A 57,671-nucleotide genomic window follows, 5' to 3' on the forward strand; every position below is an offset into this window, starting at 1 on the left:
GATGCTACCCGTTTCGTAAAAGGTCCTGGAGAGATCGTGTTTGACAAGGTTACATTTGCCTATCGTGGGCAGAGTACGCCGCTTTATGAAGATTTCACTTTAACCATCAAACCGGGTGAAACCGTGGCCTTGGTTGGTCAAACAGGGTCGGGCAAATCCACATTCGTCAAGCTCTTGCAACGACTTTATGATGTGCAATCTGGCGCTATTCGTATTGATGGGCAGGACGTCCGATCTGTGCGCCAAGACTGTTTGCGCCGTGCAATCGCTTTGGTGCCACAGGACCCTGCCTTATTCCACCGAAGTCTGCACGAGAACATCACCTATGCCCGTCCAGATGCGGGTGTGGCAGAGGTCGAAGCGGCGATCCGTGATGCACGCGCACTAGACTTTATCGCCCGCCTGCCAAAGGGCATAGAAACTCTTGTCGGGGAACGGGGTATCAAGTTGTCGGGTGGTGAACGCCAACGCGTTGCACTTGCGCGTGCCTTTCTCGCTGATGCCCATATTTTGATCCTAGATGAAGCCACATCATCGCTCGACACACAAACTGAGCGAGATGTGCAGGATGCTATGAAGGCCCTCACAAAGGGCAAGACTACGATTCTGATCGCACACCGTTTATCGACTGTGCGGGGGGCGGATAGGATTTTGGTGTTTGAGGCCGGACGCATTGTTGAACAAGGAACCCATATGTCTCTTGTCACTAAAGGCGGCGTCTACGCCCGCTTACATGACCTCTCTGTGGGTGACAAACTGGGTGGAGACTTGGATTTGCATGCCCATCTCATGATCCAGAATGAAGCCAGTTAAGGCTTGTTACCATGTTTAAGGTGACTGATAGACGTGCTTTGCCAATTGCTTAAGGTCCCTTGCTCTGATCGCGATCCCGTGATCATGTGCGCGCGCTTACCTTGCAGCTAACAATGGATAAGACAAATTGGGTCAAATTGGCCGTAGGAGAGGAATGAGATGACTGATATTTGGGGTGTCATTTGGAACATTGTGTTTGCGGGCGGCCTATTGGTAACCTTGGTCACGATTTACCCCGTCGCCAAGGAAATGCACCATCACCCCAAAGGTCTAAAGGTCTTATTTTTTGCCGAGATGTGGGAACGGTTTTCTTATTACGGTATGCGCGGCTTGTTGACCGTTTATCTGGTGCAGCATTTTTTGTTTGATCAAGCTGACGCGCAAAAAACCTTTTCTTCTTATACCACCTTGGTCTATCTGGCACCCTTGCTTGGCGGCGTCCTAGCTGATCGGTTTTTAGGCACACGTAAAGCCATTGCCTTTGGTGCCATTGCATTGGTTGCTGGGCATTTCGCTATGGGATTGGAAGGAAAGCCTACCACCCAGACTTTGAGTTATCAGGGCGCAACTTACCAGTTTGTGGCAGAAGGGCGCAATGAGCTTTATGTAGCCAAGCTTAAAATTGGCGATGCCGCTTATGCCTATAGCGCTTCTGAAAAAGGGATTGAGATTAAAAATATTCCCGCCAATGCCCCTTTGCCTGCTTTTTTGCCGAAAGGCAGTTATAAGCTGGAGAAAGTCAAAGCTGAAGGCCCGTTCCAAGCGATTTTCTACGTCGCTTTATCCTTGATCATTTTAGGGGTTGGGTTTTTAAAGCCCAACATCTCCTCTATCGTCGGCCAATTATATCCTCAAGGCGATCCAAGGCGCGATCCTGGCTTTACCCTTTATTACTACGGCATCAATTTGGGTGCCTTTTGGGCAGCTATTTTATGTGGCGCATTGGGAACTGTTGTTGGCTGGTGGGCTGGTTTTGGGCTTGCTGGGGTTGGCATGTTGGTAGGCTATATCGCCTTTGTGCGCGGCAAAGACAGCTTAGAAGGCAAGGGTGAGCCCCCCAATCCCGAAGCCTTGAAGCAAAAAATTTTAGGACCGATCAATTTAGAAATGGCCATTTATGTTGCTGCCTTGATTTCGATCCCGCTGATCTGGGTCCTTGTGCAAAATAACGCCATGGTCGGCAAAATGTTGGCAATAGGATCGGTAGCTATATTAGTTTACATCATCTATCACATGGTCACACAATGCAGCAAAGAAGAAGCTGGCCGATTGGTATTGGCCTTGATCTTGATTTTAGCTTCAGTGGTGTTTTTCACTCTTTTTGAGCAAGCTGGTTCATCCTTGGCCTTGTTCACTGCGGGTAATGTGGCTTTGCCTAATGCCGGCTTTGTGACCATCACAGCGCCGCAAACCCAAAGTTTTAATGCAGGCTTTATCTTGATCTTCGCTCCTGCATTTGCTTGGCTATGGGTTAAGTTGGGGCAACGCAATTTGGACCCATCTGCGCCAATGAAGTTTGCGTTAGCCTTGATGCAAGTGGGTTTAGGATTTTTGATTTTGGTGTGGGGCTCCCAATTTGCCAATGAACAAGCTCGGGTGCCCGTTATCTTTTTAGCTTTGGCTTATTTATTCCATACAACAGGGGAATTGTGCCTAAGCCCTGTTGGGTTGAGTTGGATGACGAAACTCTCTACACCCAAGCTCATCTCAACCTTGATGGCGACTTGGTTTTTAGGCAGTTCTGGTGCACAATTCTTAGGCGGTATAATTGCCCAATATACAGCGACCGAAACGGTTGCTGGTCAAGTCACAGACCCAGCTAAAGCACTGATGACTGCAATTGATGTGTTTAGCACCATTGGCTGGTGGTCGATTGGTATAGGTGTGACCATGGCATTGGCTTCCCCCCTACTGAAGCGATTGGCATCGGGGATCAAATGAGGGTGGTCTAGAGGCTGCCCTTGAGCGTTAGGTACCAAACCCCATCCTTTGATCGTTCGCGATACTGGATTTGGCTGATATTGCCTGAACGACGATCGGGACTAAAATCGGTGCGGGTGCGGTTGAAGGTCATTCCATTGGGATCTTCGACTCCAAACTCCAAAATCAGGCCGTTAAAGGCTCTGGCTCAACCCATACGCCCCAGCTTTCAATCGTATCCCAATGCAATATCTGGTTGGGGCGAAAGTCGCTATTATTATTGCCGCGCCAAAACCATGCTCCAGCCCGCAGTTTCTTTTTGGGTAATTCATAGACGACATTGGTTTCAAAATTGCGGCCATTGCCCCCAGAAAGCGGGCGGACACCCCCGGTGAGTGGGTCGGTGAGTTCACTGTCGCGCCAACGATAACTCGATTCAATCTCAAGACCTTCCAACAGCATTGGCAAAGGCAAAGTCATGGAAATATTATATCCCCAGCGGCGCGCGCGCGGGATATTTCCCAAAGCAACACTTCCCGATGGTGTGGAACCAAACTAAGTTGATCCTCTATCTCTTCTTGCACCCAAGAAGCATTCAAAACGCCGCGCTTATCCCAACGCCGCTCAACACCCAATAAGACGGACCAAGTCTGCTCAGGCCTTAACTCGGGATTGCCGCTGTTTTGGTTTCCATCCCCTACAGAAGCCGAATCAGCAAAGGCACCAAAGTCCAATTGTCCAACTGCCCTTTCTATGTCGATGCGATAGGTCCAATTGGGATCAGGCTTCCAAGCTGCCTTCATGCGGGGTTTGGGATAAAAGAAGGAGCGGGTTTTTCCTGCTTCACCGGTCTGTTTAATGCTTGACCACTCTCCAGTTAGAGTTGATTCCAAAGTAAGAGCATCGGTAAGCGTCCAAGAATCGCTGATAAAGGTTTCGGTGCGATTTTCAGCAACTTGGGTTTTGGAGATATCAGAAGGTTGGACTTTAAAGATTTGGCCGTCACCTTGTGAAAATTGCCCATCAAAATCAAGGCTATTAAAGGCAATTTCCCCTCCCGTTTCGAATTGATGCTTACCCATTTTGCGTTTGATGGTTACGCGTCCGACGCGTTCACCACTTTCTGATTGGGAGCGGAAACGGCCAAAACTAAGTGGTACGCCGATCAGATTAAATCCTGCTTGGTCTAAAGCCTCATCTATTTTACCTTTAGCAAGCACAGCAAGTTTACCAGTCCAGCCATAGATCACCCGTTCAACATCCCCCCCTATCAACAGGTGCGTAATGATGTACTATTTACAGCGGTAGTACCCGTGAAATGTTTGTCATGAAGTATTTGTAATCAGGGAAGTTGTTCTTGATAGCTTTCTTTCTTTCAGGATGATTTCACCCTGGTGCACATCGATCAAGGCCGTGAAGCTGGTCATACCAAGCGTTGGGAAGTTGGGGGGGATGTTGAACGGGTGATCTATGGCTGGACTGGTAAACTTGCTGTTGAGTTTACGAATAAACCCATAAGATCAGCGCACTTGGTGACGGTTTTGGCTCAAGATTGGAGCATAATGTGTCAAAACGGCTTGGTGATCCCAACTTGCACCTGCCGGGGCGCACCGGGCAAGATACCCCGAGAGCGGTCGACAATCGTTCTGGCATCGGTGGCATTTTTGATCGCGATATAAGCACCAAAAGGCCAGTTTTGCGGATGCAGATTGAAGGTCATATTCCAATTGTCCGCCGCTTTGATTAAGCCGCGCTGTCCATCGGCACTTGGTGCCACTGAATTGAGATCATCTGTGAACATTTCCCCTGTACGCACATATTCCACCTGCATGTCCCCCGCCGTGCCAAAGACATAGCCCACCGCCAGATTGATCAGCCAGCGTGGGGCATAGGGCAGGCGATTGCCAGTCACCGGACGGCTGCCAAAGCCCGCGACGTTGGAAAAACGTGTTCCCTGAAAGCGGGCTTCATCCACCAAAGTCACCGCCGAACGCACATAAAGATCGCGCCCGCCTTCCATCAGACCCATATCGGCAAAAGAACCGCGTAGGGAGGCTTCAATCCCTTGGTGCAACGTCGCGCCTGCGCTGGTCAAAGTGGCCCCAACGCCGCCGGCAACGGAAGTTGGAATGATCTGATTTTCAAAATCCATCGAGAACCACGTGATATCCATTGAGACGCCCGGTCGAACATCGCCGCGCAATCCAACTTCCCAATTGGTGCTGGTTTCAGCATCCAGATTGATGGAGGCACCGGTCGTGTTATTGATCGTATCTTCAACCCGTGGAGGTGAGAACCCTTTATGCCCGCCCGCATAAGCGATGAATTTTGGACCCAAACGATAGGTGATGCCAATGCCGGGGATCACTTCTTCGACTGTGTCTTTACCTTGAACAGGCGCCAATGGATTGAGGCGATTAACCCGTCGAAGGTCAATATGTTCAAGGCGTACCCCTGGGGAAATGGCGAGCGGCCCTAAGCTTGCTTTGGTGGTCAAAAAACCAGACCAAGCCTGCACATAGCGCAAATTGTTTTCACGGACCCCAGCGTTTAGGCTGGTTCCAGGTGTTCGCCCCGTGGGCGTATCTGAGTTAACTTGTAGGCGATTTTGCCGCTCATCACTGTAGCGTAGGCCCATTTCGCTTTCCAATTGGACTGCGCCCAGCGCCGCCTTATGGCTTAATCGGGTTTCAAGCCCATAGGTGTGATACTCACGCAGCCGCCCTTCATTGCCGCACGTCGTCAACAGGTTGGCCATGCCCAAGCATATGGGATCAGAAGCATCATTGGGGCGTTGGCCAGAATTGGAGGATTGACGCCACCAATCCCGGTCGAACCACGAAAAAGACCCTGAAGTCTTAAGGATTACATCTTGGCTGATAGTCCATGACCACAGTAATGAAGTGCCATAGCGGATGGCCTTAAAGCCGTCGTTGACAAAGGGGTTTTGTCGCGCATTGGCCAGATATTCAGCTGTCGTCAGGCCTGAATAGGTAATCTGACTGTCTTCTTGATACCGACTTAGCCTAAAGGTCAAATCGTGCGTGGCACCCAAGGAGCGTTCAATCTTGAGATAGAGGTCGTTGATCTTAAGCGCCTGATGATCGCGAACCCCATCCGATTGTGTCGCATTGGCATGAAACAGCGCCCGCATCTCCCCAATGGGCCCACCCAAATTTAGGTCAGTTTCCTTATAGCCATCACTGCCAAACGCGAAGCCGACTTGGCCTTGAAAGGTCTCAGGGGCAGGCGGGGTTACATAATTGATGACGCCGCCGACCGTATTGGGACCAAAACGGATTTGGCTGGCACCTTTGAGCACTTCAATGCGTGCAAAGCGGCGGATGGGTGGGTGGTAATAGGTCGCATTATCGCCATAGGGCGCAAAGCTTAGCGGCAGGCCATCTTCGAGAAGAAGTATTTTGGTTGAGCGGGTCGGGGAGAGGCCGCGCATACCGATATTGGGGCGCAGACCTAAGCCTTCCTCATCGCGGGCATAAATGCCAGGAACTTGGCGCAAAGCCTCATTCACCGATACGACCCGTGCACGCAGTAAATCTTGTTGCTCAACAGTCGAGCCAGAGCCCGCAATTGTGCGTAAGCCAGATTTGGGCCCGATCACAATCACAGTTTCAACCGAGGTAGCATGAGACGCAAGGGCGTGAGTTGGGATGGCCAGCACCGATAGACCCAAACTCAACAAATTGGCAGATTTGCCAAGCTTAATCTTTTTCATAATGACACTCATTCTCACTTGATATTTGAGAATGACTCGCAACAGCAACTGAAATCAAGCATAAATCTCAGCCTGAACTGGTTTTTCTTTGCGGCCTATCTGTTAGAGTGGGATTGTACTGAATATCGTTTAGACGGGCCAGACTTGGAATATTTGAGATGGGCAAACAGACTTGGTGACGATCACAACGCCTCCGAATAACCCATCAGCAAGTGCCCCGCGTCTTGAACTGAAATTGTCAGAAAGTCTGACGGCAAGGCTCTTGATGATCGGCGCGGGGTTCATTTTATTGACCGAGGCGCTTTTATTTGTGCCTACTATGGCCAATTATCGCGATGATTGGTTGATGAACCGCTTAAGAACTGCCGAAATGGTGGCTTTGACGTCTGCCAATCCTAGACGGGATGGCTTGGTGGGGGGGCAATCCTCAGAACTGATACGAGCTGCAGATATTCAATCAATTGCTATTCTTCAAAATCCTCCAGCACAAGATGCAGCAGCGCAAACTCCCTTAAGATTGGAAATTGTAGGTGCACCACCACGCGGTCCAATCATCCGTGTTGAGCCCGAAATTCAAACCATAGGCACGTCAATTTTGGGTGTATTAGCAACCTATACTGCGCCTCATGGCCGCTATCTTCGCATCATTGGTCGCCCTCAGACCAATGCTGCGATCAGGCTGGAAGCGATTGTTGCTGAAGCCCCTCTCAAAGAGGCATTGCTGCACAAGACTTGGCAAGTTCTTTTTTCTATACTGGCGTTGTCCTTAACGATTGGCGCGCTGATTTATGCAGCGCTCATCGATGGATTTATTCGCCCGATGCGTAAGCTAACCCACGCGATTGCCCGCTTTAGTGTAGCACCAACCGATGCCAGTCGCGCCTTTGTGCCAACAGGGCGCAGTGATGAAATCGGCCAAGCAGAAGTGGCTTTTTCTTCCATGCAGGAGGCTGTGAGATCGGCTTTTTTGCAAAAAGACCGCCTCGCCCAATTGGGTTTAGCGGTCTCTAAAATCGCCCATGATTTACGCCATTCCTTGGGAGCCGCCCATCTGGTGAGTGAGCGGCTATCCAGCGTCGACGATCCAGTGGTACGCGCGACCGCCCCGCGATTAGAGCGCGCGCTACAACGCGCCATCAATCTGGCCCAATCCACGCTCTCATTTGGTAAAGCCCAAGAACGCCCACCCGAGATCGAGCTTATCTATCTGTCTGACGCATTAGATGAAGCAGCTGACGAGGCTCTCACTGAATATAAGGTTAGCTGGTCCCATGATGTAGCCAATGATTTGGAAGTTGAAATCGATGCGGAGCATCTGCACCGGATTTTGACCAATTTGATCCGTAATGCAGCCCAAGCCATTATTGCTTCTGGTCAAGCGGGAAGCGTGCGCGCCAGCGTCAAAGTGAAGCATAGCCAGATTGATTTGCACATCATTGATACTGGACCAGGCTTGCCCAAGCGGGTGCAAGAGCATTTGTTTACCCCGTTTGCCGGGAGTGGCCTAAAAGGTGGAGCCGGTCTTGGGCTTGCCATTTCATTGGAGCTGGCGCGCCTTAATGGCGGCGATATAATCTTGAACGATACCGGGCCCAAGGGAACCGATTTTATTGTGCGCCTGGTTCGTGATCAAGAAGAGGTAGCAAATAGCAAGTATATGGCCTGATTAGGCCGTTTCTGTCTCGTCACGCTTTTCTTGTTCCAATATCACCCGCGCTGGTCCCCGCGAAATGACCAGTGCCATTGCGATCCCCAAAATGCCTATCAGCGAACTATACACAAAAAAGGCAGTATAGCCCGCTGCTAAAGCTTGTCCAGATACGCCCAGTTTCGCACCACCTGCCACAAAAGCTTCCGCGGGTAAGCGGCTAAACCAAGGCCTAAGACTAACAAGCCAACCTGCCTCACTTGCAAGCGCTGCCCCTTCGACAATCCGCCCAGAAAGGGCCGTGATGATTTTGCCTGGCAGCGCATAGAGGGATGAAAAAACCGCATATTGGGTGGCGGTAAATCCCTCCTTGGTCAGCATGGACATATACATGATCAAGCAGGTGCCTGCGAACATGCCCGAAAGATTATCAATGCCAATGGCAATATAAAGGGCAGGCTCATTTGCGCCAGTCAGTGTGATTGCAATAAAGGCGAGATTTGAAATAGGCTGTAAAAACGCACCCACCACAAGGCAGCGAAACAAGCCAAACTTGAGTACGAGATAACCGCTAAGCCCGGCCCCTAACGCGCTCATGGCGGCCCCAAAGAATTTCTGGGCAAAGGCGATGGAATCCTTGGAGAAGCCCGCATCCAGATACATGGTGGAAGTTATGTTGAGCACGAAGTCAGCGATCCGGTACACGCAGATGAAAACAAGTATGACGCTGGCCAAATCCTTGTAGCGGCTAAAAAAATCAGCCATTGGCTCGCCAAGAGCAGCTTTAAAATAGGCACCAGGCCGGGTCTGGATACCGGGGATTTGCAGGCACGCCACGACGACGAGGCTGAGCCCCAAAAGCGCATAGCCAACCTGTTGCCAAACCCCCCAAGGCTTGGCAGCAAGCGCCGCACTCATTTGTGCGGTCCCACCATAAAGCCAGCCAACCAACCAAGCCAAAGGCTCTGCCTTGCCCGCAAGGCCAACAGCCAGCACACAAGCCGCAGTCCCCATCAAGCAAAGCCGCAATAGCCATTCAAGCTTATCCACAATGCCACGATCAACCACGTCAGCTGGTGCTTCCCAACGCAGGGCTGAAGTCACTTGCTCACGCGGGGCCCATAGCGTCGATAGGATCGCCAAAATCATAAAGCCCGCCATCGCCACATAAGCGATGGCCCAGCCCTTCCAGCCGTAAGTATCGCCATTGAAGGCTTGGGCAACAAAGAGCGGCAAAGCCCCCGACAATAAAATAGCGACTCGGTAGCCCCATTGATAAGTCGCTGCCAATACGCCCAGTCGGCTGGCATCAGGGGTAACCTCAATGCGCCACGCATCAATCGCAATGTCTTGGGTTGCCCCAGCAAATGCAATCAAGACAGCAAAGCCTGCAAAAGGAATAAAGGCGGCGGTGGCGTCCCCATCAGGGGTAAAGGCCAAGGCGGGATCACGCGTAGCCATGGCTAAAAGACCAACCACCACAATGGCCTGCATTAGGATCATCCACCCGCGACGTCGCCCCAACGCTTTATCTAGAAACGGTAATGCGATCCGATCAACTAGGGGAGCCCATAAAAACTTCAGCGCATAAGCCAAAGTCGCCAAGCCCATCAGGCCGATCAAGGCCAAAGAAGCCCCCGCTTCGCGTAACCAAATGGCTAAGGCTAAGCCAGCTAATTGGTTGGGCATACCCGCAGCAAAACCTAAACCAAACATCACCAACGACGGACGCTCAAAAAAAGCACCAATTCCAACGCGGGCATCAGCCCCCAACTCGGAAACATTTGTGGAGTTTGTTGTATCCGTCATCGCGTCCTCTTCGCATCAGGACAGCGAGGCTATCCTGAATCAAGCGGCGAAGGTGGCCTGTCTGGGGCTGTTCGTCCAGCGCTCTAACACAGAAGACAACATCGCAGGATCAAGCGGCTTGCTGATAAAATCATCCATACCTGCTTGTTTACATGCCCGGCGATCTTCTTCCATGGCGGCAGCGGTTAAAGCAATAATGGGGGTCTGCGCAAAGCGGCCACCTAAAGCGCGTAACGCCTTGGTAGCTTCAAGGCCATCCATCACGGGCATATGGACATCCATCAATACCAAATCATAAGGGGCATCTTGCAAGGCAGCGACCGCCTCTGCACCATCACCCACCGCCATCACATGGCAGCCATTGCGCATCAAGAGTGATTTGGCCAAGAGGGCATTGATTGGATTATCATCAGCTAACAACACCCGCACCCCGATCGCAAGCGGGGTGGTATCGGCGCGCTCATCATTGGCTAAAACAGGGCGTGTATCGATGCCTTCGCCGGCAGCTAAGGCCACACGCTCAATTAATGAGGCGGCACGCAAAGGTTTTATAAGATAGCCGATAGCACCTTTGGCACGGTAATCGTCAATCAGATCGCGACGCTCCTGCGGGATCAGCGCAATCACAGGGCTTGGCTGTTTGAGCCAGTCTGTGATTTCCAACTGGTTGTCATGGTGGTCCAACAAGATAACACAGGCACGTTTGGCTTGGCTGGGACGTGTGACCAGTTTAACTTCAGCGCCTTCATTTTGTAGCGCCAGTCTGATTACATCCACCATGAGATGGGATGTACTTTGAATAGCTATCGTCTTGCCTCGCAGTTTATAGGAACGCGCCGGTGCTGGGGTAATGGTATCGAGCGGCATATCGATCCAAAACACGCATCCGCCACAGTCGCGATTGCGAACATGTACTGATCCCCCCAACGCGATGGTCAGTTTTTTGACAATGGCCAATCCTAGGCCGGTACCGCCAAAGCGACGGGTATGGGAAGAATCGGCTTGTTGAAACTCTTCAAATACATGGTCAAGTTTGTCGGTCGGGATGCCAATCCCTGAATCTTCGACGCTAAAGCGAAGCCGGTTCTTTCCGGCGCATTCAAGTCGCAAAACAATCCCGCCACTATGGGTAAATTTTACGGCATTGGACGTTAAGTTTAACATGATTTGTCGTAAACGACCATCATCCCCCATCACTTCAAGGGGCACATCGGCAGCAACAAAAGTCGCAATTTCAAGTTTCTTTTCATGCGCTCGCGGCGAACAAAGTTCAGCCACCGATTGAAGCATGTTGGCGGGATTGAATATGAGGGATTCAAGCTCAATCTTGCCACTTTCAAGCTTCGCATAGTCCAATATATCGTTCAATAGCCCCAATAAATGCTGACCAGAATCTGTAACTGCGTTCAACCAAGAGCGTTGAGCGCTCGTCAATTCACTCATCGATAAAAGACCAGCCATGCCCAAAATGCCATTCAAGGGAGTACGTATCTCATGGCTTAGGGTTGCAAACAACATGGTCCTGCCGCGGGCAGTCTCATCATCATCGGGCCTAAAAATCCCAAGCTGAATGCCATCGGCACGTTTTTCAACATGCCAGCCAGAACGTAGATCAAACCAAGGCGCTATCTCGCCTTTCAACGCCATGGACCCAAAGCGATGAAGTGCATTTTGATTGGCAACCAACACGCGACCATTGGCACCCGCCACAATCGCACAATCAGGTAAGTCCTCTATGGTAAATGACAAATTATTCATATCCTTAACTTAAATTGGATCGGTTAAGGAAGGGATGATCAGGCCTGTCGATTTGCGCCAAATAGGGTTAGCTGCTGTCAAGCATAATAGAACGCCTGTCGTTTTGGATTAGTTTGGTCGATCAAAGAAGTGGTAAGGTGCTTTATCTATCTGGCGGGTGTGACTTGTGTTTTTTCCGCCAGATGCGCTGAACTTATTGGGAAAACGTCCACATGCTTTTGTTCATCTCTATGTGACCCCTTAAAATAGAGTTCATTCTTTCTATAGTTGCATCACCCAACCATCGACGGCTTTACCAGCCTCCCGCAGGGCTTCTGACATGGTTGGGTGGGCGTGACATGTGCGTGCAATGTCTTCCGCAGACGCCCCAAATTCCATCGCCAGACAGGCTTCACCGATCATTTCGCCAACGCCGACACCGATCATATGGACGCCCAGTATCTTGCGGGTTTCGCTATGCTCGAGGATTTTGACAAAGCCGTCGGTCTCATGATTGGTGCGTGCGCGGCTATTGGCCATGAAGGGGAATTTGCCGACCTTATAAGGCGTGCCTGTGGCCTTGAGCTCTTCTTCGGTTTTACCGACACTGGCGACTTCCGGATTGGTATAAACCACGCCAGGGATCACGTCAAAATTCACATGGCCAGACTTGCCAGCTATGATCTCGGCTACAGCGGCCCCTTCTTCTTCAGCCTTATGCGCCAACATCGGCCCAAAGGTGACATCGCCAATCACATAAACACCCGGTGCTGAAGTCGCCCAATGTTGTGCAGGAATAAAGCCGCGTGCATCGGTCGTAATGCCCACCGTCTCAAGACCCAAGCCCTCCGTATAAGGCTTGCGGCCAATCGAGATCAAAACCACATCGGCTTCTAAAGTCCGCGCTGGCCCGCCTGCTGCGGGCTCAACCTCCAGCTTAACGCCTTTGCCGACTTTCTCAACCTTGGTCACTTTCGTGCCCAGTTCAAATACGATGCCTTGCTTCTTGAGAAGCTTCAAGAACTGGGTGGATACTTCGCCGTCCATGGTAGGGGTGATGCGGTCCAAAAACTCAACTACAGTGACGTGCGCACCCAGCCTGCGCCAAACCGAGCCCATCTCAAGGCCGATATAGCCCCCGCCAATCACGATCATCTTTTTAGGCACGCTCGAAAGCTTAAGCGCGCCGGTGGAGGATACAATCCGCTCTTCATCCAAAGTAACGCCGGGCAATGACATTACGTCTGACCCTGTTGCGATCACGATATTTTTGGTGAGCAGGCTCGTGACTTTACCGTCCGCGTCGGTGACCGAAACAGCACCTGGGCCTGTAATCGCACCGGTTCCAACCAAATAGGTGATCTTGTTTTTTTTCATCAAGAACTCAACGCCCTTGGTTAGGCCATCAACCGCCTCGTCCTTTTGCGCCAGCATTTTAGGTAGATTGAGCGAGACACTCTTCACATCAATGCCCATATCGGCAAAATGATGGGTCGCGGCTTCATAGGCTTCTGAGGCATGCAACAAAGCTTTTGAGGGAATGCAGCCCACATTGAGGCAGGTGCCGCCTAGGCGGCCACGCTTTTCCACAATCGCGGTTTTCAGGCCAAGTTGAGCAGCGCGAATGGCGCAATTATAGCCACCAGGGCCACCCCCGATGATGATCACGTCAAAACTGTCGGCCATAATGCTTGCTCCTAATTGGGTCGATGTCTTGGATAGCTCTTATCGGTGTTAAAGGGCCATCGCTACGAATTGTGTTCATGTTGGATGTGTTTTGGCGGGCATGCAGGCTATACCAAAACTTGGCTCAGGGTCAGCCAGAATAAAAGGGTGAAACATACCAAAAGGGCGACACCTTGTAGGACGTCAAACAGACGCTCTTTCGGGCTGGTTTGGGTCATGATCGGCCCGATGTTTTTGCACGTGATGAATAAGAGCGCGTCAATGCCCAGCGCGATCCCCAAGGCCCAAAAGGCTAAAGCATTGGAAAACGCTAAGGCGATCAAACAGGTAACCAAAGCCGCAATCGAAATCCGCCAGGCAAGAGAGCGCAAGCCCGAACCATAATTAACCATCAAATCAAGATGATGCTTGGGCGTATCATGCAGCGGCTCTGGCAAAGGGCGCCCGTTAGCCAAGGCATCTTGGACATAGGCTGACAGCCATAAGCCCAAAATGCTCGACACAGCATATAAAAAAACGACGATCCCAGCGAGGGTCTGCATAGGGGCAAAATCCATGGTTAAATCACGGCTCCTGCGTTGCTTAGATTTCCAACAGCATGCGTTCGGGGTCTTCCAAACATTCCTTGACCCGAACGAGAAAGGTCACAGCCTCTTTGCCGTCAACGATGCGGTGGTCATAGGACAGAGCGAGATACATCATAGGCCGCACTACGATTTGCCCGCCGACAACCATCGGACGGTCTTGGATTTTATGCATGCCCAAAATGCCCGATTGAGGGGCATTCAAGATCGGCGTTGACAGTAAGGAGCCATAAACCCCGCCATTGGATATGGTGAAGGTACCGCCCTGCATATCCTCAATCGAAAGTGCGCCATCGCGCGCCTTTTTTCCAAGCTCGGCAATGGCCTTTTCAATCCCTGCCAAGCTCAACTGCTCGGCTTGGCGAAGCACGGGTACAACCAAGCCTTTGTCGGTGCCAACTGCGACGCCCAAATCATAGTAATTCTTATAAATGATATCGGTGCCATCAATCTCGGCATTGACAGCAGGCACATCTTTGAGGGCCACCACGCAGGCTTTGACAAAAAAGCTCATAAAACCCAGCTTGGTCGCGTGCTTTTTCTCAAAGATATCCTTGTAGCTGTTACGCACCGCCATGACGTTGGTCATGTCGACCTCGTTAAAGGTGGTCAGCATGGCGGCGGTGTTTTGCGCATCTTTTAAGCGCCGGGCGATGGTTTGGCGCAGACGCGTCATCTTCACCCGCTCTTCGCGCGGCCCTAGGGCGCGTGGGGCAGAAGAGGCAGAAACGACAGGCGCTGGGGCCGATGCCAGTGCCGCTATGGCACTCAATGCGTCATTTTTGGTGATGCGGCCGTCTTTGCCAGTGCCAGCCACAGAAGCCGCCGATAGGCCCGCTGTTTCAAGCGCACGCGCCGCCGATGGCATGGGATCGTGGGCTGCTTGGGGTGCAGCGGGTGGCGCAACGGGCGCTGGTGCTACAACTGGAGCTGCAACGGGCGCAGGAGTGCTCGCTTTTGGCGAAGCGCTGGCTCCGGCTTCAACGCGGCCGATCACCATGCCGGGGGTTACAGTTGTTCCATTTGTGGCCAGAATTTCCGCTAAGACGCCGTCAGCCGGGGCCACCACTTCAAGGGCGACCTTATCGGTCTCAATTTCCACCAACAGCTCGTCTTTTTTGACGGCATCGCCAGCTTTTTTCGACCAAGTGCCAATAGAGCCTTCAGCAACGGATTCACCCATCACGGGCACGACGATATCAAGCATAAAACCTCCAGCGGAGTGTTAGAAATCAAGAGGGCAAGAGGCCCAAAGGGTTGTGTATCAGTAAGTCATGGCCTCGTTTAGGAACGTCTCAAGCTCATGGACGTGCTTTTTCATCAGGCCCACAGCGGTGGAGGCCGAAGCCGGGCGACCGACATAGACGGCGCGCTTAACCTTGCCTTTGACCTTACCCAGCACCCATTCGATATTGGGTTCCATAAATTGCCAAGCGCCCATGTTTTTGGGCTCTTCTTGGCACCAAACCACATCGGCATTTTTAAAGCGGCTCAATTCGGTGATCATGGACTTTGCTGGGAAAGGATAAAGCTGTTCAACGCGCAACAGCACCACATCGTTCAATCCACGCTTTTCGCGCTCTTCAAACAAATCATAATAGACTTTGCCTGAACATAAAACGACGCGCTTAATCTCAGCATCGGGCTGAATAGTCACCGAGGTCGTTTCAGGGCGAAAATGTGCATCGTCCCAAAGTATCCGGTGGAACGAAGAACCTGGCCCCATTTCTGCCAATGTCGATACGCAGCGCTTGTGACGCAATAAGGACTTAGGCGACATCACGATCAAGGGTTTGCGGAATTGGCGGTGAATTTGGCGGCGCAGCACATGGAAGTAATTGGCGGGCGTCGTGCAATTGACCACCTGCATATTGTCTTCCGCGCACAATTGTAAAAATCGCTCTAAACGGGCGGATGAATGCTCCGGCCCTTGGCCTTCATAACCATGGGGCAACAGCATCACCAAGCCACTCATACGCAGCCATTTACGCTCACCCGAACTGATGAATTGATCGATCACGACTTGAGCGCCATTCACGAAATCGCCGAACTGGCCTTCCCATAAGGTGAGGCTGTTGGGAGCCGAAAGCGAATAGCCATATTCATAGCCCAATACCGCCTCTTCGGATAAAGCGCTGTCGATCACTTCATAAGCGGCTTGATGGGCGCCGATATTATTGAGGGGCGTATAGCGCTGCTCGGTTACTTGGTCGATGAAGTGGCTATGGCGATGGGAAAACGTGCCGCGACACGAATCCTGGCCGGATAGACGTACTGGGAATTTCTCGTCCAACAAAGACGCAAACGCCAAATGCTCACCCAAGGCCCAATCCACGTTTTCGCCGGTCTCAACCATTTTTTGGCGCGCTAACACGACACGTTCAACTGTTTTATGGATCGCAAAATCCGGCGGAATGGCGGTGATTTTCTGGCCTAATTCTTTGAGTTTTTCAATTGAGAGATTGGTATCACCGCGCCGATCATCCCCCTCTGGCAAGCCAAGGCCGGACCAAACCCCATCGAGCCAATCGGCCTTATTGGGCTTATAGGTTTTTGCGGCTTCAAATTCCCGTTCAAGAAATTCTTCAAATTCTTTGATTTGAGTATCCACTTCTCTTGCACTGATCACGCCTTCTTCGATCAGGCGCGCCGAATAAAGTTCACGCGTTGGCTTTTGGTTCTTGATTTTGGCATACATGATTGGATTGGTCATGGTGGGATCATCGCCCTCATTATGACCAAAGCGGCGGTAGCAGAAGATGTCGATCACGACATCCTTAGCAAATTTCTGCCGGTATTCGGTGGCGACCTTTGCGGCAAACACCACCGCTTCTGGATCATCGCCATTGACGTGGAAAATCGGGGCCGCCACCATCAAAGCGACGTCAGAAGGATAAGGTGAGGAGCGCGAGAAACGCGGCGCGGTCGTAAATCCAATCTGATTATTGACGATCAAATGCACTGTACCACCGGTGCGGTGACCGCGCACGCCAGAGATGGCAAAGCATTCCGCAACCACGCCTTGGCCAGCAAAAGCGGCATCACCATGGAGCAATAAGGGCAAGACAGCGCGGAACTGATCGGCTTTTTCAGGTCCATAGGCCATCATTTTCGCACGGCATTTGCCAAGCACCACTGGATTGACGATTTCCAAGTGCGAGGGGTTAGGTGTCAGCGATAAATGCACACTATTGCCATCAAACGTGCGATCCGAAGATGCGCCCATATGATATTTAACATCGCCCGAACCATCAACATCATCGGGCGTAGCAGAGCCACCTTGGAACTCATGAAAGATCACATGATAGGGCTTGCCCATCACAGCTGACAACACATTTAAGCGCCCACGGTGGGGCATCCCAAGCACGATATCTTTAACACCCAAATTGCCACCGCGCTTGATGATTTGCTCCATCGCCGGGATCAGGGCTTCACCACCGTCTAAACCAAACCTTTTAGTGCCTGGAAAGCGTTTATGGAGGAATTTTTCAAAAGTTTCGGCTTGGATCACCTTACTTAAAATCGCCCGTTTGCCTTCATGGGTGAACTCTATGTTTTTATCAGGACCCTCAATACGCTCTTGCAGCCAAGATTTTTCGGTCGGGTCTGAGATATGCATGAATTCAATACCGACCGTTGAACAATAGGTGCGATGCAAAATATCAAGCATCTGGCGCGGCGTGGCATATTCAAGGCCTAACACAAAATCGATAAAGATCGGCCGATCCATATCTTCTGGTCCAAAGCCATAAGTCTCAGGCTGGAGTTCTGGTTGAGCTTCGCGGCCCTCCTCTAAACCCAAAGGATCTAGCTTTGCCGCCAAATGACCCCGGATTCGGTAAGCGCGGATCATCATCAGGGCCTTGATGCTGTCCCGGGTGGCGCGCATCACATCCACGGTAGCGGCCGGGCTGGCCTTGTTGGTCAGAGTTGCCGCGGCCTTGTCAGCGATTTTTTTCTCAAGCTTTGGCTCTATCAAAGCCCAATTGCCGTCGAGGGTTGCGATCAGTTCGCCAATCTCAGATTTAGGCCAATCGGCGCGCTGCCAGCTTGGGCCTTCCGCCGCGCGCTTTACGTCTGTGCTTGCGTCACCCATCCCCGCAAAAAAGGCCGCCCAAGAGGGATCGACCGAGGCTGGGTTAGCCGCCCATTGCGCATAATAATGCTCAATAAAGACCCCATTGCCGCCATAGAGAAATGATGTGTCCAAAAGAGCGGAATTGTGCGCGCTGCGCAAATCGTCTGCCATAAATGATCCGTCCAGTCATCGGGACGGTCGGACGGGGCGAGGAAAGTCGGCCTGCCCGGCCGTCATACATAAATACCTATATAGTCACTCGCACTTGGGGCGACTGCTTTATAGTTTTTAAAGCACATCAACCCTTAAGAACTTCCAACAATGTTGATCCCAAAGCTGCAGGAGAAGGCGCGACGCGAATATTGGCCGCCTCCATCGCCGCAATCTTATCTTCAGCGCCACCTTTGCCACCAGCAATGATCGCGCCTGCATGGCCCATCCGGCGACCGGGCGGCGCGGTACGTCCAGCAATAAAGCCAACCATTGGCTTAGAGCGGCCACGCTTGGCCTCGTCAGCGATAAATTGGGCCGCATCTTCTTCTGCACTACCGCCGATTTCACCAATCATGATGATCGATCTGGTTTCAGGGTCGGCTAAGAACATCTCAAGCACGTCAATGAATTCAGTCCCCTTTACAGGGTCGCCACCAATACCAACTGCCGTGGTCTGGCCAAGGCCAGCATTAGAGGTTTGAAATACAGCTTCATAGGTCAAGGTGCCAGAACGCGAGACGATGCCGACATTACCCTTTTTGAAGATAGAGCCTGGCATAATGCCGATCTTGCACTCATCGGGGGTTAAAACGCCGGGGCAATTAGGCCCGATCAAGCGCGATGTGGAGCGCTCTAACCGGCTTTTGACCTGCACCATGTCGGTCACTGGAATGCCTTCGGTGATGCAAACGATCAAAGCGATCTTAGCTTCAATCGCCTCGATAATGGCAGCGGCCGCACCTGGAGGCGGCACATAGATCACCGTTGCATCCGCGCCTGCGACATCTTTAGCCTCGGCGACCGAATTGAATACAGGCAATCCCAAGTGGGTTTGCCCACCTTTTCCGGGGCTAACGCCGCCAGTCATGCGGGTGCCATATGCTATGGCTTGCTCTGAATGGAAGGTCCCATTTTTACCGGTAAAGCCCTGACAGATCACTTTGGTTTCTTTATGGATCAGGATCGACATCGGGCACTCCGCTTACAGCTCTTAGATCTGGCGTCGTGTTAGCGCAGCCCGCCGCGCTTGCAAACCGCCAGTAGCCGCAAACGGGGGAAGAATCGCACCTAAGGGCCATTCAAAGTGAGTTTTCTTGTGCGAATTCTAACCACCGACCTTTAGCATAATTTTTCCAGCATGCGTGTTGGCCTGCATTTTGGCTTGGGCGGCCTCTGCGTCGGCTAAATCAAACACAGAATCGATCACTGGGCGAACGGCCCCACTTTCAACCCATGGCCAAACGTGGGTTAAAACGGCGCGCGCCAAACGCGCCTTTTCCTCTACTGGGCGGGACCGAAGCGTGGAACCTGTAAGCGTCAAGCGCTTGAGCATCACGGGCATCAAATTGAGCGCGACTTGTGGGCCTTGCAAGAACGCAATCTGCACGCATCTACCGTCCATCTTTAAGCAATCGAGGTTTTTTTGCACATAAGGCCCACCGACCATATCCAAAATGACGTCCACACCGCCCTTAGCGCGAACCAGTTCCAAAAAGTCCTGCTCTTTGTAATCAATCACGACATCGGCCCCAAGTTTGGTGCAAAGGGCCGCCTTGGTTGGTCCACCCGCAGTGGCAAAGATGGTGGCCCCATGGGCTTTAGCCATTTGAATGGCCATGGTGCCAATGCCAGAAGCGCCGCCATGCACCAAAAAGGTCTCGCCCGGTTTAAGTGCTGCGCGCTCAAACACATTCGCCCACACAGTCAAAACAGTTTCAGGAAGAGCGGCCGCCTCCAACAGGCTTAAGCCGTTTGGGATGCGCATACATGAACCTGCGTCAGCCCAAGCATAATCGGCATAGCCTCCACCGGGCAATAATGCGCACACCTGATCACCGACCTTTAGGTCGGTGACGCCCTCCCCAATGGCAGTGATGGTTCCAGAACATTCAAGGCCCATGGTTTCAGGTGCGCCAGCTGGCGGGGGATAGGCCCCCATGCGCTGGATCAAATCGGGACGATTGACACCCGCATAGGCAATCTCGATTAAAACCCTGCCCGGACCGGCTTGTGCCCGGTCGATAGTCTCAATCCGCAAGGGATGATCGGGTGATGCAACAATGGCACGCATGGTCATTGGGGGGGCTTTCAAATTGGTCACTCCGGTGCCAAAATGGGAAATGGAGGCCTCCCATGCTCGACGATGACCCTTTCGCCAAGTCTAAGCTTCAGTTAAATCTTGCCGCAGAACGGCTGGAGGATTTATCCATTCGCGAACTTCACGAACGCATTAGTGATCTAGAAGCCCAAATTAAAGAGATTCGCGCGCTGATTGAGGCTAAGGAGAGCAGCAAGCAGGTAGCTGATACCTTTTTTAAGAAAGGCACACCTTAAGACCGGCACATGTTTTGCTTGGAATCCGAGTGATGGTGTGTTGCTAGTCCTTGTGGGACGGCAGGACCTCCCGAACCAGCGGATCCCATCTAGCAAGGCCGTGACTTAACTTGGTTTATAGCATTGGTTTACAAGCGGTTTGGTTTACAAGCGTTTTGTTATATTTGGACAAGGAAGGGCGGACTACCGCATGCTGAGTGAAGTTTCAAAGCAGAGGATGGGTCAAAGAACGCCATATGAGCGTATCTACGAATTTGCTAATTCTGATATATTTGATCGGATGTTCCGCGAGGGTATCGATTTGGTTGAGGAGACAGCGAGTTATCTTGATGGAGATGGTCGAAGGGAAGCAAAATTTCTGGAGCGTGATGCTGCGCTGGCCTATGCTTCTGAGAGCATGCGCTTAACCACACGTTTGATGCAAGCGGCCTCTTGGCTGCTTGTGCATCGTGGAGTTCGCGAGGGAGAAATTTCACCCCGCGATGCTCATGATCCCAAATACCGATTGGGTGCTAAATCGGTATGCACCACAGTTCGAGAACCCCATGCACAATTACCCCAACGTTTGATAAGTCTGTTAGAGCGTTCCCATCGCATCTATACGCGTGTGGATCGCATCGAAGGCACTTTGTTTGATTCGGGTGAGCACATAATCGACAATCCAGTTAATGCGCAGCTTATGCGCCTAAAAGCCGCACTTTCCCCTTTGGACTAATGATGCACAGATTGCGTGCTTATGTATGCGTAATATTACTCAAGCCAGACAAGACTAACCCAAAATAACCCTACAATACCCCCAATATACCTTCAGAATATTCCTTTTGTGTAGAATAATCCTTTGTTTGAAAAAATTTTGTTTGAAACAATAAGGGGTAAAACCGGGGGCCGTTTGTTCATGGGTAACTACTTATACAAATAATTGACTAGTTTGCCTCCCAGCCAATGGGACAATCGCCGACAAGGTTTGAGGGTGCACGCCTCTATAGCTCACAAGATCTGGTAAATTCACAAGACATGAAAGACCCAACAGATCAGATGCATGATTTCTTGCGCTATCTGGTACACAATCTTAATTCTCGATGGCATTTTTCCCGATTGCATTTGATACGAGTGGCCGGGCCTCACCAAATTGCCTGTTCATCATGATTGTAAGAGTAAAGCCCAATATAATTTGCCCATTATTATTTGCCCATTATTATTTGCCCATTCAGGGTCCACATTTGTTCAAGGAATTTCGATTTGTAAAAATGTAGCAATTCACATAAGGTAGTCTTAACTTGGAGTTATTTCGAGAGAATCAGGGGGAGGAAAATCAATGAAATCTAGTTTTAAGCGCCAGACAGTGCTTCTCACGGCTGTGTCTGCAACCGCACTTTTAGCAGGTGGTTTTGCACAAGCTCAGACGGCTGAAGAAACGAAAAACGATAAAGTAGATGTTATCGTCGTAACCGGCGTAAGAGGCTCTCAAGAACGTGGTATATCCATTAAGCGGCTTTCCCCTGAGATCGTTGATGCCATCGTTGCCACCGATATTGGCAGGCTTCCGGACGTGACGATTTCAGACTCACTTCAACGTGTGACTGGGATACAGATTTCTCGATCAGCAGGCGAAGGCGCAGGTGTTTCGGTTCGCGGTGCGCCTCAGGTGTTGGCAACACTCAATGGTGAGCGTTTTATCACTGCTGAAAACTTGCTGTCTTCAAGTGTTAGTTTCAATGACATCCCTTCGAGCATTGTGACTGGTATCAATGTGTATAAGTCGCAAAACGCAGCCCTTACAGATGGTGGGTTGGGCGGGTTAATCGACCTTCGGACAACCCGTGCACTCAAACTCAAGCCAGGCTTCTCAGGCAGTGTTTCGGCGCAGGCGGGCTATGGAAGTTACATAGATGGTGCAGATACACGTATTGATGCTACGGCTGGATATAATTGGGACGAAAAATATGCGATGGCACTCGGCCTATCGTTTAGCGATAGTACCTCAGCAGGGTCTCAGCAATTTGTCGATCCAGACCGGGTTGATGAATATTCAACTTGGATTGCTGATCCGACCCAAAACCTGAATGGGGATGCTGACAAAACCGACGATTATATCGTCCCAGTTGGTTGGAACACTAACGTCAATTCACGTCAGTATGACCGCAAGCGAACTGGTGTGATTTACAACTTCAACGCTAATTTGGCAGATGGTTTTGAGCTGGTTGCCGATATTGTCTATAATCAGGCTGAAGAGGCCCAACATGGTCAACAGTTATTCATCAATGGCAATTTCGGTGGACGCGGATCGTTACCAGCTTGGGCAGCCGCCAATCCAGGTAAAGCAGCAATCACCGGTTTTGGTGTAGCCTCTGACCAAACCAATCGCGGATTTTATGTGACCGGCTTCAACGGTTTAACCAATGGCCTGCGTGCCGGGGTTCAATCTACCTACCGTGACACTGACGCGCTGAATACAAATTTGGAATTACGCTATGACAAGGGCGGGCCTTTCACAGGCAGTGTGCGTTGGGTTCACGCCGATGCCAACCGTAGTTTGAAAAACATGACTGTGGCTAACCAGACAGACACGAAAAAACTGGTGCGTTCGCTTGGGGGTAATGCAGAAGATATCAATCCAGGTTCGATTCCAACCAAAAGCATCTATGACTATAGTGTGCGTCTTGATAAAAAGAGCATGTATTTTAATATTGGTCAGGCTTTGACAGGTCTCGCATCTAACCCTGGGGCTTGGTATCAGCATTCAAGTTGGCTAGAGCGTAACAAAACTGATCTGACGATGGATGTTCTGCGTGCCGATGGCAAGCTAGACTTTGATGAGAAAGGCTTCTCCTTTGAATTTGGCGCGCGCTATTCTAAAAGAGATATGAGTGAAAGCCGCGACGACTATTTCTCGCCCTCGGGCTTTCCAGGCTTGCTAAACAAATATGGTGAAGCGGGCTATGCTTTAGGCCAATCTAAAACACCCGGTGGGACAGCGTTCGGACTGACCTATGATCCCTTGCCAGTCTATGGTCTCGATTCTTCCAAACTGGCACCCTATGTCACCAAAATCACCTATTTCGGTGAGGTCGGCGGATTAAACGTCGCTCTACCCTTGGTGGATACCCGCGCAATAGGCAATAATCCAGAAGCTTGGCGAGACTTACTTTATGGAAAAGGGATGTATATCAACGCCCCAGATCGCTCTTATAAGATCAAAGAACAGCAGACTAGCGCTTACCTAAAAATGAATTTTGAGGCACCGATCAGAGATGTTGTTAATTTCTCTGGTAATTTGGGAGTCCGCATCGTCAATACCAAGCTCGATGTGACGCAGAATATTACTAACCCTCTAAGATTACGTAAGGATATTCTTGCAGGTGTTGATCCTAACCACACCGCCTATATTGATCTGGGAGACAAAGTAACTTCGACTGACCGTACTGTTGCATTGCCCAGTATCAATTTGAATTTCGATATTGGCAGCAATTGGCGGGTCAAGGCAGCCTATACTGAAACTCAAGCCCTGCAAGACTTGCCAAACTTGGGACAAGGTGAAATCACTTATTATAATGGCGAAGATTTGAACGCCAAGGAAACTTTCCAACGTGTCGCTTCGGTCAATAAAACCGGTAACCCAAAGCTTGATCCGTGGTTTGCCCGTTCGGCAAGTTTGGCAGTTGAATGGTATCCAAACAAGGATACGTTGGTCGCCTTTGGTATCTTCAATAACGATATCGAATCCTATACATATAATGCTGTGGGTACTGATCCAACCGTGCCTGATTCCGATGGTGTTGTTCGCCGTGGTGCCACAACAAATACCATCTCCCAAGGTGAAGGTGCCAGCTATCATGGTTTTGAATTCGGCTACCAGCAGTCATTCAAATTCCTACCTGGAATCTTGCGCAACACGGGTGCGAACTTCAACTACACCTACTCGCCTAGCCAAGGCGGCATTGATCCGGGCACGGGCGAGACCCTTTTTTTGAACAATGGCAAAAAAGTGCCTTTCAATAATACCGCCGAAAACCAATTCAACATCTTACTGTGGTATCAAGATGAGCGCTTCCAAGCGCGGGTTGCAGTCAATTATCTTGACAAAACCTATCAGGGCTCGCTGGCGCACTGGTCATTTGACCCAAAAGTCAAGAAAACAGTTGGCCTTGGCACTTATTATGCGCCCCAAACCTATGTCGATGCCTCGGCTTCCTATGACATTAATGACATGTTTCAAGTCTTTATTCAGGGTTCAAACCTGACCGAAGAAGCACCTGTTCGCTATGCCGGTTGGAAGGGATTCAATATAGAATACAATCAGTTTGAACGTGTAATTACCGTTGGTGTTCGGGCAAAGTTCTAAACCAATTGGTAACTTATCTTACGGAGCTGTAGCTGTTGAGGGGGGCGGGATGAACTGCCCCCCTCTATTTATAATGTTGGAGCACGATCATGAGTGACATACGCCTGCAGTCCATCATTATCGTCGGTGGAGGTACAGCAGGGTGGATGGCGGCAGCTTCCTTGGCCCGTAAGTTCGCCAGCAACCGACATACCAAAATCACACTTGTCGACTCGGCGCAGATTGGGACAATCGGGGTTGGCGAAGCCACAGTTCCGTCCATTCGCCCTTGGCTTGACAGCCTGAAGATTAATGAAATTGACTTTATCAAGCGCTGTAACGCCACTTTCAAACTGGCCATTGGTTTTGACGGTTGGGCCGGCGAGGGGAGCCATTTCTTTCACCCCTTTGCCGAGCATGGTGTGCCAATCTTAGGTGTTGGGTTTCACCATTTGTGGACCAAACTGTATCATTGCGGGCGTGCGCAGCCAATTGATGCTTACTGCCTCGGCTCGCAACTGGCCGAAAAAAATCGCTTTGCCTTGCCGCGCAAAGACGAACGCGGTGAATTCCTGTTCAATTACGCCTATCATTTCGACGCTGCCTTGGTTGCTGCTTATCTAAAGAGTTGGTCACAAACCCATGGGGTGCGCCATATCGATGCCAGAATTGAAGCGGTCGAACAGAATGGTGAAACAGGCGATGTAACCCAGCTTTTATTGGAAGGTGGGCAGGTCTTGGCGGGCGATTTCTTTATCGATTGTACCGGTTTTCAAGGCCTTTTGATCGAGAAAACGCTGAAAACAGGCTATGAGGATTGGCGTCACTGGCTACCCTGCGATCGGGCCGTCGCCATGCCATGTGAAAGTCGTTTAGATCCCGCGCCCTATACGCGCTCTTTGGCCTGCGAAGCTGGATGGCAGTGGCGTATTCCTTTGCAACATCGCGTCGGCAACGGATATGTTTTTTGTAGCGACTATTTAGATGAAGACCAAGCCATTACTGAGCTCACACGCAATCTAGAAGGCCCACCTATCGCCGAACCGCGTATGATCCCTTTCGTTACTGGCATGCGGCGCGATATCTGGTCACATAATGTCTTTGCGCTTGGCCTCGCTTCGGGCTTCCTCGAACCGCTAGAATCGACCAGCATCTACATGGTTCAGACCAGCATCCAGAGCCTGATCAACAACTTTCCTACCCGTCATGATAATCCGTATTTGCGCAAAGAGGTCAACCGGCGCAACCGCGAACATCAAGAGCATTTACGCGATTTCATTATCTTGCACTATGCCTTGAACAAACGTGTGGGACAGCCCTTCTGGGATCGTTGTCGGACCATGGCCTTACCCGATAGCTTGGCAGGACAAATTGAATTATTTCGCCACACTGGGCGAATCCAAGCTGGGGCGAATGATTTTTTTCGATATAGCTCTTGGCTATCGATGTTTGCCGGATTTGGCGTGGTACCTCAATATTATCATCCTTCGGCTGACGATATATCCCTCGACGATCTTGACCGTGAGTTTGGGAACATGAAAACGGGGATCGATCGTGCGGTCATGGGTGCACTCAGCCACCGCGCGTTTATCGCCAAAAATTGTGCGGTCGCAACCATGGCCGAAGCAACGACATGAGTGCCGCCCCGATACGCCGGATCGTAATTCTTGGCGGCGGAACGGCTGGCTGGTCGGCTGCGGCCGCCATGGCCAAATTCGGCGAGAATCAGGCTCAACACCTTCGTAAGTTCGACATTACGGTCGTCGATTCTTCCCAAATTGGGACCATTGGCGTTGGCGAGGCCAGCGTTCCCAATATCGCCAACTTTAATGCTTGGCTAGGCTTAGACGAACTTGATTTCATTGTTAGCACAGGGGGGACGTTTAAGCTGGGAATTGAGTTTGTTGATTGGCGTCTAGCGGGAACTAAGTTCTTTCATCCTTTTGGTCGTTATGGTGTCGACCTCAAGGAAGCTGATTTCCACCAGTGCCTGGCCCAAGCCCGCAACGCCGGATTCAATGCATCATTGGAATCCTTTTCTTTGCCCATCACCTTGGCACGCCAATGCCGCTTTTCCCAGCCGGTCAAAGATGCGCGTTCACCCTTATCTGATTTCGGCTATGCCTATCATTTTGATGCAGGTCTTTATGCTAAGCGCCTGCGCCGCTACGCGCTTGATCGCGATGTGAAGCAATTAGATAGAAAGGTTGTCGGGGCGGCCCTAACGGAAAAAGGACACATAGACGCTTTGGTGTTTGATAATGGCGCGCGATTGGAGGAAGATTTGTTCATCGATTGCTCTGGCTTTAATGGCATATTGATTGAGGGCGCTTTAAACACCGGTTATGATGATTGGTCGCATTGGCTGGCGTGCGATAGGGCCGTTGCTATGGGGTGCCTTCACGCCAACAAAAATCTAGAACCCTATACCCAAGCCACTGCATGTGAGGCCGGCTGGACTTGGCGTATTCCGCTGCAACATCGCGTCGGTAACGGCTATGTCTATTGCAGTGCTTTTCTGGAGGATCAGGCCGCCCTCGATCGGTTGACAAGTTCTATGGAATTGAATGCGCTGGCTGAGCCTAATTTCGTGCGATTTGTATCTGGCAATCGCAAGCGGTTTTGGAACAAAAATTGTGTAGCACTTGGCTTAGCTGGAGGCTTTATTGAGCCACTTGAATCGACAAGCATCAATTTGGTTCATCGCGCTTTGTCAACTTTGATGGAATATTTCCCCGACACCGATTTTGATCCGCGCTTGCAGGCAGTGGCTAATCGCCGGATGCGGCTGGAAACCGAGAATATCCGTGACTTCATCATCCTTCATTATAAAGCGAGCCAGCGGCGCGACACCCCTTTTTGGTGCCATTGCGCCGATATGGAGATTCCAGATAGTCTTGCCCTTAAAATGGATACCTATCGTGCTGCGGGTCATCTATTACAATTTGAAGCCGAATCTTTCAAACCAGAAAGCTGGCTGACCCTTTTTGACGGTCTAGGTCTCATTCAGGAGACAGTCGAACCATTCGCCCGACAACTCGATGCTTTTGAATTGATGGGACCGCTCAAGGCCATGCAGGCCTCTATTGCCCAAGCGGCGCAACAGGCCATGCCCCACGCAGCTTTTATCGAGCGCTTTTGCCCGCTACCCGTTCAGTGACAACCTTACCCATCGACATCGCCTCAACTCGACCGTTTTCAATTCTTGCGCGGTTAGGGGAGGGGTTGCGACCAGCAATTGGGAAGAGCAATGAGGTTGTTGTCCAAAATGGACCATCTGGGACTAAAACGGCTCGAGTACGACGAAACCGTTGATCGTCAAGCGCCCTGTGCGAACGTTCTCGCTCAAAAGATGCGGCGCTAAGATATCGCCTGAATGCAATAGGGATCCAGGATAGAAGATTGCGCGATTGAACTGCGCCTCAACGCCACCAATGCGTTCAAAGCTCGCATTGCTACCCATGAAATAACTGTGTCTTTCCTTTGGGGTTGTTTCCTTCTTAAGGTGAAGGAGATATGGATGGAGTCTATCAGGACTCAGGCGCTCAAAGCCCGTCGCGCGCTGACGATAAAATGAAGTTCCGCCATGCTCTCCCTCACATAAATAGTGTAAGAAAGCCAGTCGGGTCGCCTCAACTCCATCGAAATGGGGTAGGGATTGTAAGGGGGTTAGTGCTGCTGGTGGCGTCGTTACCAAGGAAAAAGCACATAAATCAAAACCCCAAGGCGCATTACCCCCGTAGAGGTCGCGAAGCTGTGAAGCAAAAAGCTTAAGAACCCAATCACCGTATCCAGATGGTGAAGGAGCACGTACACCAGGATAGGTTGGCCCAATATCAATAAAGTGCGCCTGTGCGGCTGCGCGTAATAATAACTCCGGTTCAGCGCATAAATGATCAATAACCATCACGGGCGTTTGTTCGGTTCCAATGGAATGAATGGTCACCGTGATGTCGTCAGATGGGCGATAGTTTTCCATGCAATCCTGAAAGCTGATGCAAGTTCAATTCTAACAGAAATGTGGACCAAAGTGGTCAAGGTGGCCAATGCTTTTGGCATGGCCAGATTTCGCAAGCCTCTGTCCATGATGCTCAATACAAAATGTTCATGGGTATCGGCGCGGCCGAAAGCCGCCTACGGGTGGTATGGAACGCCAAATATGTCAACAAGTCCAGGGAGACGTGAACACACATTCTCAACTAACTAAAAGCCAATAATGCTTGTTTTAGATGGTGATACGGTCACTTTTTTGATGATCGAATTGGATTGGGCATCATGCTTGATTATGGTAAAACTGATCTCTCTCGCAGCGCTTGGATACGTGGTATCGCATTGATGAAACGTCACATATTGTTTGGCCTCATTCCAGCTGATTTTCCAATTACGATAGGCACCCTGCTCGTAATTGTGCCCATCACCTTCGTCGTCATAAAGAGTGAAGTTCCCGTCTGCGCCGGTATAAATGTGTAATTCGATCTGATCGGGAGTTTGCATGGCATAATCAATGCCCGAAGACATGGGGATGATGGAACCGAATTGGGCAAAAACTGGCATGTCTTGAATGGATGGACGTAACTTAAGTGTTTGGCCGCCTTGATAAGTAAGACCCGAGTTGAGGTCATACCAACCACTGCCAAGTGGAAGATAAACCTCGATCATCTTGTTGGGGCTCGTTTGCAGCTCAGCCTTATGTGACGGGCGAACCCATTCAACCCAAAGACTGACAATATCGTGCTTGGGTTGGCTTTGAGTTAACTCAAATGCATAGGCTTGTCCTGCCTTTAAATTGATCTCAAAGCTATAAACATCATCCCCTTCATGGTCGGCAAAAGATACAGCACCATCCGCCTTGGTTGCAAAGCCCGCTTCGGACCCCTTGCTGACTACCCGTGTTACGCCGTCCATGACAAATTTGATCAGTCCCTGTGTTGTGATTTTAAAAAGATGTATCCCAGACTCCTGCGCCACGATACGACCTTTCCACCGCGCGCTATAGGGCTTGCCCTTTAGGTCAATGGGTAAATCCCCAAACCAACTCATTTTCAAATCATCACTCGCACGTGTCTCGATCAGTTTTTCGAAATGTGCGCCTTCAAAGAAGCTAACTTCTGCCGCGGGGCCCTGCATGCCCACTACCGCATAGTTTGGAATGAATTCTTGATAATTGGTCTGGGGTGCTTCGAGTGGGCGGTTGACAACGGCGATAAGCAAATTCCTCCCGAACATATATTGGTTGGGATAGGCTGAAATCTTTGGATCGTGGCTGAAGTCCATAATCAGCGGGCGTAAAAATGTTTCATTGTTAAAGGTAACGCGTGCCGCTTGGCTATAAATATAGGGCATTAAGCTGTATCGTAGTTTCAGTGCTTTCTTTAAGGCTTCATAATGGGGATCGCCATCCTCACCCATGGCCCAAAGCTCACGTCTAATCTGGGTTCCATGGGCGCGGAAGATCGGTAAAAAGGCCACAAATTGGAACCATCGCACATAAAGTTCTCGATACGCACTGTCCTGCAGGCCGTTTGGAAATCTGTGCGTGACCAGAAAGCCCCCTATATCGCAAGTCCAATAGGGAATGCCCGAAAGGCTCATCTGCTGAGCTGCGACAATTTGATCATTCAAAGTTTGCCAGCCTGCGAAAGTGTCACCTGACCATGTAATGGCATTAAATGCCTGCTGGCCTGGATAGACCGAGCGCGAAAGAATAAGCGGTCGCTTATTGGCGTAGGCTTGGCGTGATTGATGATAAATCAAATTAGACTGATAATAACTAAAAGTCATAAGATTGTCAGAGATGTTACCAACAAAGCACTTTTCATTATCCAAATAGGATTTGGCCGTCACATAGCGGTTGCCCGTGGACATGAACTCAGGCTCACAACCATCCGTCCATAATCCATCCAATCCAACAGATAAGAGGCCTTTTTGGATCCAACTCCAGTAAATTTCACGTGCACGTGGTGCGGTGATATCAAGAACCTTTCCGCCGCTCCAATGGGTACCTTTAAACAGTAGCCCTTCATGATCCAACGCTTGATAGATCTCGCTTGCTTTGCCAAAGGCTGGCCAGACTGAGGCAATGATATGTGCATGATGGGAATGGACGTGATCGCACATGCCCTTCGGATCGGGAAAATTCGTCTTGTCCCATACCATGCCCGAGAATTGGCTTTCATCACCCCAATATCGCCAATCTTGAACCATGACGTCGATGGGCAGTTTTTTGGCACGGTAAGTATCGATTATATCTGTTAGCTCTTGTTGGCTTTTATATCGTTCTTGTGATTGCCAAAATCCATAAGCCCACTTTGGAAGCAAGGGTGCTTTTCCGGTGAGCCGGCGATATGCGGCAATCACTGCGTCTATATGACCGCCGAGGCATAGGTGATAGCGCGTCAAAGACGCATCATTTGTAAAGGTAAGATGGCGTCCTTGACTGGTGAATTGTGTGGCAGCATGGGTATCCCAAAGGATACCAATCCCATGTGGGCTCACCAAAAAGCTATTCACAGCGTCCATATTGGCATGAGCCAGATAAAGGGATTTGTCGCGATAATTGGCAATAGCGTCTCGGAACTGACCTAGGCCATACAAATCGCAGGCAAAAGGAAATGAAAAATGTTGAGCATGCTTGGAGGTGCCTGTATCGGTCAAGACGAGGTTACCTTGCCGGAAAAAATGCAACAGGCCCTTGCCAGGATCTATATGTAACCCGCAATCGCCATTGCGCAATATACCCCCTTCAAAATGGATCCCCGAGGCGGCTCTAGCTTTTAGAAAAAATCCTTCACGATCAATGTTTGAATTGCTGCGATATTTTACGACACTGAAAGTTCCTTCCGACATACACATTATGTCAAGGGTGGTGCCATTTTGGGATACCAATCGGACACCACCCTCAATGCGCATCATCTGTTCAAAGGAAGGATTTGATTCACCTTGGTGTTCGGCTGCCGAGCTTGATCGCGCATGTGCAGCTGCACATAGGGTCACGCTGGCACCCAAGAGCGCGCGCCGGTTCACTTCATCATCTAACATTCAATCATCTTTCATCGCTTAAATCGTCGGTTGACCTCAGCAATCAAACAAAACATCTTCGTGCCCAAGTTGCAAGGCAGAGGGTATTTGAGGCAAAGTTAAAAGCAACTGGTTGTTGTCTAAGCTAAGCGCTAGAAACAATATGATGGTCGGGATGGAAAAACAGGACCTAGCCCTAACTCGTGGGTGAATCTAATATGCCAGTTCTGCCTAAGAAACGGACTAATTCGATAGATACATCCACTAGGTGTGCTCTTGGTCTAGATATGCTTAAATCCAGCATGCCATATCGAAATTAATTTGAAAGACAAATTTGCAATTTTTGAACTATCATTGTACTAATTTTATTGTGAGCATGAATTGATCAGGTAAATAATTCAGGTAAACGCCATAACTTTATTTTAAATAATTCATGAAATCTTTCAACTCAATGATTGGGATGAAAGATGGCAGCTCCAATACCGTTTAACGAAAAACAACGCTTGGCGGAACTACAGGATTTCGAGATACTCGATAACTTGCCTGATCCTGATTTGGACGCGCTTGTCGCGCTGGCATCTAGTATATTACATGTTCCCATCGCATTGATTTCATTGGTCGATCAAGACCGCCAGTGGTTTAAAGCCAAACTTGGATTGGAGGCATGTGAGACCGACCGTCATTCTGCCTTTTGTGCCCATGCCATCTTAGATGATGGACCCCTACTGATCGAAAATGCAATGGAAGACCCAAGATTTGCTAAAAATCCATTGGTTGTGGGACCGCCCTATATTCGATCCTATTTTGGTTTTCCCCTTGTGGTGGGACCAGAGCTTAGGCTTGGAACCCTGTGCGCCATCGATGTGCGCGTGCGCTCCATCACCGATCAACAGATCGTTCAGATGAAAGCATTAGCACAGCTTGTAGTAAATCAGATGAAGATGATGCGGTCAGCACGTGATGCGATCATGCTGGCGTCTGCCCATGAAAGTCTTTATCGAGATGCCGATCGGGCCAGAATTATTCTGGAGACGATGACAGAAGGGGTATTAATCAAGGACCGAGCTGGCATGGTGGTGCAAGCCAATCCTAGCGCCTGCAAAATTCTCGCCATAAGTCACGATAAGCTCATTGGTATGAAGCTTGATGATGCTGGTTGGCTGCGCTTACATGAAGATGGTTCACCCTATCCATTCAATGATAGCCCCGTAAGTGAGGTTCACCGCACAGGTAAGGCGATCACTAATGTGGTAGTGGGACTTCAAGACGAGGTTGGAGGCTTCAAATGGTTGCAAATGTCGTTTAGTCCATTATTTGAACCTCTAGAAATAAAGCCTTCTTATGTAATAATGACATTCTCAGATATAACTTCATTGAAATCCCATTGAATAACTTGACCTCCATTGCTAACGCAAACCCTTGGCTTGGTGGGGATATCACGCATCATAGCGCCTGAATAAGGGGATAAGCTTTGGAATTAGGCCCTCTAACGCTTTAAGGCTCGAACCTAAACCTCGCCTTGATGTGCTTTGAGCCTATGGCTTTTATGTTACATGATGAAAGTAGGAGAGTAGATGGGTTGTCGCCGAAGCCAAGAGACGCCCACCCCCATGACATTAAGCTTTCCGTTTAGTGTGCCTATCAAGTTAACTACCAATAAAAAATATAGAAATAGCAGACCAATTTAGCTTTGTTTTGCTGGAATCTATCACTCAGCTTCACAAGATGAGGTTAAGTAGTATTCGAATCAATCAATCTGTGGAATATTGTAAGCAGGTATTCGTAAAGGATAGAGCTCATGATAATTTTGCAGCAGTGGCGAAACCAATCTCACAGTGCCAAGTCTATTTTTCACTTGACTTTCCTATATTTGTATTAGGCCGGATACACCCCCCGCATTTTGAATATGGCTAAGTGTGGCCTACCAAGAAACCATTGTAACCCGCTTTGGGGCAAGACCGCTTTCAAATTCACGTAAGATATCAACAAATTCCATCACATCGATCTTGGGTTCTTTTTCATTTTTGAAGCGATAATTCCAAAAGGATGAAATGTGGGAGATGATGCCCATTGAATGGCCTAGCTCAACAAAGAGCAATGGCGCGTCAAGCAGAAATTTCCGAAATGCCGCAGTATTACCTTTATCCACGAGGTCACGAAAGGCATCATCATAGAGCGCCAAAACCTGTTGACAGCCCTTAGCGCTATCACGGATTCTTTCGCGGATGGTTTTCTTGAGGTCATCTATTTCTTCACGAATGTTTTTATCCATGCGCCCTTTAATCTTAATGGCATCCATTTCTGAGCTGATCTTGTTTAAGCTATGAATGGTTTCTGAAAATTGCCATTTATAATAGATAAATCCCTTCCAACTAAAAATGCCTTGAGTGAATTTTTCTCCCTCTAACCCTAAAGTCATGCGTAATGGGTCAAGCCGAGAATCAGCATTGGTTGACAACAAGGCGTCAGCTAGTTTTTTGACCAAGTCAGGCGATATCGCACCATCCTTGCTACCAAAGGCCATTGCAATAAGGGGGGCCATTTCTTTGCTGGTAAACGATTGCATGCGGGCATTATCCGCAGGTGAAATGGCAAAATAGCAGTCTGCTGGAAAATGTTGGTGCCTTCTTAATTGCTCCCGCACCAAAAAAGGGTCGAGGGATGGTAAGTCGTTAAGCATTTCAAGGATGTCAAAGTCCTTTTGGAGTTCTGTCTCAGTGGCGCCTAGCACCTCGCATAAAGTTGCCTTCCAGCCTTGCTGATGCACGAGTATCGATCGCCCCCCAGCCTTTAAGTCTTCGCGATCCAAGGGGAACATGATTTTTGTTCCCACAGAAATGTCTTCACTTAAGAGATATGTTTCATCACTGCGAAGCCGATGTTTGATCACAATTGAACGGTTGAGCAAGGCGTCGAAAAAGAATGGTTCGGAGGTGCGTGAAGCATCATCAGCAAACATCGAGGCAACCAAATGCAAATTGAGTACGCGACTGGTTGAGGCCGTCGATGTGAGAGCTGCTAAACTTCTAATGCCAGACATTTGGTCTCCCCGCCAAAACAATTCTGTAGGTGATTTCCCATTGGTCTTGCATGGTTTAAATGTTTAGCCACTAGCAGATTGAGATTTGGTAAACCTTACCCACCTTTGATCAATAACGTTGTGTGCCAGTATTGTTGGTCTGGTATTAATGGTTTGGTATTGAGGGTCTGGTGTAAGTGATTTTGAAAGATCGTCAATAGATGGATCATGATATCAATTGCAGTCGCTTATTCCCACTCATAATCACGTGGGGCTAAGCCTAGTTCAAATTCTTTCAACAAATCAAGAAACTCTTCCACATTAACGATTTCTGTTTGGGTGGGTTTGAATTGATGTTGCCAATAAGAAACAATGTGAGAAATCACACCCATTGCATGGCCTAGTTCAATGAACAGATTTGGGGCTTCAAGTAAGAAGTTACGAAATTCACCCGCATTCCCATCCTTGGTCAGTCCGGCTAAGCCCTCATCATAGAGAGACATGATTTGCCGGACCCGCTTGAGAGATTCATGCACCCTGTCGCGAATAACAACTTTCACGTCGGTGATCCGCTTTTGAGTAGCGGCATCGATGCGACTTCTAATTTTCATCTGCAACATCTGTTTGGTCACACGCGTCATTTCAGACTGTGTTTCTGCTAATTGCCACTTATAATACAAAAACCCTTTCCAACTGAAAATCCCACGCTGAAATTGTTCACCTTCAAGGCCGAGCGTCGCTTGCAAAGGGGCTAGGCGATGATCCGCATTGGTGGCAAGAATAGCATTACTCATCTTCTTGACTAATTCAGTACTTGCCGAAGCCCCATAGGTTTGGCCACCAGATACAGCCAAAGTCACCAATGAACGAATTTCTCCATAGGCAAACTTTTCCAACCGCATGGCGTCATAAGGTGTAATTGCAAAATAATCGTCGGACGGGAAGTAGCTATTTCGCTTTAATTCTTCTTTGACCAAAAAAGGATCAAGCGAGGGCAAATGATCTAAAAGATCTAGAATTTGGAGATCTTGATCAAGTTCAATCGTATCCTTACCCAAAAACTCCTGCATCGCATTGAGATAGCCAATTTGATTGACAAAGATCGAACGACCGCCAAGACGCAGATCTGCACCATCTAGGGGAAAAATAATTTTAGTGGCAACCGCGACACTGGTGTCGAAAAATTCAACTTCATCGGGTCTGGGCCGATGCTTGGTTATAATCGAATGATTAAGGCGCGTATCCTGAAAAAAAGGCGTATGAAGTTTATCGCTTGCTCGTAAAGCTGCATGATCTACTGCATTGAGATTGAGAACACGGCTTGTGGATGCAGTTTTGGCAAGTGCAGCAAGACTGCGCACCCCACTCGACCTAGATTTGTTCAAAAATGAGCTATAGTTCATTTCGTATATACCCAATAGTAAGTTTGTATTTGAACTTACTTTATTTTATTTATGTTGCTTAATAATATAAAGTCGTATACGAAACAAAAGACTTGTTATTATTATATTTTATTTTCTTGACTTTATATTACCCCTAACGCCTTAAGGCTTCGTGTATCATCTGCACCAATAATTATATGATCAATTACTGAAATGTTAAGGGGTTTTAGTGCATTGATAACGTCGCGGGTGATTGCAATATCTGCTGGTGATGGTGTTGAGTCGCCTGAGGGGTGGTTGTGTGACAAGATAACCATACTAGCTGATAGTTCGAGGGCGCGCCTTGCGATCTCGCGGGGATAGACAGGGGCGTGATCAATCGTACCCTCTCCCATTTTTTCATCAAGAATGAGGCAGTGTTTTTTATCAAGGAACAAGACGCGAAACTCTTCACGCTTTGCACCAGACAGCTTGAGTTTGAGATAAGACAATACACTAGACCAAGATCCAAGCAGTGGTCTGCCTGCCAGTTCGCTGTGTTCTGCCTGGATTTGGAGAGCATGAATGGCCTTGAGATGAACAGCCACAACTTGTCCTACGCCATCAACCCCTAGGATTTCCTGGTAAGGAGCCTTAAGAACTCTTGCGATGGAACCAAATCGTGCAAGTAAACTTCGTGCTAACTTTTTAGTATCCTGCCGCTTGATGACGCCGAACAATAAGAGTTCCAATAATTCATGATCAGCTAGACTGTCTGGTCCAGTCCGAAGAAACCGATCACGTAGTCTAGTTCTGTGGCCTTCAAGATGGGTTGTGGATGTATTGTTAATACCCATGCGCCCTCATTATGAATCAGACAGAGTGTGGGGTGTGTCTAAACCAAGTGGGGATAGGGTGAAAATCTCGCAACCATCCTCAGTCACACCAATTGAGTGCTCAAACTGGGCCGACAATGAACGGTCGCGTGTGATGGCGGTCCAACCGTCTGGCAGGATAGATACCGAATGCTTGCCCAAATTGACCATAGGCTCAATGGTGAAAAACATACCTGGGCGAAGCTTTATGCCTTGGCCGGGCTTTCCAAAATGCACGATATTGGGGTTGTCGTGAAAAACCTTACCCAAGCCATGTCCACAAAAATCCCGCACGACAGAACATCTTTGGCCTTCAACAAAGCTTTGAATGGCATGACCAATGTCTCCCAATGTTGCGTCAGGTTTGACAGCCGCTATGCCGCGCTGCAGGCTCTCCCAAGTTACATCCATCAATCGACGTGCCTTACGCGACACCTCACCAATCGCGTACATGCGTGAATGATCGCCATGCCAACCATCCACAATGACAGTCACGTCAATATTAGCAATATCACCAAAGCGAAACGGGCGCGGCCCCGGTATGCCGTGGCAAACCACATGGTTCAATGAAATGCACGTTGTGTGATTATAACCGCGGTAACCTAAACAGGCGGGAATCCAGCCATGATCAAATATATAGTCACGCGCCAATGTGTCGATCCGCTCTGCTGTCACCCCTTCTTTCACCTCACCGACCAGCATGTCCAAAACATCAGCTGCGGCGCGCCCAGCAAGGCGCATACCAGCAAACGCTTCGGGGCCATGTAACTTGATGGCATGATCGTTTCGGCTATCGGGTGCGGTGTCTGCATCTATATACATAAATCCTTTATAGCCGTGAAATCACCCTTTGGGCAGGGGGTCTATGCTCTTTGCCCTGCGGCGTCATCATCTTGGCGTGCGACGGTGGCTGTAACCGCCATATCCATGGTTACATTACCTAAGGTACGAAAAATGTCTGGGACGGTCTCAACCGCAACCAATAATGCTAAGGGTTCAATTGGGGCTCCAAGTGCTAGGCAGATGGGGGCAATAGAACTGATAAAGCTGATAGAGCCGGGCAAACTCACCGCGCCCAAAGTTGTGATCGCACCTGCCGCAATACCCAAAGCCATTTGAGCAGGTCCAAGTTCAATCCCAAACCAAGCAGCAATATAAAGCGCCACGCCAACATTCATTGCAGGGCCCGTTGCGCGAAAGATCGCCACTGCAATGGGTAAGATCAAGTCGGCCTTGGCAGCAGGCACACCAAGCGCCTGCACACCTTTGAGCATGGCAGGCAAGGATGCCAAAGATGATTGGGTGGAGATCGCGACCGCTTGAGCCGGTATTGCAGCTTTAAAGAAGGTGCCAAGCCCTTGGCGTGCGCCCACAACCGCCATCACAAAAGACAATGCCCAAACTATCAAGCCTAAAGCCGATAACACAATCACATAATGGGCCAGTGCTCCAAACGCTTCGGCCCCAGCTTTGGCTCCGACGACAAAGGCCAAGGAAAACACCCCAATCGGGGCCAGCGCTAAGACCCAGCCAATCATCAAGACCATGGCTTCCGCCACTGCTTCAAAAAAGCCAGTTACAGGCACCCGTTTTTCCAATGGCAAGCGGGTCAAGGCAAAGGCAAAGGCGGCGGTAAAGATAATCAAGGGCAAAATGGCATCATTGGCCGCTGCCGCGATCGGGTTGGTCGGGATCATGGCGCGCAAAAAATCACCCAAGGGCGGAACCGGGCCGGGCTTTTCAGTGATGCTCAGCGCTGCCCGCAAAGCATCTGCCGAGCCATCGGGCATTGGAAACACGCCAAGGATCAATGGGATCATCACGGCGGCCAAGATGGAGGAGCCCCATAGGATCGCCAGCATCGTCCCCACGCCCCGCGCCGCTAAACGACCCGCCCGCGCCGCAAGGGCGGTTTGGGCAATCCCCGTGATTAAAAGTGCCACCACCAACGGCACCACCGTCATACGCAGGGCGTTGAGCCATACCGAACCAATCGTATCGGCACCCGATTTTATGGCTTCAATCTGACCAAACCCAATCCCCGCCAAGAGACCCAAAATCAGTGCAGCAAGAATAAAAAGGGCTTTGGTCATAGTGGGGCCTTTGGGATGGGGTGTGTGTCAAAAAATAGAAAAGCCAATCTGGCGGACCTTAAGGGCAGCCGCAAGAACAAGGTGAGCCTTCCCCAAACGATAACGAAAATGCTGTCCTGTCAAATCCCTTCACGACGATCGCGCAAATGGGCCCGCGACGGTCGATTTCACCGCCTGCATAGCAGACAATAGGCCATGTGCTTGGACGCCCCCCTTCATAGGGAAGCTTTCGGTACCATTATAAACCACGATACGGTTTTCTATGCCCAGATCGTCGCAAGCTTGAAGAAAGCCGCGCCCAAACTGCGCTGTCGATGAGCGCTTAATCTCGATGGCAATCGCGGGCTTTCCGGCCACTTCAAAGATGAGATCAATCTCTGCCCCTTGGCTGGTTGCATAAAAATAAGGCCTTGCGCGCGCCCCAGCGGCACCAATTAGGGCATCAATGACATGCCCTTCCCAGCTCAGGCCAATAATGGGATGGCCCAACAAATGCTCCAGCGAGCCAATTTCAAGGAGGGCATGGACGATTCCGCTGTCGCGAACATAGATTTTGGGCGACTTAACCAGTCTTTTCTGGACATTGCTAACCCAAGGCTGAAGGCGGCGTATCAAAAGCAGGTCCACCAGAAGGTCAATATAGCGGCTGATCGTTGGGGCGGAAACGCTCAAATTGGTGGCTAGTTTCGATGCATTTAATAGCGTGCCTTGACCATTGGCCAGCATCGTCCAAAGTCGGCCTATCATTTCGCTTGGCAAGCTTGGCGCAAAGAGCGGAATGTCTCTTTCGAGGTACGAGCGGATAAAATTTTCGCGCCAAGCAAGGCTTGTTTGGTCATCAGCGCTGAGCAAGCTTTCGGGAAATCCACCGCGTAGCCAGAGTTGGTCGAGCGCCAGGCCATGATCATGGGCTTCTTGAGGTTGGATTGGCGATAGTTCAATATAGTGAACCCGGCCCGCCAGGGTTTCTGAAGATTTTTGAATGAGATCGAGTGACGCCGACCCAAGCAGTAAGAACTGCCCAGCATGTTGTCCGTTTTGACGGCCTTCATCGATCAACCACCGTAATTCCTCAAACAAGCGAGGTGCTCGATGAACTTCATCGATAATGGTTAGGGCTCCAATACGATGACGCAGATAGGTTTCTGGATCAGCGAGCTTACGCAGATCACTGCCCCGTTCGAGGTCAAGCAAGAGAGCGCTTTCACCTTTCTCAAGCGCAATTTGCCGCGCCAGCGTTGTTTTCCCAATTTGACGGGCACCCAGCAACACGACTGCTGGAGCGCGATCAAGTGCCGTCAAAATTCGGCGAAGGGCTTCGGGGCGCTGTATTTTTACCATGTAAATTGAATATCAGACGTTTAATTTTCATGCAAGATAATTCGGAAATCCTGATCATCGTGGGCTAAACGTGGGCCATGCGGCGTGAAAGCCCACCGCCCGTGCACAAACCCAGCCAATTACATCACAGCACTCTTGCCCAAAAAGCTTCAATGCCGCACAACGCGATCCCAGAGAGATCATAAGTCAAACTGCTTATGGGGACGTGGCGAAATAGGTAGACGCACCGGACTTAAAATCCGTTGGAGCAATCCGTGCCGGTTCAAGTCCGGCCGTCCCTACCAAGCTCTGGGCTTTAACAAAATACCCCACGATCGGCCATGCCAATCGCGGGGCTTGTGGTTTAAGGGCTTGCCCTTTGGCGTTAGAAGCTGGACTGATAGCGCACCATGATCGCTTGATCATCCTTGCCTGCGATACCATCGGCGTCCGTGCGCGACAGTAGGGCGAAGGCCAGTGCTGAATCATCCCCTAAAGCGCGCGTATAGACCGCTTCAAAGCGCTGCTCTGGCGTTTTAGAGGCAAGATGAATGCTGCGCCGGGTCATGATGGGTGCGCCCGTTTCTGGATCAGCGCCGGTTGCCAAGAACAGGTTCATCGCGCCACTTTTGCTGGTTAGAGGCGTCCCGAACGCGAGGTCGAGTTGGTCGCCTTGGCTGAAGAGGTCTTGCTGGGCTAAGCCAATGGCAAAGGCTGTGGCCTCAGACGTGGTCATGTCGGCGATGAGGCTGGCGGCAGAGCCTTCTTGGCCAGCGGTTGTCGCATAGGTGAAACGCGCGCTGAGCGAGGTTTTGGGAGCGAGTTCATAGGCCATATCGCCTTGGAAGGAGACAGTACGGGCTTGACCCTTCAAAGCGAAGAGGTCGCGGCTGACGTCACCCAAGCGGCCTTGTTCTTCTTGGATCGCCGCGATGGTGGCCCCAAAGCTGATGCGTTCAAAGTTCTGGCTGATCCCAGCTTCAAAGCTAGCGGCTTGGCTGGTGGCCTGTGGCGCCCAATTGAGGCCGCGTTGGTTGTGTTGATTGGCTTGCAGGCGGGCACCAAAGGTAACGACCAGCGTGTCATTCAAATAGGTTTGGCCCGCAACGCTGGCCGCATTGCCCTCAAATAGCGCGCTATAATCTGCAAAGCCCATCAAGCGCGCAGCGGGTGCGGAGCCCGGTTTTAACGCGGTCCCCAAAATGGGGGAGGCTTGGCCCAAGGATAGGGCCCAAGATTGGCCGTCATTGCCTTCAAAATGCAAGCCACCTGACAGATTGTCGCCTCCGTCTGTCGTGGGCCCAGCCACCAAGGATAAAGTGCCGCGCAGGCTTGTCACCTTGGCTACCGTCTTTTGCATGCGGTTAGTCAAATTGCCCGCTAGCACCGAGACGGCATCTGGCCGGACATCTCGGCTTTGCGCCGCAAAGTCATAATTGAAGTCGCGGCCAAAGGCGTCAAACACCACGCCCTCAAACGCGCCTTGGCCCGCTGCCAGTGATTTAGCACCAATTGTAACTGCCCCACTTGTTGAGGGGGCTAAAGCCAAAGGTGTGGTCCCTGCTGAGCTGACAGTGGAAACGGTGCCCACAGGCAAAAGCGCTTTTTCAAGATTGAGCAGGCCGCGCCCATAAATCGGGTCAATGCCTTTTGCGCCAAGGTCGGTGGCTGTAACAAAGAGGATTTCGGCCACTTTGGGCGCGGTCAAATAAGGCCAAGCACTTTTGACTACGGCCGCAGCACCCGCAACCACAGGAGCTGCCATCGAGGTTCCACTCATGTAAGCGTATGCATTGGTAGCCGTAGGAAAAGCGCCGATGAGATTTACACCTGGGGCCACCAGATAAAAATTCATCGCATCGCCCGCCCGATTAGAAAAGTTTGCGATCACATTATTGGCGTCCACCGCACCCACGGCGATGATTTGCCCTTTTGCCCAAGCTTCAGAAGCATGACGGGCAGGCCAGGCTGGGTTGGCCTGGCCTTCATTGCCCGCTGCAATCACCATCAAGAGGCCCGCTTGCTGCGCCCCTTGCAGGGCAGTGCGAATTGTCGGGCTCATCGATGAGCTGCCCAAGCTTAAGTTCATGACAAAGGCTTTTTGGCTTGTTGCGTAATTAATACCGCGAGCGACGTTTAATTCAGAAGTTGTAGAGCCCTGAAAAACCTGAATAGGAAGGATATTTGCAGCAGAAGCTGTTCCAACTATACCCACACCATTGGCACGTGCTGCCGCCAAAGACGTCACATGGGTACCGTGGCCAACGGTATCATTTACGGCGCCAACACCTGTTTGATTGGTAAAGGCGTTAAAGCCGCCAACAATAGCACCGGTAAAATCGATATGATCGCGGCGAAGGCCAGTATCGATCACCGCTATGGTCACGTTTTTGCCCCTTGACGACCAAGGGCGCGGCTTAAATGCACCAACGCGCTGCGCAGCACTCGACCATTGTAGCTCTTGGCCAGTAGGTAATGGGACAGATTGTGCGAGGACACCACCTACAGGAGAAAGGCCAGCCAAAGCAGACAAAACCAACACGTGTCTTTTCATCGTAACTCTCTCACTAAAAAACAAAGATGAGGGTTAGATAAGGATGAGTTCTTAAAGGGTGGTTTGGAAATAAAGGCGATAAAATCTCTAAATGGCCACACCAAATTTATTCAAACCAAGTTCAAATGATAGGTGATCAGCCAGACATTACTTAGACGGGTTTATGCTTGGCTTGAAACTGACCATAGGGCTTAAAGCGGTAGAGATAGGTTGGAACAATGGCTTCCACGGTCTCAAGCTCATGCATGCCTAAATCAGCAAATGTGCGCGCGCCTGCGGAAACCACATTGTCGGTCTTAAGCATTATCACCTGATCATCGGTCAAGGGCGGACCGCCAAAAGGATAGAACTTAAAGATCGTGTTGAGCACAGCCCCCAAAGGCTGAGCAATAAAAAACGGCAAAGGAGCCAAGAAGCGATGGCGTTCGATTTGCTCTAATATATAGCTCAAGATTTCCTTGAAGCTGTAAATATTCGGCCCACCTAATTCGTAAGTTCCTCCACCTGTATCCAAGCCTTTAACAATGGCTTCAGCGACATCGCCAACATAGGCTGGCTGAAATCGGGTTTTGCCGCCACCGATTAAGGGTAGGGCTGGCGACATTTTGGCCATGGCGGCAAATTGGTTATAAAAATTATCTTCCGCGCCAAAGATAATCGACGGGCGCATAATTGTGGCCGATGGGATGGCTGCCAACACCGCCTGTTCAGCTTGCCCCTTGGTGCGTCCATACTTGGAGGGGGAGTTTCGGTCCGCCCCAATGGCAGAAACATGGACATAGCGCCTAATGCCCGCCTTGGCTGATTGGCTGGCAACAAGACTCGCACCCGCCATTTGGGTCGCTTCAAAGGTCTGTTTGCCGCTTTCAAACAAAATACCAACCAGATTGATCACCCCGGTCGCACCTTCTAAGGCGCGTGCGATACTGTCCCCATTGCGTACATTGGCTTGCACCAATTGGATCTGCCCAACATCGCCCATCACGCGCAAATCTTGACCTAGATGAGGGCGACGCATCGCAACGCGTACACGTTTGCCCGCTTTAGCAAGGGCGCGCACGACATAGCGGCCTACAAAACCAGAGCCACCAAATACGACGATCACATCTTGCGTCATGACATTCCCCTCAACATCGTGTTCGCATAGCCGCTTAGGGGCTTGTTTGTCGAGGGTTTGGGACATGGTTACAGCTTTGCGCAGCCTAAGATTTGCTGCACACCCCTTGGAGCTGCTATAGACCCAACCAAGGGCCTTCGCCATATTATTTCGATAATGGGTTGATTAGGCCTCCATTTCAGATTTCCTCCCGGAGCATGACCCGTGACCACCCTTTCTGACGCACCCGTATCATCGGCTGCGCTACGCAATATTGCGATCATCGCCCACGTTGATCATGGCAAAACCACCCTAACCGACCAATTGCTAGCCCAAGGCGGCGCTTACCGGGAGAATGAAGCGCGCGCAGAGCGGGCGATGGATTCCAATCCACAGGAAAAAGAACGTGGCATTACGATCTTAGCCAAATGCACCAGCATCGTGTATGGTCAAGACAGCGATGAAGTTCGTATCAATATCGTCGATACTCCTGGCCACGCAGACTTTGGCGGTGAGGTCGAACGTGTTTTGTCTATGGTTGATGGCTGCTTGCTATTGGTCGATGCAACAGAAGGGCCGATGCCGCAGACCAAATTCGTATTGACCAAGGCATTAGCTTTGGGCCTGCGTCCCATCGTCGTGCTCAATAAAGTGGATCGCCCAACCGCGCGCCCAGATGAAGTATTAGATGAAGTGTTTGAGCTGTTCATGGCATTGAACGCCACCAATGCGCAATTGGATTTTCCCGCAATCTATGCGTCTGGCCGCGACGGCTGGGCCTCTTTGACGCTGGATGGCCCACGTGAGAATCTCAACCCTTTGTTTGAGACCATTATCGACCATGTGCCAGCCCCAGATGCCGCCCATCGCCGCGATGAGCCGTTTCGTATGTTGGTCACTATGCTTGATTCAGACCCCTTCTTAGGCCGGATTTTGACCGGGCGGGTTGAGAGTGGTCGCTTAACGGCAGGGACTGTGGTCAAGGGCCTTAGCATTGACGGGAAAACCATTGAACGTTCGCGCATCTCAAAAGTGCTGGCCTTTCGCGGCTTGCGTCGCCAACCGATTGAAGAAGCAGAAGCAGGCGATATCGTCTCTATCGCTGGGCTATCCACCACAACCGTGGCCGATACGATTGGCGATATGGATGTAACCCAAGCCATTCACGCCACCCCGATTGATCCGCCAACCCTGTCGGTCACCGTCATGGTCAATTCGAGCCCCCTTGCAGGCCGCGATGGCGATAAGGTGCAAAGCCGGGTCATTCGCGATCGCCTCTTAAAGCAAGCTGAAACCGACGTGGCGATCAAAGTTACCGAAACCGCCGACAAAGATGCTTATGAGCTGCAAGGCCGGGGCGAATTGCAAATTGGGGTTTTGTTGGAAAGTATGCGGCGCGAGGGCTTTGAGATGTCGATCTCACGCCCACGAGTTCTCACCCGCCTCGATGAAGATACTGGCGAAAAGCTTGAGCCTATGGAAGAAATCACCATTGACGTGGATGAGGAATATGCCGGCGTCGTGGTCGAAAAAATGTCGGGCCGCAAAGGTGAATTGCAAGATATGCGGCCATCTGGTGGGGGTAAAGCAAGAATTGTATTTCATGCCCCTGCGCGCGGGCTGATTGGTTATCATTCTGAGTTTTTAACCGACACGCGCGGTTCTGGTATCATGAACCGCATCTTTCATAGTTGGACTCCCTGGAAAGGCAATATCAACCGGCGTCATAATGGCGCTTTGATTGCCAATGATAGCGGTAAATCTGTGACCTACGCGCTTTGGTATTTAGAAGAGCGCGGCGTGCTTTTCATTGATGGCGGCGAAGATGTCTATCAAGGCATGGTGATTGGTGAAAATGCTAAGCCTGAAGATATGGATGTTAATCCATTGAAGGAAAAAAAGCTTTCCAACGTGCGTTCGTCCGGCAAGGATGAGGCGATGCGCCTGACCCCGCCGCGCCGCATGACGCTGGAGCAGGCGATTGCTTGGATTGATGACGATGAACTGGTCGAAATCACCCCCAAATCCATCCGCATCCGGAAAAAGGAGCTGAACCCCGCTTTCCGTAAGCGCAAGCCGAAGACCGACTAACCATCGGCTGGTCAAGGCTGGCTTTTAGCCCAAGGCCTAAAATTTGTTGGTTAAGGCTCCAAAGTCTGGGCTGCATTCCTGCAGCCCAGAGTGTGATGTACCTCGTACGACTAAAGCTACCAGATACGAACCCGGTCTTTAGGCGCAACATAGAGCGTATTGCCCGGCTTGACGTTAAAGGCCTGATACCAACCATCCACGTTCTGCACTGTACCGTTCACGCGGTATTGTGCGGGTGAATGGGGGTCGGATTGGACTTGATTGCGCAAGGCTTCATCGCGCTGCTGCGCACGCCATACTTGAGCCCATGCCAGATAAAAGCGCTGATCGCCGGTGAGCCCATCAATCACCGGTGCAGGGCGGCCTGCCAATGAGAGCTGATAAGCAACATGGCCGACTACCACGCCGCAATGGTCGCCAATATTCTCACCAATGGTCAATTGGCCATTGATGTTGACGCCGGGCAGAGGTTGGAAGCCATTGTATTGGGTCACCATCTTGGTACCCAAAGCTTCAAACGCTTTGACATCCGCTGGCGTCCACCAATCGCGCAGGACGCCATTTTCATCATATTTAGCGCCCTGATCATCAAATCCATGACCCATTTCATGACCAATAACGCCGCCAATCGCACCATAATTGACCGCAGGATCGGCGAACTCATCAAAGAACGGGGGTTGCAGGATCGCTGCTGGGAACACAATCTCGTTGAAGATGGGATTGTAATACGCATTGACCGTTTGAGGCGTCATAAACCAGCGGGTTTTGTCCGTTTTCTTCTTTAAATCTTCAAGGTCCCGCTTGACATTAAAGGCTTGAACGCGGCGAGCATTGCCGATGGGATCACCAGCTTTGATCTCCAGATCGCTATAATCGCGCCATTTATCTGGATAGCCAATTTTGGGGTTAAAGGTCGCAAGCTTGCGCATCGCCTTTACTTTGGTTTCGGCACTCATCCAACTGAGACCTTCGATACGAACCTTGAAGGCTTTGCGTAAATTCTCAACCAGAACCAGCATTTTGGCTTTAGCCGATGGGCTAAAGTGGCGCTGCACATACACCTGACCGATCCCTTCGCCCAAAGCGCCGTTAACCGCTTGTGTTCCCCGTTTCCAGCGGTCGCGCTGTTTGACCTGTCCGTTTAAGGTTTTACCATAAAAGTCAAAGTTCTCATCATCGATAGCTTTGGGTAGCATGCTGGCACTATTGGAAATGAGATGGTAGGTTAAATAAGCCTTCCAGGTGTCCACAGGCGTATTCTTGAACAAAGTTGCCAAAGGCCCCATCGCGGTAACTTCGCCGACGATGCAATCTTGAATGTCAGTCAATCCGGTCGCTTTAAACGCCACGGCCCATGGGAAATCTGGCGCTATTTCGTCCAATTGCGCGCGGGTGCGGGGATTATACATTTTGGTTGAATCGCGCCGGTCCGTGATCGGCCAATGGCGTTTGGCAATCTCAGTTTCTAACGCCATGATGGCGGCAGCTTTGGAAGCGCCATCCCTTTGCCCGGCCAGTGTCAATAAACGTGCGATATGAGCGGGATATTTGTCGCGAAGTTCTTTAAAGCGCGCATCGTCCTTGAGGTAATAATCGCGCTCTGGCATGCCCAAGCCGCCATGACTGATCGTGACGATATAACGGTCTGGATTGCCATCATCGAGGCCGACGCCCCAGCCAATAGGAGCCGGGGTGGGCAAATCGGGTTTGCCAAAAATGGCGGCAATATCATCGTGGGTCTTTGCCGCTGCGATCAAATCAAGATCGGCCTGAAGGGGGGCTATGCCCGCGGCATCAATGGTGGTTGTATCCATAAACGAGCGATAAAAATCACCAATTTTTTGTTCGATCGAGCCAGGCGCGCTGGTTTTGGCCGATAGGTCGTCAATAATGGCCCGCACGTCTACTTCGGCTTTCGCCGCCAGTTGATCAAAAGGACCCCAGCTTACCCGATCAGCCGGGATCGGGTTATTCTTCATCCACGTGCCGCCACCATATTTCCAAAAATCATCGCCGGGGCTGATGCTGAGATCGCGGCCAGCCAAATCAATCCCAAAGCTACCTATTTGGGGCTTATTGGTCGCCGCACTTGCTGCACTAGCCCAACCCAATTGGCTGGCCACGGCCAAGCTTACTCCACTGCCACTTGTAAACAAAAATGCGCGTCTGTTCATGTTGGTCCCCTCTTAGGTTAAGTCATAAGTGCAAAGCCTCTTATCAATGTCAATGCAGGACAGGGTCCAATAGAATTACATTTCCGCAAGCTTTCCGGGGCCAACCGCTCAAAACCAGCAAAAAAGGGGGAGCCGAAGCCCCACCTTTTATACCTAGTCTCGCAGATAGAAAGACTTATGAGCGACCACGACGTGGCACAAATGTGCTATCGCCGCCTCGGCTCACATTCGCGCCGCCGCTTGCACCTGAGCGCCCTAAGCTAGCAGGCTTTCCACCAAAGCTCTTATTGCCAAAGGTTTTGGCACCAAATTTTTTCGACGGGCCGGCTTTGCCTGCCCGATCATAGCTGCGGCCCTCAATGCGGGCTTCGCCGCGCGGTGCTGGCCCATGACGGGTGGCGCTATCGCGCTTGGCTTGGCCATTACGGTGGCCAAAGCCTTCACTGCGTCCTTCATAGGAGCGTGGACGGTCGCCTTGCATGCGATTATTTTGTGGGCGGTCGCCAAAGGAGCGGGGTCGTTCACCATAGCTAAGCTCTTCGCGTGGTTTGCTGTGAAACGGTTTGTCAAAGCGTGGCCGCTCTTGCTGGACCGCTTCTTCGCGTCGTTGCGGAACAACAAAACCAGGTGCCATTGACGCGCTACGATCCCCAAAGCGGCTTTCGTCGCGTTGTTGTGGGCGGCCTTCATTGAACACCGATCGGGTCGCAACGTTTCCAGCCCGTGGGCGACGCTCACCGTCATCCTTGCGGTCGCGCTTGGAATATTGCCCGCCGCGTGGACCAGGACGGCCGCCACGGCCACCTTCACGACCGCCATCACGCGCACCAAACTTACCATCTCGGCGGGGATCGTTGCGCGGCTCGTGCAACATTTCCTTGGGCCCAGTGCGGCGCAAAACACCGACAATATCGCCATGCGCATTTTTAAGGGCGCTCAAGGTGGTGGTTGGTGCATCCATGTTTTCAACAAAAATGACTTCGCCATCTTCATCATAGGCAACTGGCTCTGGCTTAGGCGCCGCTGGGCGTGGGCCCTTGCTGAGATTGGCCGGATTCATTTTCACAATGGATTTTTTGATCAAGCGCTCAATCTGGCGTAGATTATCGCGCTCATGGGGCGCACAAAAGGAGATGGAGATGCCTTCACAACCCGCACGTGCGGTGCGGCCAATGCGGTGGACATAGGCTTCAGGCACATCTGGTAGATCGAAATTAATCACATGGGTAACACCATCGACGTCGATCCCGCGGGCTGCCACATCGGTACATACCAGCAAGCGGGTATGGCCTTTGCGGAAGCGCTCTAGCGCATGTTCACGCGCATTTTGGCTTTTATTGCCATGGACGGCATCCACCGACATGCCTTGTTGCTCAAGCTTCTCGAGCACCTTTTCAGCCCCGTGCTTGGTGCGCACAAAGATCATGGCACGGGTTACTTCAGGCTCATGGCAGATGTCTTCCAGCACTTGTTGCTTGTTAACTTGGCTGGTCATGATCAGGCGCTGGTCCACACGCTCAGCAGTAGACGAAAGTGGAGCCACCTGGATGCGCTTTGGATCGGTCAAAAGCTCTTCAGCCAAATGCGCGATCTCTTTTGGCATGGTGGCGGAGAAGAGGCTGGTTTGGCGCCCTTTAGGGATTTCGCCTACGATCAGGCGGATCGGCTTGATAAAGCCCATATCCAACATCTGGTCAGCTTCGTCCAAAATCAAATGCTCAACCATATCCAGGCGAATGGCGCGCTGCTTGATCAAGTCAATGAGGCGCCCCGGTGTGGCGATCAAAATATCGACGCCACGCTCCATAGAGCGAATTTGCTTACGCATATTCGCGCCACCGTAAACAAGTGCACCAGATAGGCCAACATATTTGCCATAGGTACGAAGGCTATCGGCGATCTGGCCAGCCAGTTCACGGGTTGGGCAAAGGATCAAAGCGCGACAGGCGCGCGCGCCGGCGTGAATGCGCCGCTCTGACAAATGATGCAGCAAGGGAAGCGCAAAGGCGGCGGTTTTGCCGGTGCCGGTTTGGGCCAGGCCCAAAAGATCCAGCGATTGCATGGCGGGGGGAATGGCTTGGATCTGGATCGGGGTTGGCTGTTCATAGCCTTCCTCAGAAATGGACTTCAAAATAGGCTCAGCAAAGCCAAAATCAGTAAATTTAGTCATGGTTTAGTCGTCTTTCACACGTCAATACGTGCGGTATCGCCCCCGGTTTTTGGGGTGCGCGCACGCGTCTGGGACGGGCCTGACGATAGTTGCTTGCTGGCAGGCGCGCCAAATAGGGCAATCCTACGCCTGGTGTGACCTCGCGAAAAAAACACGGTCACGTGCAACGCCCAGACGGCAGAAAGCAATAAGAGAGCCAAAAGCTCCGTTGTGGGACGTGCACTTAAACTCGGACAGATCGGGAGGGCTTAGCCCTTCATACCTGACTTAGCTGCCGAGTGCTTCCAGGATCGTTTTCACAAAAAGCGTCATTAAAACGAGTGAAGCCAAGGCAAACACCGCAAAGCGCATCACAACCAAATTAACGGTCGCTTGCACCAGCGAATGCAGTACACGAAGGCCCACATAGCCCCAAGCGAGCCAAATAGAAACCCCATCGGCCCACATTCCCACATGCGCGACCAATGCAAGGGCGTAAAAAAGCGTCGGCTGCTCGTGGAGATGATTATAATTATGTGCGATTTGGCGCACTTTTTGTGGTAAAACGTCTAAACTACCGGGGATTACCGCCGCTTGTGGGTCAATTTTGTGTTTTTGCATAGCTGGTAGTCGGGTGGCATACATCCACACCCACATCACAAAAGTCCAGCCAATCAGCGCCAAAATAGGATATAACATTAAGGGCCCTCCCCAGAGCATTATTCATGAGCAGTTTTCATGAGCGTTTTTCTCATTTGCAAACCAACTCGCACAGTTTGAGCCCCTAAATCTAGTACTTGACGCTTGGACGACTCGCGAACATGCATAGGTTCTTGAAACGTTCGGGGTCGCTTGAATGGCTTGCCAAGCGCGCGGTGTCGCTTCAAACTAAACCCCAATGAGATGTTTTATGGGGAGCCGACTTATGCGTTCAACTTTGTTTTCAACCGCCTTGGCCACGATGGCGATATTGGCGTCTCCCCAACTTTCATTCGCCCAACCAGCGAGCCCCACAACCTACATCTACGCCGGTAAGCTGATCGCCGAACCGGGCAGTCCTCCTGCGACCGCTAAAACACTCATCATTCGCGACGGTAAAATTGAGGCGATTAAGGACGGTTATGTGGCACCCCAAGCGGGCGCCAAGATCGTTGATCTCAAATCCAAAACCGTGTTGCCGGGCCTAATCGACAGCCATGTGCATCTATTGTCAGAGCTGTCGCCCAGAAGTGTGCTCAATCAAGTCACCAAGGAAGAAAGCGATTTGGCGCTTGATGGGCTTGTTAATGCGCAAAAGACCTTGGCTGCTGGATTTACTACGGTGGTAGATTTAGGCGCCGATGGGCACCACACCATCTTTGCCCTGCGCGATCAATTTGCCTCGGGAAGGCTTCTGGGGCCGCGCATTTTAGCGGCCGGGGCAGCCATAAGCCCCACGGGTGGTCACGGCGATATTCATGGCTTTCGCGAAGATGTCATGCATGTGCTGGGACCACAGAGCGTGTGTAATGGTGTCGATGATTGTCGACGAGCCGTGCGTGAACAAGTCAAAGCGGGTGCTAATATCATCAAAGTGACCGCGACAGGTGGCGTGTTATCCAACACGGCCAGCGGCCTTGGCCAACAGTTTTTTGACGATGAACTCAAAGCCATTGCCGATACCGCGCATCTATTAGGCAAGAATGTCACGGCCCACGCCCATGGTAAGGAGGGCATTGAAGCGGCCTTGCGGGCCGGTTTCGATAGCATAGAGCATTCAAGCTATGCCGATGAAGCCACTTTTGCGCTCTATAAAGCCAAAAATGCATGCATGGTACCCACGGTTCTGGCCGGGGCGACAGTCACAGACATGGCGCGCGCTGGGGGAACTTTAACTGGGGCGCAGGCTGCCAAAGCGCTCACCGTCGGCCCATTGATGCTTAATATGTTGGCGCGCGCACGCAAAGCAGGAGTGTGCATCGTCTTTGGGACAGACAGTGGCGTTTCTCGGCACGGCGATAATGCGCGTGAGCTTGAATTGATGGTCGAGGCGGGCTTCACCCCGGTAGAAGCCTTGCGTAGCGCCACGGTTGGCGGCGCGGCTCATGTTGGATTATCCGATCAGATCGGCACTTTAGCGGTGGGCAAAGCCGCCGACATCATCGCGGTCTCAGGCGACCCATTGGTAAATATTAGTGCCATCCGCAAGGTCGATTTTGTGATGGCGGCTGGCCGGATTGCCAAGGACTAAGGGGTTTTGCCCGCTTAGGGATTAGCAATTGTAACCTCTTGTGGGGCTAAAAACTTCTTGCCGCGAATATGGTCGGAGATTTTTTCGGCTATCATGATGGTTGGTGCATTGGTATTGCCACCTATCAGGTTTGGCATCACCGAAGCGTCCACGATGCGCAGATTCTTGACGCCGCGAACCTTGCAATCCTTATCCACGACCGAAGCCTTATCGCTGCCCATCCGACACGTGCCGATCGGGTGGTAAATTGTCTCCGCTGTGGCTTTGATGAAGGCATCAATCTCATCGTCGGATTGAACCTCGGCTCCAGGCTTAAATTCTGGGCCACGATAGGGGGCAAGGGCAGGTTGGGCCATAATATGGCGGGCCATTTTAAGGCCTTCTCGCAAGGCACGGCGGTCTTCTTCGGCGGTCAAATAGCGCGGATCAATGACAGGGGCCGCAAATGGGTTGGCATTGGCAAGGGTGATTTCTCCCCGGCTTTCAGGTCGCAAATAACAGATATGGAGCGAGAAACCGTCTGTCATGGCTTTAATCTTCCCATGCTGTTCTACTAAGGCGTTGACGAAGTGAAATTGGAGGTCCGGGCGATCTAGGCCTTTGCGGGATTTCGCGAAACCGCCTGATTCTAGGAAGTTTTCGCGCCCCAGTCCTTCTTTGCGGAGCAAATAGGTTAGCGCCGTTAGATATTGTTTTAAGCCGCGGTTCAAAGAAAAGGCCGTTATGGGCTGGGTGCATTCTTGCAGCAATAAAACGTCCAAATGATCTTGCAGGTTTTGGCCCACATTTTGGCTATCAACTACAACTTCCACGCCTGCTTTTTGGAGACTTTGGGCGGGGCCAATACCTGAAACCATCAAGATTTGGGGCGATTGTACCGCGCCAGCGCACACCAAAACTTCCTTATTGGCATAAACGCGGGTGCGCGGCGAATTTTCATCATGGGCATATTCAGCGCCGACGCACACTTTGTCTTCGAGCAAGAGCTTGGTGGTATAAGCGTGGCTACGCACAGCCAGATTGGGTCGCCCTAACGCAGGCTTTAAATAGGCAAACGAGGCTGACCAACGCTCCCCATCCTTGATCGTCAATTGGTAAGAGCCAAAGCCCTCTTGGTCATGCCCATTAAAGTCGTCGGACTTTTTGTGGCCGGCCTGCACCGCGGCTTCAATAATAGCTTGATATAAGGGATTGGTTGATTTGCCCCACGAAACATGGAGTGGACCAGAGGTACCATGAAAATCATCCCCCCCGGTTTCGAGCGTCTCAGAACGCTTAAAGTAAGGCAGAACGTCAGAAAAACTCCAGCCCTTAAGCCCCAATTGTGCCCATTGATCATAATCACGGGCGTGGCCACGGATGTAAATCATGCCGTTGATCGAGCTCGACCCACCCCAGCCCTTGCCGCGTGGCCAATACATGGTGCGATTGTTAAGCTCGCTTTGGGCCTCTGTCATAAAGCCCCAATTATGCGCATTCTTGCCCTTGATCAGGGTGCCAACCCCGGCAGGCATCCGTACCAGCAAGGAATTGTTCCGACCACCGGCTTCCAGCAATAAGACCCGAACGCTAGGGTCTTCGGTCAATCGATTGGCCAGCACACAACCAGCACTTCCCGCGCCAACGATGATATAGTCAAAACGATCCTCGGCTGAAGCTAGTGTCATGAACTGTCTCCCGTGCTGCCTTAAGTGTCCATTTGATTTTATTTGGCGTGATCAAAGCAAGCGGGCAAGCGAAAATAACGCTTGGCTTTAGTCAGCAGTCTTTTGAGCTTGGCCAATGTGACCAAGTCGTCCACGATTGTCGTTTAGTGTTTTTTTCGGTGACCTTGCTTGCAAATACTGGCATTGGGACAATTTATCGCACCGATTTCTTGTAGAGTGCAGGGGTGTGCGTTGACATGCTTTCGCCGCTTTCCTACCTCACGGGTCGTTGTTGATAGTCAGGTGCGGTTGTCGCGCCCCATGCTTTACGTATGGACATCGTCATGCCGGGTAGTCCGGCGATCAGTCAGGCGCGGAAATTTATGCTTACGATTGTCAAGAAGTTGTTCGGCTCCTCTAACGAACGCCGCGTCAGATCCCTGTTGCATCGCGTGGAACAACGGATCAATCCGTTAGAAGGCGATATTCAAGCACTAAGCGACGATGCTTTGCGCGGAAAAACCAATGAATTTAAAGCCAAATTGGAAGCGGGGGCCAAACTCGATGATATTCTTGATGAAGCTTTTGCCGTCGTACGTGAGGCTGCCAAGCGATCGATTGGGCAACGTCATTATGATGTACAATTAGTTGGTGGCATGGTGCTTCATTCTGGTGCGATTGCTGAAATGCGTACAGGTGAGGGTAAAACCTTGGTGGCGACGGCCCCCGTCTATCTCAATGCCTTAGAGGGCAAGGGGGTTCATGTTGTCACGGTCAACGACTATTTGGCCAAGCGTGATGCACAATGGATGGGCCAAATCTACAGCTTTTTGGGGCTGCAAACGGGTGTGATTATTCCAGGCCTCGAAGATCAAGAGCGCAGAGTCAATTATGCTAAAGACATTACTTATGGCACCAATAACGAGTTTGGCTTTGATTATCTGCGCGATAACTTGAAATATAGCTTGGATGAAATGGTCCAACGAGACCATCATTTCGCCATCGTGGATGAGGTCGATTCCATCTTGATTGATGAAGCCCGCACACCCTTGATCATCTCAGGCCCAACCGATGATCGCTCTGAATTTTACCGCTCGATTGATGAACTGATTTATCTCCTAGACGATGAAGATTATGAGCATGATGAGAAACAGCGCTCAGCCGTTTATACTGAAAAGGGCTCTGAACATATTGAAGATTTGATGCGCGAGCGTGGGCTCCTTGAAGGCGCGCTCTATGAAGCGGTCAACACCACCATCGTGCACCATGCAAACCAAGCCCTACGTGCACATGTGCTCTATACGCGCGATAAAGACTATATCGTCAAAGACGATGAGGTGGTTTTGATTGATGAATTTACCGGCCGCATGATGACGGGCAGGCGCTTGTCCGAAGGGCTCCATCAAGCGATTGAAGCTAAGGAAAAGGTGCCCGTTCAGCCTGAAAATCAAACTCTCGCGTCCATCACGTTTCAAAACTACTTTCGCCTATATTCAAAGCTTGCCGGTATGACGGGGACAGCCCAAACTGAAGCGGCCGAATTTGAAGATATTTACAAGTTGCAGGTGGTTGAAATCCCAACCAATCGGCCTGTCGCCCGTGTCGACGAGTTTGACCTTATTTATCAGAATGCTACGGGTAAGCATAAGGCCATCATCCAAGACATTCGCAATACCTATGAAAAAGGTCAGCCGATTCTGGTTGGTACCGCCTCAATTGAAAAATCGGAATTGATTTCCTCACTCTTGAGCGCTGAAAACATACCCCACTCCGTGCTCAATGCACATAAGCACGCTGAAGAAGCAGAAATTGTTGCCGAAGCCGGGGTTCCAGGCGCTGTAACTATTGCAACGAATATGGCGGGCCGGGGTACGGATATTCAGTTGGGTGGCAATCTTGAAATGCGCACCGACAAAGAGCGTAAAGCCCGTGAAGCGGCTTGGGGACGGGCGATGACGCCCAGCGAAATTGCAACCCTGCAAGAAGAAATTGTGGCCGACATCGCGGTCAAAAAAGCCAAAGCGATGGAATTGGGTGGTCTTTATGTTTTAGGAACCGAGCGCCATGAAAGTCGGCGGATCGATAACCAGCTTCGTGGTCGAACGGGACGCCAAGGTGACCCGGGCAAAAGCCGCTTTTACATCTCATGTGACGACGATCTGTTGCGCATTTTTGGCGGTGAGCGGATGGCCGGTGTATTGCGCGCCCTCAAGGTAGATGAAGATGAGCCGATTGAAGAGCGCATGCTCAATAAAGCCATGGAAATCAGCCAAAAGCGCGTGGAAGCCCGCAACTTTGAAATCCGAAAAAACTTGTTGAAATATGATGACGTGATCAATGATCAACGCAAGCAAATCTTTGAAGAGCGCAAAGAATTTATGCGCACCGAAGATGTGGAAGAGACCGTCTTGCATATGCGCCATGAGGTTATCGACAGCCTATGCGAATATTATATGCCCCCAAAGCAACTTCCTGAACAATGGGATACCGAAGGGCTTGAAGTTGACGTTCAAGACCTTTTGGGCATAAAGATCCCTATTAAAGAGATGGCATCCCAAGAAGGTGTTGATGACAACGATATTCGTCAGGCCATCTTAGAGGCTTCCGATCGGGTGTGGGCTGAGAAAGTTGCCCTCATGGGTGAGCAGCAATCGCGTTACATCGAAAAGCAAGTCCTCTTGCAAACCATCGATCTAAAATGGCGGGAACATTTGGTGCAAGTGGACCATTTGCGCTCCGTCATTCATCTACGCGGCTATGGTCAGCGCGACCCACTGATTGAGTACAAAACAGATGCGTTTTCCATGTTTGAAGCCATGCGCTCTGATTTGCGTAAAGATGTGACCCGCTTTTTGATGAATGTGCAATTGATGGCCCCTGACCCCACCATGCTGTCGGGCGATTTTGGCCAATCGAACACCCACATCGAGGGTGGATTTGGAACCACGATTGGTGATGGTTTTGGCGCTAATCCAAGTTGGCTGAGCGCACCTGCGATAAGGACACAAGATCTGGTTACTTCCCCAAAGGGCCCAATGCCCAGAGCTTGGCAGTCAACTCCGCGTAATTCACCATGTCCTTGTGGATCGGGTAAGCGCTTTAAGGCCTGTCACGGCGCAATATAGGTTCGTTCAGTCGGCAATACCCAGTGCGGCTTTGATGTCGTT

Annotated in this window: 39 protein-coding genes and 1 tRNA gene (2 of these 40 cut by a window edge); 13 read left to right on the top strand and 27 right to left on the bottom strand. The window is 50.8% G+C overall.

The window, feature by feature from the left end:
* Together PsB1_RS06095 and PsB1_RS06100 are read left to right on the top strand one after the other, a co-directional pair.
* Positions 1 to 813: the end of an ABC transporter ATP-binding protein gene (locus PsB1_RS06095; RefSeq protein ID WP_284359769.1), read on the top strand. It extends 1,032 nt beyond the left edge of the window; the window shows 813 of its 1,845 coding nt (coding positions 1,033-1,845); its start codon lies beyond the left edge, outside the window; its stop codon occupies positions 811 to 813.
* 159 nt (positions 814 to 972) lie between these two features.
* Positions 973 to 2,754: a peptide MFS transporter gene (locus PsB1_RS06100; RefSeq protein ID WP_284359771.1), complete on the top strand. Its 1,782-nt coding sequence runs from the start codon at positions 973 to 975 to the stop codon at positions 2,752 to 2,754.
* A 7-nt stretch (positions 2,755 to 2,761) separates the two neighbouring features.
* On the opposite strand, the gene PsB1_RS06105 is transcribed toward PsB1_RS06100, so the two are convergent.
* The 4 genes from PsB1_RS06105 to PsB1_RS06120 all read right to left on the bottom strand — a co-directional run bounded on the left by PsB1_RS06105 (position 2,762) and on the right by PsB1_RS06120 (position 6,469).
* Entirely contained in the window at positions 2,762 to 2,887 is a 126-nt protein-coding gene (locus tag PsB1_RS06105; RefSeq protein ID WP_284359773.1) for a hypothetical protein, read from the bottom strand.
* Between the two features lie 32 nt (positions 2,888 to 2,919).
* The gene (locus tag PsB1_RS06110; RefSeq protein ID WP_284359774.1) at positions 2,920 to 3,213 is read right to left on the bottom strand and encodes a hypothetical protein; all 294 of its coding nucleotides are present in this window, start codon (positions 3,211 to 3,213) and stop codon (positions 2,920 to 2,922) included.
* Positions 3,210 to 3,983: a TonB-dependent receptor domain-containing protein gene (locus PsB1_RS06115; RefSeq protein ID WP_284359776.1), complete on the bottom strand. Its 774-nt coding sequence runs from the start codon at positions 3,981 to 3,983 to the stop codon at positions 3,210 to 3,212. The genes PsB1_RS06110 and PsB1_RS06115 overlap by 4 nt, the downstream gene beginning before the upstream one ends.
* 317 nt (positions 3,984 to 4,300) lie before the next feature.
* Positions 4,301 to 6,469: a TonB-dependent receptor family protein gene (locus PsB1_RS06120; RefSeq protein WP_284359777.1), complete on the bottom strand. Its 2,169-nt coding sequence runs from the start codon at positions 6,467 to 6,469 to the stop codon at positions 4,301 to 4,303.
* Positions 6,470 to 6,644: 175 nt separating this feature from the next.
* Here PsB1_RS06120 and PsB1_RS06125 point away from each other — a divergent pair, with 175 nt between their 5' ends.
* Complete coding sequence (locus PsB1_RS06125; protein ID WP_284359778.1) at positions 6,645 to 8,135, top strand: sensor histidine kinase; 1,491 nt, start codon at positions 6,645 to 6,647, stop codon at positions 8,133 to 8,135.
* Here the strand turns inward: PsB1_RS06125 and PsB1_RS06130 are convergent, their stop codons facing one another.
* From PsB1_RS06130 to PsB1_RS06165, 8 genes are all read right to left on the bottom strand, one after another.
* Complete coding sequence (locus PsB1_RS06130) at positions 8,136 to 9,926, bottom strand: AmpG family muropeptide MFS transporter (protein WP_284359780.1); 1,791 nt, start codon at positions 9,924 to 9,926, stop codon at positions 8,136 to 8,138. It abuts the gene before it with no gap.
* Positions 9,927 to 9,965: 39 nt separating this feature from the next.
* A complete protein-coding gene (locus tag PsB1_RS06135; protein ID WP_284359782.1) occupies positions 9,966 to 11,684 on the bottom strand; it encodes a response regulator in 1,719 nt (572 codons plus the stop codon).
* A 261-nt stretch (positions 11,685 to 11,945) separates the two neighbouring features.
* Positions 11,946 to 13,349: a dihydrolipoyl dehydrogenase gene (gene lpdA, locus PsB1_RS06140; protein ID WP_284359783.1), complete on the bottom strand. Its 1,404-nt coding sequence runs from the start codon at positions 13,347 to 13,349 to the stop codon at positions 11,946 to 11,948.
* Positions 13,350 to 13,456: 107 nt separating this feature from the next.
* Positions 13,457 to 13,891, bottom strand: coding sequence for a hypothetical protein (locus PsB1_RS06145; protein WP_284359784.1), 435 nt, complete (start codon positions 13,889 to 13,891; stop codon positions 13,457 to 13,459).
* A 40-nt stretch (positions 13,892 to 13,931) separates the two neighbouring features.
* The gene (odhB, locus tag PsB1_RS06150; protein WP_284359786.1) at positions 13,932 to 15,140 is read right to left on the bottom strand and encodes a 2-oxoglutarate dehydrogenase complex dihydrolipoyllysine-residue succinyltransferase; all 1,209 of its coding nucleotides are present in this window, start codon (positions 15,138 to 15,140) and stop codon (positions 13,932 to 13,934) included.
* Positions 15,141 to 15,197: 57 nt separating this feature from the next.
* Entirely contained in the window at positions 15,198 to 18,182 is a 2,985-nt protein-coding gene (locus PsB1_RS06155; protein ID WP_284359789.1) for a 2-oxoglutarate dehydrogenase E1 component, read from the bottom strand.
* Positions 18,183 to 18,309: 127 nt separating this feature from the next.
* The gene (sucD, locus tag PsB1_RS06160; RefSeq protein WP_284359791.1) at positions 18,310 to 19,194 is read right to left on the bottom strand and encodes a succinate--CoA ligase subunit alpha; all 885 of its coding nucleotides are present in this window, start codon (positions 19,192 to 19,194) and stop codon (positions 18,310 to 18,312) included.
* A gap of 135 nt (positions 19,195 to 19,329) precedes the next feature.
* On the bottom strand, positions 19,330 to 20,301 hold the full coding sequence (locus PsB1_RS06165) for an NAD(P)H-quinone oxidoreductase (protein WP_284359792.1): 972 nt from the start codon (positions 20,299 to 20,301) through the stop codon (positions 19,330 to 19,332).
* A 56-nt stretch (positions 20,302 to 20,357) separates the two neighbouring features.
* Between PsB1_RS06165 and PsB1_RS06170 the strand changes: the two genes are divergently transcribed.
* The 5 genes from PsB1_RS06170 (at position 20,358) to PsB1_RS06190 (ending at position 28,039) form a co-directional block, all read left to right on the top strand.
* Positions 20,358 to 20,558 carry a DUF1192 domain-containing protein gene (locus PsB1_RS06170; RefSeq protein ID WP_284359793.1) on the top strand — a complete coding sequence of 67 codons (201 nt, stop codon included), beginning with the start codon at positions 20,358 to 20,360 and terminating at the stop codon, positions 20,556 to 20,558.
* Positions 20,559 to 20,748: 190 nt separating this feature from the next.
* On the top strand, positions 20,749 to 21,273 hold the full coding sequence (gene rcdA / locus PsB1_RS06175; protein WP_284359794.1) for a protease adaptor protein RcdA: 525 nt from the start codon (positions 20,749 to 20,751) through the stop codon (positions 21,271 to 21,273).
* 600 nt (positions 21,274 to 21,873) lie between these two features.
* Positions 21,874 to 24,900, top strand: coding sequence for a TonB-dependent receptor (locus PsB1_RS06180; RefSeq protein ID WP_284359795.1), 3,027 nt, complete (start codon positions 21,874 to 21,876; stop codon positions 24,898 to 24,900).
* An 89-nt stretch (positions 24,901 to 24,989) separates the two neighbouring features.
* The gene (locus tag PsB1_RS06185) at positions 24,990 to 26,516 is read left to right on the top strand and encodes a tryptophan halogenase family protein (RefSeq protein ID WP_284359796.1); all 1,527 of its coding nucleotides are present in this window, start codon (positions 24,990 to 24,992) and stop codon (positions 26,514 to 26,516) included.
* The gene (locus tag PsB1_RS06190; RefSeq protein WP_284359797.1) at positions 26,513 to 28,039 is read left to right on the top strand and encodes a tryptophan halogenase family protein; all 1,527 of its coding nucleotides are present in this window, start codon (positions 26,513 to 26,515) and stop codon (positions 28,037 to 28,039) included. The genes PsB1_RS06185 and PsB1_RS06190 overlap by 4 nt, the downstream gene beginning before the upstream one ends.
* Before the next feature lie 123 nt (positions 28,040 to 28,162).
* On the opposite strand, the gene PsB1_RS06195 is transcribed toward PsB1_RS06190, so the two are convergent.
* Positions 28,163 to 28,858: a DUF6445 family protein gene (locus tag PsB1_RS06195; protein WP_284359799.1), complete on the bottom strand. Its 696-nt coding sequence runs from the start codon at positions 28,856 to 28,858 to the stop codon at positions 28,163 to 28,165.
* Positions 28,859 to 29,082: 224 nt separating this feature from the next.
* Positions 29,083 to 31,917 (bottom strand): TIM-barrel domain-containing protein, encoded by a 2,835-nt coding sequence (locus PsB1_RS06200; RefSeq protein ID WP_284359801.1) that lies wholly within the window; start codon positions 31,915 to 31,917, stop codon positions 29,083 to 29,085.
* Between the two features lie 446 nt (positions 31,918 to 32,363).
* Here PsB1_RS06200 and PsB1_RS06205 point away from each other — a divergent pair, with 446 nt between their 5' ends.
* Positions 32,364 to 33,284 (top strand): GAF domain-containing protein, encoded by a 921-nt coding sequence (locus PsB1_RS06205; RefSeq protein WP_284359803.1) that lies wholly within the window; start codon positions 32,364 to 32,366, stop codon positions 33,282 to 33,284.
* A gap of 533 nt (positions 33,285 to 33,817) precedes the next feature.
* On the opposite strand, the gene PsB1_RS06210 is transcribed toward PsB1_RS06205, so the two are convergent.
* The 6 genes from PsB1_RS06210 to PsB1_RS06235 all read right to left on the bottom strand — a co-directional run bounded on the left by PsB1_RS06210 (position 33,818) and on the right by PsB1_RS06235 (position 40,585).
* On the bottom strand, positions 33,818 to 34,936 hold the full coding sequence (locus tag PsB1_RS06210) for a hypothetical protein (RefSeq protein WP_284359804.1): 1,119 nt from the start codon (positions 34,934 to 34,936) through the stop codon (positions 33,818 to 33,820).
* 227 nt (positions 34,937 to 35,163) lie between these two features.
* Positions 35,164 to 36,318: a hypothetical protein gene (locus PsB1_RS06215; protein WP_284359805.1), complete on the bottom strand. Its 1,155-nt coding sequence runs from the start codon at positions 36,316 to 36,318 to the stop codon at positions 35,164 to 35,166.
* Between the two features lie 122 nt (positions 36,319 to 36,440).
* On the bottom strand, positions 36,441 to 37,133 hold the full coding sequence (gene radC, locus PsB1_RS06220) for a RadC family protein (protein WP_284359806.1): 693 nt from the start codon (positions 37,131 to 37,133) through the stop codon (positions 36,441 to 36,443).
* A 9-nt stretch (positions 37,134 to 37,142) separates the two neighbouring features.
* Positions 37,143 to 37,973 (bottom strand): type I methionyl aminopeptidase, encoded by an 831-nt coding sequence (gene map, locus PsB1_RS06225; RefSeq protein WP_284359808.1) that lies wholly within the window; start codon positions 37,971 to 37,973, stop codon positions 37,143 to 37,145.
* 41 nt (positions 37,974 to 38,014) lie between these two features.
* Entirely contained in the window at positions 38,015 to 39,244 is a 1,230-nt protein-coding gene (locus tag PsB1_RS06230; protein WP_284359809.1) for a dicarboxylate/amino acid:cation symporter, read from the bottom strand.
* A gap of 129 nt (positions 39,245 to 39,373) precedes the next feature.
* A complete protein-coding gene (locus PsB1_RS06235) occupies positions 39,374 to 40,585 on the bottom strand; it encodes an ATP-binding protein (RefSeq protein ID WP_284359810.1) in 1,212 nt (403 codons plus the stop codon).
* 199 nt (positions 40,586 to 40,784) lie between these two features.
* Between PsB1_RS06235 and PsB1_RS06240 the strand changes: the two genes are divergently transcribed.
* Positions 40,785 to 40,869, top strand: a tRNA-Leu gene (locus PsB1_RS06240).
* Between the two features lie 80 nt (positions 40,870 to 40,949).
* On the opposite strand, the gene PsB1_RS06245 is transcribed toward PsB1_RS06240, so the two are convergent.
* Both PsB1_RS06245 and PsB1_RS06250 read right to left on the bottom strand, forming a co-directional pair.
* Positions 40,950 to 43,118 carry a S8 family serine peptidase gene (locus PsB1_RS06245; RefSeq protein ID WP_284359811.1) on the bottom strand — a complete coding sequence of 723 codons (2,169 nt, stop codon included), beginning with the start codon at positions 43,116 to 43,118 and terminating at the stop codon, positions 40,950 to 40,952.
* A 151-nt stretch (positions 43,119 to 43,269) separates the two neighbouring features.
* Positions 43,270 to 44,301, bottom strand: coding sequence for a complex I NDUFA9 subunit family protein (locus tag PsB1_RS06250; protein ID WP_320412720.1), 1,032 nt, complete (start codon positions 44,299 to 44,301; stop codon positions 43,270 to 43,272).
* 138 nt (positions 44,302 to 44,439) lie between these two features.
* Here PsB1_RS06250 and typA point away from each other — a divergent pair, with 138 nt between their 5' ends.
* Positions 44,440 to 46,305, top strand: coding sequence for a translational GTPase TypA (gene typA, locus PsB1_RS06255; protein WP_284359812.1), 1,866 nt, complete (start codon positions 44,440 to 44,442; stop codon positions 46,303 to 46,305).
* 116 nt (positions 46,306 to 46,421) lie between these two features.
* Here the strand turns inward: typA and PsB1_RS06260 are convergent, their stop codons facing one another.
* The 3 genes from PsB1_RS06260 to PsB1_RS06270 all read right to left on the bottom strand — a co-directional run bounded on the left by PsB1_RS06260 (position 46,422) and on the right by PsB1_RS06270 (position 51,327).
* Complete coding sequence (locus PsB1_RS06260; RefSeq protein ID WP_284359815.1) at positions 46,422 to 48,479, bottom strand: M13 family metallopeptidase; 2,058 nt, start codon at positions 48,477 to 48,479, stop codon at positions 46,422 to 46,424.
* Positions 48,480 to 48,654: 175 nt separating this feature from the next.
* Complete coding sequence (locus PsB1_RS06265; protein ID WP_284359818.1) at positions 48,655 to 50,649, bottom strand: DEAD/DEAH box helicase; 1,995 nt, start codon at positions 50,647 to 50,649, stop codon at positions 48,655 to 48,657.
* A gap of 267 nt (positions 50,650 to 50,916) precedes the next feature.
* On the bottom strand, positions 50,917 to 51,327 hold the full coding sequence (locus tag PsB1_RS06270; RefSeq protein ID WP_284359821.1) for an MAPEG family protein: 411 nt from the start codon (positions 51,325 to 51,327) through the stop codon (positions 50,917 to 50,919).
* Between the two features lie 226 nt (positions 51,328 to 51,553).
* Between PsB1_RS06270 and PsB1_RS06275 the strand changes: the two genes are divergently transcribed.
* Positions 51,554 to 52,858 carry a metal-dependent hydrolase family protein gene (locus tag PsB1_RS06275; protein ID WP_284359822.1) on the top strand — a complete coding sequence of 435 codons (1,305 nt, stop codon included), beginning with the start codon at positions 51,554 to 51,556 and terminating at the stop codon, positions 52,856 to 52,858.
* 14 nt (positions 52,859 to 52,872) lie between these two features.
* On the opposite strand, the gene PsB1_RS06280 is transcribed toward PsB1_RS06275, so the two are convergent.
* Entirely contained in the window at positions 52,873 to 54,525 is a 1,653-nt protein-coding gene (locus tag PsB1_RS06280) for a choline dehydrogenase (protein WP_284359824.1), read from the bottom strand.
* A gap of 362 nt (positions 54,526 to 54,887) precedes the next feature.
* Here PsB1_RS06280 and secA point away from each other — a divergent pair, with 362 nt between their 5' ends.
* Positions 54,888 to 57,629, top strand: coding sequence for a preprotein translocase subunit SecA (gene secA / locus PsB1_RS06285; RefSeq protein ID WP_284359825.1), 2,742 nt, complete (start codon positions 54,888 to 54,890; stop codon positions 57,627 to 57,629).
* 6 nt (positions 57,630 to 57,635) lie between these two features.
* Here secA and PsB1_RS06290 read toward each other — a convergent pair whose 3' ends face one another.
* Positions 57,636 to 57,671: the end of a phytase gene (locus tag PsB1_RS06290; RefSeq protein ID WP_284359828.1), read on the bottom strand. The gene runs 1,038 nt beyond the window's last position; 36 of the gene's 1,074 nt are visible here — the last part of the coding sequence; the start codon falls outside the window, past its right edge — the gene reads right to left on this strand; it ends in the stop codon at positions 57,636 to 57,638.

The sequence above is a fragment of the Candidatus Phycosocius spiralis genome (assembly GCF_030158815.1).
Taxonomy (GTDB): Bacteria; Pseudomonadota; Alphaproteobacteria; order Caulobacterales; family Aquidulcibacteraceae; genus Aquidulcibacter; species Aquidulcibacter spiralis.

Bases quoted from the DNA above. Each gene is read 5' to 3' on its own strand.
- PsB1_RS06100 (WP_284359771.1), top strand. From the start codon at position 973: ATGACTGATATTTGGGGTGTCATTTGGAACATTGTGTTTGCGGGCGGC.
- PsB1_RS06105 (WP_284359773.1), bottom strand. From the start codon at position 2,887: ATGACCTTCAACCGCACCCGCACCGATTTTAGTCCCGATCGTCGTTCA.
- PsB1_RS06110 (WP_284359774.1), bottom strand. From the start codon at position 3,213: ATGACTTTGCCTTTGCCAATGCTGTTGGAAGGTCTTGAGATTGAATCG.
- PsB1_RS06120 (WP_284359777.1), bottom strand. From the start codon at position 6,469: ATGAAAAAGATTAAGCTTGGCAAATCTGCCAATTTGTTGAGTTTGGGT.
- PsB1_RS06130 (WP_284359780.1), bottom strand. From the start codon at position 9,926: ATGACGGATACAACAAACTCCACAAATGTTTCCGAGTTGGGGGCTGAT.
- PsB1_RS06135 (WP_284359782.1), bottom strand. From the start codon at position 11,684: ATGAATAATTTGTCATTTACCATAGAGGACTTACCTGATTGTGCGATT.
- lpdA (WP_284359783.1), bottom strand. From the start codon at position 13,349: ATGGCCGACAGTTTTGACGTGATCATCATCGGGGGTGGCCCTGGTGGC.
- PsB1_RS06145 (WP_284359784.1), bottom strand. From the start codon at position 13,891: ATGCAGACCCTCGCTGGGATCGTCGTTTTTTTATATGCTGTGTCGAGC.
- odhB (WP_284359786.1), bottom strand. From the start codon at position 15,140: ATGCTTGATATCGTCGTGCCCGTGATGGGTGAATCCGTTGCTGAAGGC.
- PsB1_RS06155 (WP_284359789.1), bottom strand. From the start codon at position 18,182: ATGGCAGACGATTTGCGCAGCGCGCACAATTCCGCTCTTTTGGACACA.
- sucD (WP_284359791.1), bottom strand. From the start codon at position 19,194: ATGTCGATCCTGATCCATAAAGAAACCAAAGTGATCTGTCAGGGCTTT.
- PsB1_RS06165 (WP_284359792.1), bottom strand. From the start codon at position 20,301: ATGACCATGCGTGCCATTGTTGCATCACCCGATCATCCCTTGCGGATT.
- PsB1_RS06170 (WP_284359793.1), top strand. From the start codon at position 20,358: ATGCTCGACGATGACCCTTTCGCCAAGTCTAAGCTTCAGTTAAATCTT.
- rcdA (WP_284359794.1), top strand. From the start codon at position 20,749: ATGCTGAGTGAAGTTTCAAAGCAGAGGATGGGTCAAAGAACGCCATAT.
- PsB1_RS06180 (WP_284359795.1), top strand. From the start codon at position 21,874: ATGAAATCTAGTTTTAAGCGCCAGACAGTGCTTCTCACGGCTGTGTCT.
- PsB1_RS06185 (WP_284359796.1), top strand. From the start codon at position 24,990: ATGAGTGACATACGCCTGCAGTCCATCATTATCGTCGGTGGAGGTACA.
- PsB1_RS06190 (WP_284359797.1), top strand. From the start codon at position 26,513: ATGAGTGCCGCCCCGATACGCCGGATCGTAATTCTTGGCGGCGGAACG.
- PsB1_RS06195 (WP_284359799.1), bottom strand. From the start codon at position 28,858: ATGGAAAACTATCGCCCATCTGACGACATCACGGTGACCATTCATTCC.
- PsB1_RS06200 (WP_284359801.1), bottom strand. From the start codon at position 31,917: ATGTTAGATGATGAAGTGAACCGGCGCGCGCTCTTGGGTGCCAGCGTG.
- PsB1_RS06205 (WP_284359803.1), top strand. From the start codon at position 32,364: ATGGCAGCTCCAATACCGTTTAACGAAAAACAACGCTTGGCGGAACTA.
- PsB1_RS06210 (WP_284359804.1), bottom strand. From the start codon at position 34,936: ATGTCTGGCATTAGAAGTTTAGCAGCTCTCACATCGACGGCCTCAACC.
- PsB1_RS06215 (WP_284359805.1), bottom strand. From the start codon at position 36,318: ATGAACTATAGCTCATTTTTGAACAAATCTAGGTCGAGTGGGGTGCGC.
- radC (WP_284359806.1), bottom strand. From the start codon at position 37,133: ATGGGTATTAACAATACATCCACAACCCATCTTGAAGGCCACAGAACT.
- map (WP_284359808.1), bottom strand. From the start codon at position 37,973: ATGTATATAGATGCAGACACCGCACCCGATAGCCGAAACGATCATGCC.
- PsB1_RS06230 (WP_284359809.1), bottom strand. From the start codon at position 39,244: ATGACCAAAGCCCTTTTTATTCTTGCTGCACTGATTTTGGGTCTCTTG.
- PsB1_RS06235 (WP_284359810.1), bottom strand. From the start codon at position 40,585: ATGGTAAAAATACAGCGCCCCGAAGCCCTTCGCCGAATTTTGACGGCA.
- PsB1_RS06245 (WP_284359811.1), bottom strand. From the start codon at position 43,118: ATGAAAAGACACGTGTTGGTTTTGTCTGCTTTGGCTGGCCTTTCTCCT.
- PsB1_RS06250 (WP_320412720.1), bottom strand. From the start codon at position 44,301: ATGTCCCAAACCCTCGACAAACAAGCCCCTAAGCGGCTATGCGAACAC.
- PsB1_RS06260 (WP_284359815.1), bottom strand. From the start codon at position 48,479: ATGAACAGACGCGCATTTTTGTTTACAAGTGGCAGTGGAGTAAGCTTG.
- PsB1_RS06265 (WP_284359818.1), bottom strand. From the start codon at position 50,649: ATGACTAAATTTACTGATTTTGGCTTTGCTGAGCCTATTTTGAAGTCC.
- PsB1_RS06270 (WP_284359821.1), bottom strand. From the start codon at position 51,327: ATGTTATATCCTATTTTGGCGCTGATTGGCTGGACTTTTGTGATGTGG.
- PsB1_RS06275 (WP_284359822.1), top strand. From the start codon at position 51,554: ATGCGTTCAACTTTGTTTTCAACCGCCTTGGCCACGATGGCGATATTG.
- PsB1_RS06280 (WP_284359824.1), bottom strand. From the start codon at position 54,525: ATGACACTAGCTTCAGCCGAGGATCGTTTTGACTATATCATCGTTGGC.
- secA (WP_284359825.1), top strand. From the start codon at position 54,888: ATGCTTACGATTGTCAAGAAGTTGTTCGGCTCCTCTAACGAACGCCGC.